Origin of the sequence: Streptomyces spororaveus (assembly GCF_016755875.1) — a bacterium.
GTDB lineage: Bacteria > Actinomycetota > Actinomycetes > Streptomycetales > Streptomycetaceae > Streptomyces > Streptomyces spororaveus.
In genome coordinates, this window is sequence record NZ_BNED01000005.1 from 7127510 (window position 1) to 7184370 (window position 56861).

Consider the following 56861-nt stretch of genomic DNA (forward strand, 5'->3'; position numbering starts at 1 on the left):
GGTCTCCCAGCCGTCGGGCGGGGTCAGCACCCCGGCGAGCGAGGCGACCTCGCCGTCGCCGACCAGCGTGCGCAGGTCGGCCCAGGAACGCGGGTCCTGCGGGTCGGCGAGGGCGGCGAAGGGCGAGACGTCCGGGGAGTAGCGGGCGGCGCGGGCCGCGACGGCGCCGCCTCCCGCCGGGTACTCGGCGAAGGCGGTGTGCGCGCCGGACAGGGCGGCCCAGGCCGGGTTGTCCAGGACATGGGGGTCGAGTGAGGTGTGCGCGGGGGTGCTCACGAGTTGCTCAGGGGCAGGCCGGGCGGGTTGACCGCAGAGGTCTTGACGGCCTCGTTGGAGAGGTTCCAGGCCGCCAGCAGCTTCTCGTACTGGCCGTTCTCGATCAGGTGGTTGACGGCCGCGGCCACCGGCTCGGCCAGCCCGCTGTCCTTCTTGGCGGTCGCCGCGATCAGGCCCTGCAAGGACTCGCCGGCGCCGGAGAAGGACCCCGCGTTGCGCGTGGGGGTGCTGCCGTTCGCGGTCTGGGTGACGTGGTAGGCGATGGAGGGGTTCGGGGCGAAGTTGATGTCGATCTTCTTGCCGCTCAGGGCGAGGAAGACGCTGTTGGCGTCGGGGAAGTACTTGACGGTGAGGTCCTTGCCCTCGGCCCGCAGCTTCTTCTGCCACTCCAGGAGGATCTTCTCCTGGTTGGTGCCCGAGCTGACGGCGACCGTCCGGCCCGCGAGGTTGCGGTAGTCGCCGTCGAAGTTCCAGGGGCTGTCCTTCAGCACCTCGAAGGCCAGGTTGTCCTGCCGGTACGAGGCGAACTCGTACTTCTTCTTGCGCTCCTCGGTGACCGTGACGTTGGTGAAGGCCACGTCGACCTTGCCGCTGTCGATGCCGACGAAGAGGTTCTCCCAGGTGGAGTTCTTCACGACCGGCTTGAGCCCGAGGGCGGCGGCCACCAGCCGGCCCAGGTCCGGCTCCGCGCCGGTGAGCGTCTTCTGGTCGGTGCCGACGTAGGCCAGCGGCGGGAAGCCGGCGGGCAGCGCGCCGACACCGACGACCAGCTCGCCCCGTTCGCGGACGGCCGCCGGCAGCCGGGCGCGCAGCGACTCGACGACGGGGACGGACAGTTCCGTCCGCCGGGCGGCGCCGTTGGACTCCGCGCCGACGGTGACCTTGCCCGAGGCGCTGGGCGTCGCGGTGGCCTCGGCGTCACCGCACGCGGTGAGTCCGCCGGCCAGGGTCACGGCGGCCGTCGCGGCGCCGAGGCCGCGCAGGAGTCTGACGCGCAGGGTGGGCTCGTGGTGCATGGCGTTCCTTTGCGGGAGGGGGAGGGGGAGGGGCGGACAGGCGGAGGAGGAGCGGAAGGCGGAGCCGGGGCGGGTCACAGGACCTTGCTCAGGAACTCCCGGGTCCGCGGATGGGCGGGCCGGTCCAGGACCAGCTCGGGGGGACCCTGTTCGACGACGCGCCCGTCGTGGAGGAAGACCACCTCGTCGGCCACCTCGCGGGCGAAGCCGATCTCGTGCGTCACGATCACCAGCGTGGTGCCCCCGGTGGCCAGCTCCTTGATCACGGACAGCACCTCGCCCACGAGCTCCGGATCGAGTGCGGAGGTGGGCTCGTCGAAGAGGATGACCCCCGGGCGCAGCGCGAGGGCACGGGCGATGGCCACCCGCTGCTGCTGCCCGCCGGACAGCTGCCGCGGATAGGCGCCCGTCCGGTCCCCGAGCCCGACGCGTTCCAGCAGTTCCCGTGCCAGGTCCTCGGCCTCGTCGCGGGGGAGCCGCCCGGTGGCGACCGGAGCCGCGGCGACGTTGTCCAGCACGGTGAGGTGCGGGAAGAGGTTGAAGTTCTGGAAGACGAAGCCGATCCGGCCGCGCTGGGCGAGGATCGCACGCTCGCTCAGCTCCTTCAGCCGCCCTCCGTGCCGCCGGACGCCGATCGGCTCACCGCCCACGCTGACGTACCCGGCCTCGGGCTTCTCCAGGTGGTTGATGACCCGCAGCAGGGTGGACTTCCCCGATCCGGAGCGCCCCAGGACGACGGTGACCGTGCCCGGTGGGACGGTCAGGTTCACCCCGTCCAGGACCGGCCGGCCCCCGAACCACTTGTGCACGTCGTGGACCTCGATCGCGGCGGGCCGCGGCGTGAGCGTGTCGGTCGTGGCCGCGGTGGTGTTCGTGGTCATCGAGCCGTCTCCTTCCGGAAGCGGACCCGCAGCTCGCGCAGGGCCACCCGGACCCGTTGCAGCGGGGTGGGCGGCAGCGTGCGCAGCGCACCGCGCGCGTAGTGCCGCTCGACGTAGAACTGGACGACGGAGATCAGGCTGGTGAGGATCACGTACCAGGCGGTCGCCACCAGCAACAGCGGCACCACGTCGCCCGAGTAGGTGCCGGCCAGGCTCTGCACCGAGCCGAACAGGTCGAGCAGGGACACGTAGAAGACCAGCGAGGTGGCCTTGACCAGCCCGATCAGCAGGTTCACGTACGAGGGGACGATCGCCCGCAGCGCCTGCGGCAGGACGATCCGGGTGAACCGGTAGCGCCCGGGCAGTCCCAGCGCGGCCGCCGCCTCGTGCTGGCCCTGGTCCACGGAGAGCAGGCCCGCCCGTACCACCTCGGCCGCGTACGCGGCTTCGGCCAGGCTCAGGCCCACGACCGCGATGACCATGTCCGGGGCCGGCCGGGTTTCGTCGAAGGTGAGGAAGGCCGGTCCGAACGGCACCCCGATGCCGAAAGTGGGGTAGAGCGCCCCGAGGTTGTAGAGGAAGAGGAGGACGACGATCAGCGGCACGGAACGCAGCAGCCAGACGTACGTCCAGCTCACCGACCTCAGTACCGGGTTGGCGGAGAGCCTGGCGAGGGCGAGCAGAACACCGCCGACCAGGCCCAGCACCGCGCTGTACGCGGCCACCTGGAGGGTGATGAGCAGCCCCTCGAGGATGACGGGCCGCAGGAACCAGTAGGCGAAGCGGTGCCATTGGTAGAAGGGATTGGTGAGCAGTCCGTGCACGGCCTGGGAGGCGAGCACCAGCACGACGCCGGTGGCGAGCCACCGCCCGGGCCGGCGGAGCGGGCGGACCCGCTCGGCTGGCGCGGGCGGGCCGGACGGGCCGGTGGGCGCGGCGAGGACAAGGGATTCGGTCACGGGCACTCCAGCAGCTTCGACATATCGAAGAATCGAAAGAAGCAGCCGTCATGCCGGAAAGAAGAGGCCGCCGATGTCGTTGTCTGCGGCGTAAGCTAGGCAGCCCGGATAAGGGCTGTCAACGTTTTCCGATCGGTATCCGGATAAGCGTGCGGCAATGTAATCAGCCGTACATGAAACGCCTTCCGGTGAAATAATGCGGGGTGCGTGGGGAGCATGGGGCGTCGGGTGTGTGCCTCACAGCCAGGGGAACTGCTCGGCGGCGTACCGGTAGGCGCGGAAGACCGAGTTCTGGGCGCCGGCCGAGGACTCCAGGCCCACGCCCTCCCCGAAGGACCGGAACTGCGGGACCACGAACTCCCACACCACGTCCCCGCCGGGAGTCACCTCGAAGAGCCGCCCGAAGGAGCCCTCGGCGATGAAGGTGTTGCCGTTCGGCAGGCGCTGGGCGCTGGACATGTACGGGCTGAAGAAGTTCTGCGGCGGGTTGTCCTCGTACGCCCACACCTCCTTGCCGGTGGACGGGTCGAGCTCCAGCACCCGCGAGTACGGCACCGAGGTGGTGTCGCGGTAGGTGCCGTTGTCGAAGACCAGCAGGGTGCCGCCGGGCAGTTCGTGCGGATGGTGCTGCTGGGCGAGCACGTCCGGGCCGATGCGCCACCGCACCGACCCGTCGGCGCGGTCGACCGACACGGTGGTCGACGCGCTGCGGAAGCCCACCACGATCGAGCCGTCCGCGCTCTCGTTGACGGTGTTGGCCATCGGCCAGTGGTTGCGGGCGAAGTGCCGGTTCAGCGGTACCTCCTCCGGGTCCAGGTGCTCGATGGCGGCCCAGCGCCACACGATCTCCCCGTCCCAGGTCAGCTCGTACACCACGTCCCCGTAGATCACCCCGCCGGGCGCCTCGGAGCCGGGGATGCCGCCGCGGATCCGGGCCGCGTCGGCCGGGTCCAGGGGCTCCACGGCCCCGATGAGCAGGTTGCCGTTGCGCAGGATCGAGGCGTCGTGGTGGTGGAAGGGGTGCCGCACCTCGCGGAGCACCGTGGAGTCCGGCGCGAGCTCCTGGAAGATGCCGCCGTGGTACACGTCCCAGATGGGGAAGAGGGTGGGGCCGCTCGTGTCCTTGGCCGCGTAGAAGAGGTTGCCGTTCGGCAGGATCTGCGCCTGGCGACCGGGCGGGTGCGGGGAGTTCCAGGTGTGGACCGGTCGGCCCTCGATGTCGACGAGGTGGATCTCGCCGGCACTGGTGATCGGTGTGTAGAGGGTGAGGCCGCCGTAGCTGCGCTCGGGGTCGTGGGCGATCAGGCCGACGCCGCGGCGGCGCAGGGTGTTCTGGTCGACGGTCATGGGATCTCTCCTGGGTGCGTGTGCGTGTGCGTGTGCGTGGGTGCGGGTGCGGGTTCAGCGGACGGTGACGGCGGCCGGGTCGGCGGCCGTCAGGGGGCCGGAGTCGAGGGAGCGCAGCAGTGCGGCGCGGTCGGCGGCGCCGGGCAGGTTCTGGGCGGCCTTGGCCCAGGCGGCCTCCTCCTCCAGCTGCGCCAGCAGCTCGGGGGAGAGGGTGGGGCCGTACGTGTAGCGGGGCTGGTAGGTCTCGACGTAGGCGGCCTGCAGGACGCCCTTGGACTGGGCGAGTACGGCCTTGCGCGCCCCGGCCGGGTCCGCTTCGAGCTCCCGCTGGGCGCGCAGCAGCGTACGCAGGACCGCGGTGGTGCTCTCCGCGTTCGCGGACGGACCGGCGACGAGGAGGGTCCGGGCCGTGTATCCGGTGAAGGGGAGCTCGGCGTAGGCGGCGCCCAGGGCGGTGCGCGCGGCGTCGTAGAAGCTGGGGAAGGTGACCCCGGCGTCGATGTCGCCGCGGGCCAGGGCCGAAGTGACCTGGTTCGGGGCCAGGTTGACCACCGTCACGTCCGAGGCGGTCAGCTGCGCCGAGGCGAGCATCCGCGACAGCGCGTACTCGACGTTCGTGCCCTGCGGGACCCCGACCTTGCGGCCCTTCAGCGCGGCGAAGCCGGTGATCTGCCGGTCGGTACGGGTGAGCAGCCGCCAGTCGGAGAACCGGGACAGGTCGGCCACGACCCGCAGCTCGCGCCCGCCCAGTGCGGCCGTCACGGCGGGCAGATCGCCGACGACGCCGAGCTGCGCCTGGCCGCCGAGCACGGCGTTCAGCGCGTCCCGGCCGGTGGGCTGGGAGGTGACGGTGGCCTCGATGCCCTCGGCCGGCCAGAGGTCGCCCTGCTCGGCCAGGTAGACGGGGGCGCCGCCGAGATGGTCGCTCGCGGCGAGGGTGACGGCCGGGCGGGCGCCGTCCGCGGTGCCCGACGCGGAGCCGGTGCAGGCGGTGGCGAGCGGGGAGAGTAGGACGGCGAGCAGTACGGCGGTCACCGCGCGGGGTCTGAGCATGGTGAACAGTCCTTCCGGGGACAGGAGGGGGGCAGGGGGGCAGGGGGAGCAGGGGAGCGGAGGGCAGGGATCACTCGGAGCCGAGGTGGCGGGCGATCAGGGAGCGCAGGTCGGGATCGGGCGGGCCGGCGGGCACGGCGTGGTCGGCGAGCACCCGCCCGGGACTCCCGCCGAGGACGATCACGCGCCCGGCGAGTGCCAGCGCCTCGTCGATGTCGTGCGTGACGAACAGGACGGTGGTGCCGCGGCGCTGCCACAACTCCCGCAGCAGGGTCTGCATCCGGGTCCGGGTCAGCGCGTCCAGTGCCCCGAACGGCTCATCCATCAAGAGGACTTCGGGCTCGGCGGCCAGCGCCCGGGCCAGTGCCACCCGCTGCTGCATCCCGCCCGACAGCTGGGCCGGGTACTTCTCCGCACCGTCCGCGAGCCCCACCTCGGCCAGCGCCGCGAGCGCGCGCCGGCGGCGCTCCGCGCGCGGCAGGCCGAGCCGCTTGAGGGCGAACTCGACGTTTCCGCGGGCCGTGCGCCACGGGAACAGCGCGTAGTGCTGGAAGACCACGCCCCGCTCCGGGCCGGGTCCGCGGACCGGCTCCGCGCCCGCCGTCACCTGCCCGGCGGTGGGCCGTACGAAGCCGGCCACCGTGTTGAGGACCGTGGACTTGCCGCATCCGCTGGGTCCGAGCAGCGCCGTGAACGAGCCCGCCGCGAACTCCAGGTCGGTGTGCTCCAGCACGGGGGCGCCGGTTCCGTAGCCCGCCGACAGCCCCTCCAGCCGTACCTCCAGGCTCATGACGCGCTCCAGTGCACGAACCGGCGGCCCACGGCGGCCAGTACGAGGTCGACGGCCACCCCGAGCAGCCCGAGCACGAGCAGCCCCGCGAACATCCGGTCCACCCGCAGGAACTGCCCGTCGACCTGGAGCCGGTACGCCAACCCGCTGTCCGCGCCGCCCAGTTCGGCCGCCACCAGCGCGAGCAGGGCCACCGAGGCCCCGTAGCGCAGCGCCGCGAGCAGGGCGGGGGCGGCGGCGGGCAGCAGCACCTCGGTGAACCGCCGGTGCAGCGGAGCCCCCAGCGACCGGGCCGCCCGCAGATGGGAGACCGGGACCCGGGACACCCCGTCGTGGACGTACAACCAGACGGCGAGCAGAACGGCGTAGGCGATGAGCAGGCGCTTGGCGCTCTCGCCGATGCCGAACCAGGCGGTCGCGAGCGGCACCAGGGCGATGGCCGGGATCGGCCGCAGGAAGGAGATCACCGGGGTGACGGCCGCGGACACCTTCGGCAGGTAGCCGGTGGTGAAGCCGAGCGCGCTGCCGATGACGGCGCCCAGCGCGAAGCCCTGTCCGGCCCGGGCCAGGCTGGCGCCGAGGTCGGTGGCCAGGGTGCCGCTGCGGGCGCTGTCCGCCAGCGCGGCCATGGTCGCGCCCGGGGTGGGCAGCAGTCCCGGGGCGACCCCGCCGGAGTGGGCGAGGAGGTACCAGAGCGCGAGTACGACGCCGGCCGCGCCCAGGGCCGGGCCGAGCCCGGCGAGGCCCCGGCCGGGGGGTGAGGGGGTGGCGTGCACGGGGCGGCTCCTCGTTCGTTGCGGCGCGTTCCGTCGTGTTCCGGCGCGTTCCGACGTGTTGATAAGTGAGGTCAATAATTGACCACGCTTATGAAGGGAGTGTTGCGGCAGTGCGAAACCTCCCGCGGCCCCCCGGCCCGCCGGACCCCATGAGGTACGTTCACCTGCGTGTCTCGCCCAGAACCCACGCCCGAAGCGATCGAGGTCGGACGGGTGATCCGCGGCTGCCGCAAACAGCGCGGCGTCTCCATGGCCGCGCTCGCCACCCGTTCAGGCCTCTCCCAGCCCTTCCTCAGTCAGCTGGAACGCGGACTCGCCACGCCCAGCCTCAGTTCGATCTACCGGATCGCCGAGGCCCTGGACGTCACCCCGGGCACCTTCCTGAGGCCGCCCGACCGGCCCGGCGCCGTCAGCCACGAGAGCGACCCGCAGGTGATCCGGGTGGACGAGGCCGCGGGCCAGATCGCCCAAGTGCTCATCCCCGGCGGGCGCAGCGCCCTGATGGAGGCCTACGAGCACCACTTCGAGCCCGGCCGGGGCGAGCGCGGCTGGTTCGAACACCCTGGCGAGGACTTCCTCTACGTCCTGGAGGGCGAGATCGTCCTGGAGGTCGAGGGCGAGGAGGCACTGACCCTGCGCGCGGGCCAGAGCGCCCACCACCGGGGCGAAGTCCCGCACCGCTGCCGCCTGTCGGGCCCGGTCGCGGCGCGCACCCTGCTCGTCATCGCGAACGCCTGACCCCGAGGGACGGACCCCCGTCCTGCCCCTCGGGGCCGGACGCCCGCAGCCTGTCGACCACCGCGAGGCGCGCCCCGACGTCCAGGTCCCACAGCCGTACCGTGCCGTCCGTACCGCTGCTGGCCACCGTCCGCCCGTCGGGGGCGAACACCACACCCCACACCGCGTTCGTGTGGCCGGACAGCGCGGCCACCGGCCGGCGCCCGGCCACGTCCCACAGCCGTACCGTGCGGTCGTTGCCGCTGCTCGCGAGCGTGCGGCCGTCGGGAGAGAAGGCGATGCCCCGCGCGGAGCCGGTGTGCCCGGCCAGCGCCGCCTGGAAGCGGTGGCCCCGCGCGTCCCACAGCCGCACGGTGCCGTCGTTCCCGCTGCTCGCCAGCGTCCGCCCGTCCGGGCTGAAGGCCACCCCGCGCACCGCGCCCCGATGCCCGGTGAGGACGGCCAGGGGGCGACGCCCCGCGACATCCCACAGACGGACCGCCAGATCGTCCCCGGCGCTCGCCAGCGTGCGCCCGTCGGGGCTGAACACCACGTCGTTCGCGAAGTCCGTGTGACCGGCCAGGATCGCGAGCGGGCGGCGCCCCGCCACGTCCCACAGCCGTACGGCGCCGTCGGAACCGGCCGAGGCCAGGGTCCGCCCGTCCGGGGAGAAGGCCACCGCGAACACGGTCCCGCCCTGGCCGGTGAGGACCGCCGGCTCCCCGCCGGCCCCCGTGTCCCAGAGCCGGATCGTCCCGTCGGAACCGGCCGACGCCAGGGTCCGCCCGTCGGGGGAGAAGGCCACCGAGAACACCGTCTCGGTGTGCCCCTCGAACACGGCCAGGACCCGGCGCTCCGCCACGTCCCACAACCGGACCGCGTGATCGGCCTCCGCGGTCGCCAGCCGCTTCCCGTCCGGGCTGTACGCGGCGTCCCAGATCTCCGTGAACGGCCGGGAGGTCAGCGCCGCGCCCCGCAGGTCCCACAGCACCACCGACGTGTCGAACCCGGCGGTCGCCAGCAAGGCGCCCCGGCCGTCCACGGCCACCCCGAGGACGTAGTCGGTGTGTCCGGCGAGCGTCGCCACCGCCCGGCCCCCGGCCACGTCCCACAGCCGGGTGGTGCCGTCGCCGCCCGCGCTGACGACCGTCGTCCCGTCCGGCGTGTAGGCGACCCCGTTCACGTCGTCGCTGTGCCCGGTGAGCACGGCCGTCGTCCGCCGGCCCGCCACGTCCCACAGCCGTACGGTGCGGTCGACGCCCCCGGTGGCGACCGTACGGCCGTCCGGGGCGAAGGCCGCGCCCAGCACCTCGTCGGTGTGCCCGGTGAGGGCCGCGAGCGGCTCGGCCGCCACCGGATCCCACAGCCGTACGGTCCGGTCGGCGCCGGCCGACACCAGCGTCCGGCCGTCGGCGGCGTACGCCAGTGCGTTGACCCGCCCGGTGTGACCCGTGAGGGAGGCCAACCCGCCGTGGTCCCCGGCGGCGTCCCACAACCCGATCGTCCCGTCGGCGCCGGCGACGGCCAGGCTCCGCCCGTCCGGCGCGAAGGCCACGGCGCGGGCGCCCGCCGTACTCGCCGGGAGCGGTGTGCCGGCGCCCCCACCGGCGGAGGTGTCCCAGAGTCGCGCCGGCCCGTCCGTCGACGTGGCGGCGAGCGTCGAGCCGTCGGGGCTGAAGGCCACCGCGCGCACCCGCCCGGGCAGGGTGAACGTCGCGATCGTCCGGCGGTCGGCCACCCGCCGCAGGATCACCGTCCCGTCCGAACCGGCCGTCGCCAGCGTGCCGTTGTCCGGCGCGAAGGCCACCGCGTTCACCGGCCCGTCGTGTCCGCCCAGGCGGGCGACGAAGGGCTGGGACTGGGTGCTCAGCAGTGCCCCGCGGGCCTCGGCCGTCGCCGAGGTCCGGTACGCCTGTCCGGCGAGCCGCATCGATGCCTCGGGCCGGCCCGCGGCCAGCGCCGCGGACTGCAGGGCGAGCGCCCGCGACCGGGCGACGCGCTCCTGGCCGAGCGCGCCCGCGCGCTGCTGGTAGGCGAGCCCGCCCGCGCCCATGGCGAGGACCAGCAGGACCACGAGCGTGGCCAGCGTCCACTGGCGAAGCCGCACCTGGCGCCCGGCCTGCCGTTCACGGCTGTCCTGCGCGTCCTGGCTCGCCCGCAGGAAGGCGGCCTCCAGCGGGCCGAGCCGGTCCCTGCCGTCGTGCTCGTCGGCCCAGGCCCGGGCGTTCTCCAGCCGGGTCCCACGGTGCAGCGCCGACGGATCGCGGCCCTCGCGCTCCCATTCGGCGGCGGCGTGGGCCAGTTGCTGATGGACCAGCAGCCCGGCCCGGTCGGCGCGGATCCAGCCGCGCAGCCGCGGCCAGGCGTGCAGCAGGGCCTCGTGGGTGATCTCGACGGTGTCGCTGTCCATGGTGATCAGACGGGCCCGGACGAAGGTGTCGAGCGCGGCCGCGGCGGGGCCGGCGTCGGCCAGCTGTTCCATCAGGGCGGTCCGGCTCATCCGGCGGCGCGTGGCCCCCGTACCGTCCGCGACGTGCACCAGCCGCACCAGGACGCGGCGGAGCGTGTTCTGCTCGGCCGGGTACAGGCGGGTGAACACCTCCTCGGCGGTGCGGGCGATCGCCCCCCGGATGCCGCCGGTGCGCTCGTACCCGCCGACGGTCAGGGTGGCGCCCTCGCGTTGGCCCCAGGTGGCCAGCAGGGAGTGGGAGACCAGGGGGAGCACCCCGGAGGGCATCCGGTCGGGCGGATCGTCGCGCAGGCCGACATCGCGCATCAGCAGCGGGAACAGGCCCGGTTCGAGGGTCAGGCCGGCGAGGTGTGCCGGGCGGGTGATGGATTCCCGCAGCTCCGCGAGCGACATCGGGGGCAGCACGAACAGCCCTCGGGTGAACACCGCGGCCAGCTCCGGCAGGTCCAGGCAGTTCCCGGAGAAGTCGGCCCGTACGCCGAGCACCACGACGGCGGGGTCGAGGCCCTCCGGTTCCGGGACGTCCGGTTCCGGGCCCGCCGCTGCGGGACCGTCCCGTTCGGGTGGGGCGGCCGCCAGCGCGCACAGCACCCGGACGAACGCGCGCCGCTCGTCCTCGTCGGCACACAGCGTGAACAGCTCCTCGAACTGGTCGACGAGCAGTACCGGGCGCGGGGGCGGCGGCGTCCGGTCGAGGCCGTCCGCCGGGGGGCCGGCCGAGCGCCGCCGGACGGCCCCGAGCAGCGCGTGCGGCCGCGCGCGCACCTCGTCCGCGGTGACGCCGAGATCGCCGCCCAGGACTTTCGCGGCGCAGTCCAGCAGTTCCTCCAGCGGGTGCGCGGTGGGAGTGAACCGCAGCACCGGCCAGGTGCCGGAGCCCGGCATCGGGAAGTCGCCCGCGCGCAGCGCCGGCACCAGACCGGCGTTCAGCAGGGAGGACTTGCCGGCACCCGACGGGGCGAGCAGCATCAGCGGCCCGTCGCCGATCCGTTCGAAGACCCGCTCGATCAGCTCGGCCGTCGCCCGGTCCCGCCCGAAGAACCAGCGGGCCTCCCGCGCGGTGAAGGCCGGCAGGCCCCGGTAGGGACACTCGGCGTCCACCTGCGGACCGGCAACGCCGCCCGGGCCGTCGCTGCCGGCACCGTCGCCGTCGGAGCCGCGCGGCCCCGTCTCCCGGACCATCCGCACCAGTTCACCCCCAGCCCGCAGTACGTCGTCGCAGCGTCGTGCGACGTCGACGGTGACGCGCTTCGAGCCGGTCTCGATCTTGCTCAGATAGCCCTTGCTGTAGTGCGTCTGCCGGGCGAGGTCCGCGAGGGACAGGCCACGTTGCACCCGCAGACGTCTCAGCTGTGCGGGGAAGTGCGTCGCGGCGCCCTCGGACTCGGGCTGGCGATCGGTCTTGCGCCGGTGGTCCGGATCCCCCAAGACATCCCCCATGGCAGTGCGCGCCCAGGCAGCGGTACGGGAGCGGCCAGGCTACAGCGGGGGTGGGGCGGACGAGCGCCTCCTCGGACCGGTATGACCAGCATACGAGCGTGCGGAGCCACCTGACGGGCGGCTCCGCACGCCGCCCTGACGGGGGCGCGGCTACGGGTTGAGCCGGATCGAGTTGACGGGCGTGAGGTCGGCGTAGACACCGGTCTTGGCGGCGATGGGGCTGCCGCAGCCCGAGCCTCCGGAGCCCGTGCACAGATTTGCGGTCGCACCGCCGTACTGGTTGTTGAGCACCCAGTGGTTCTCGAACTGGTTGCTCAGATTGTGCGCCCCGTAGGAGTAGAAGACGTGCGTCGGCTTGACGGCGGGGTTCTGGTTTTGAGGGTAGATGCAGACCGCACCGTCCGGGCAGCCGGCCCACGCGTCGGCCGGCTTGGCCTCGACCGAACCGCTGAGGGCGATCACGGCGACGACGGCGGTGGCGAGCGCGGCGGCGCCGCGGAACATCTTGCGCATGGTTTCCCCTTGTGGTGCTTGCCTCGTGCTGACGGCTTCAGCCTGCCCCCGGCCCGCACCGGGGTCGACGGGTTGCCCGTCGCCCCATCCCGCGGCGCCCGGGAAACCTCCTGCCACCAGCAAGGACGTGGAGCGGAGGGCAACACCCGCGCGGGTCGGCGTAAGACTTTCGTCATCGGCGCGGGCATGGCGCACGGCGGTCCGGCCGCGTTGAATCCGTAGGGACGGGGTCGAGACGAGGAAGCGGGAACGGCAGTGACACGGACAAGGCGGCGCGGGCGGCTGTTGGGCGGAGCCTCGATCGCGGCGGCGGTGGTGGTGGCGGTGGCCCTGTACTGGCTGCAGCCGTGGAAGCTGTGGCAGGACGAGACCGTCCGCGAAGCGCTCCCGGCCGCCGCCGCGCCGCCGGCCCCGGGCGCGTCCGCGGCCGTACTGGGAGGGGCCCCGGCCGCCCCGGTGACCGTCGCCCGCGGGACGCTCATCAGCCACGAGCACAGCACCACCGGCACGGTGGAGCTCATCCGACTCCCCGATGGGTCCCACACGCTGCGCCTGGCGGACCTCGACACCAGCAACGGACCGGACCTGCGGGTGTGGCTGACCGATGCCCCGGTGAAGGAGGGCGTGGCGGGCTGGCGCGTCTTCGACGACGGCAAGCACACGAGCCTCGGCAAGCTCAAGGGCAACAAGGGGGACCAGAATTACCCGGTCCCCGCCGACGTGAACGTCGCCGACTTCAGCAGCGTCACCATCTGGTGCGACCGCTTCGACGTCTCCTTCGGAGCGGCGAGTCTCGCCGCCGTGTGACGCGCCGCCGGGGCCGGCCGGGCCGGGCGACACGCCGTGGGGCCGGAGCTGATCCGGCGTCACCCCGTTCGGCCGTCGCCCGGAGTACGACTATCCACTCCTCCGGACGTCAAAATGCGGCCGTTTGCCCACGGGATGTGCCCTTCCGCTCACACGGTGTGGCGATTGGTCGTAAACGCCCATAACTTCAGAATCGTGACGAACCGACAAATCAAGTCCCTCACGTGCATCGCAGTCGTCATCGCCGCAGGTCTCGGCGTGCTCGCGCCATCCTCCGCCGCGGCCGGACGCAGAGTGCACCCGGGCGACTCGATCCAGGACGCGGTGGACTACGCCAGGCCGGGCGACACCATCACCGTGATGCCCGGCACCTACTACGAGAACGTGCTGATCACCAAGCGGCTGACGCTGCGCGGGTTCGGTGCCCGGACGGTGATCAAGCCGCCGGTCACGGCCGTCACGCCGGCCGCGCCCGCGCCCACGCCCGCGGCGGCGGCACCGGGCGCCGCCGCGGCACCGGTGGCACCGGCCGCGGCCGGTGCCACCGGTGCGGCCGGGAAGGCACCGTCCAGCCGGGCGCTCGCCTGCTCGCAGGCCGACACCGGGATCTGCGTCATGGGAACGGCGGAGCAGCCCGTCGTCGACGTGGACATCCGCTCGCTCACCGTCTCGGGCTTCAAGCGCAACGGGATCTGGGCCTCCTACACCGACCGGCTGAGCGTCCAGCGGGTGATCGCCGAGAAGAACGGCACCTGGGGCATCGCCCAGGAGCGCTCCACCCGCGGGCTCTTCCGCGACAACACCGCCCGCGACAACACCGAGTCGGGCCTGTTCATCGCCAACACCGTCGACCGGGAGGGTGGTGCCACCGACACCCTGGGCGCCGTGGTCCGCAGGAACACGCTGACCGGCAACCGGATCGGCGTCACCGTCAGGCGCGTGCGCAACCTCTCGGTCTACGGCAACACCCTCACCGGCAACTGCGGCGGCATCTTCGTCGTCGGCGACGAGGGCGAGCCCGGAGCCGGGGACATGACCATCCGCAACAACCGGATCCACGAGAACAACAAGTTCTGCAAGGGCAACACCCGCCTCCCCGACATCCAGGGCGTCGGCATCGTCCTCACCGGGGCGGAGCAGACGGTCGTGCGTTCGAACGACATCCGCGGGAACGTCGGAGCCTCCCCGCTGTCCGGCGGAATCCTGCTGTTCAAGAGCTTCGTGGGCGCGACGAACACCGACAACGTCATCCGGGACAACGTGGTGCGGGACAACAAGCCGGCGGACCTGGCCAACCAGGGGACCGGAACGGGCAACCAGTTCGTCAACAACCGGTGCGCATCCTCCGTACCGGCCGGGATGTGCTGACGCGTGACCTCCCTGATCAGCAGAATCGAGGCCTCATGACCACGGTAAGTCCCACTTCGACCCCGATCCCCGCCCCCCAGCACACCCCCCAGCCGGCCATGCGCATGCGTGAGCTCGTCTTCGGGGCCGCCTGCGCCGCCGCCGTACGGGCCGCCGCCCGCCTGGGCGTGGCCGACGCCCTCGGGGAGTCGCCCGCCACCGCGTCCGAGCTCGCGACCGCGGTGAACGCCGCGCCGCTGCCCCTGCAGCGGCTGCTCCGCGCCCTGTCCTGCTACGGGATCTTCGCGGAGACCGAGGACGGGCAGTTCGTCCACACCGAGATGTCGCACCTGCTGCGCGAGGACGACCCGCACAGCCTGCGCTACATCGCCCTGTGGTGCACCGAGCCCTGGACCTGGCAGGCCTGGCCGCGGCTCGACGACGCCGTCCGCTCCGGCGGCAGCGTCTTCCAGGAGCTGTACGGCAAGGGGTTCTTCGACTACCTGCACCAGGACGCGCACGAGTCGGCCCACGTGTTCAACCGGGCCATGACCACCTCCAGCATGCAGTCGGCGCTGGACGTCGCGGAGCTCCTCGACCTCACGGGGATCTCGGTCGTCGCGGACATCGGCGGCGGCCAGGGGCACGTACTGGCGAGCCTGCTGGAGAAGCACCCGACGCTACGAGGTGTCCTGCTGGACCTGCCGGGCGTGGCGGCGAACGCGGATCCGCGGCTGCGGGGGGACGGTCCGCTCGCCGCACGGGCCGACATCGTCCCCGGGGACTGCCGCGAGGCCATCCCGGTCGACGCCGACATGTACATCATCAAGAACATCCTGGAATGGGACGACGACAGCACCCGCAGGACCCTCGCCAACGTCGTCGAGGCGGCCCGCCCCGGATCCCGGGTCGTCATCATCGAGAACCTGGTCGACGACACCCCGTCGATGAAGTTCACCACGGCCATGGACCTGCTGCTGCTGCTCAACGTCGGCGGCGCGAAGCACACCAAGGCCAGCCTCTGCGCCCGTATGGAGGACGCCGGACTGGTGATCGGCGAGATCCGGCCGGTCAACGCGTACCTGCACGCGTTCGAGTGCACCGTGCCCGGGTGACACCCGCCGGTATAGGGCCGAACGCCTTCGAGACCGGCACGAAGCCGGTCTCGAAGGCGCCTGCGGGAGTCCCGGGTGCCGGTGTCAGGCCGCCAGGGCGTTGTTGACGAGGTCGAGGAACTCGCGCGGCGACTTGCACCGGTCAGCGTCGGCGGGCAGCGGCCGGCTGTGCCGGTTCTCCAGCTCACCGACGATGCCGAGGAGCCCCAGGGAGTCGAGCCCCCACTCGTCGAAGCCCGAGTCGGGTCGGCTCGCCATGGCCGCGGGGTCGACGGTGACGCCCGCACCCTTCTTCATCAGGGCGGCCAGTTCTTCCATGGTCAGTCGAGCGGTCATGACGGACAACTCCTCAGGCTTGGGCCGGCGTACGCCGGTCGGTGATCAGGCGCATTTCAGAGCGCGCGAGGAAGCGTGAGATCTCCTGGTCGGTGGTCGGGACGCCGTCTTTGGCGCTGTCGAGCAGCCGGGCGAGCACCGCCGCCTTGTGGCCGCCCTCGACGCCGAGGGCCAGAGCGGGGCGCGCGTCGAGCGGGCCGCGCAGGTCGAGGAGCCGCACGACGATGTCGTCGCGCTGGAAGACGGTGCTGCCCTCGATGGGGCTCGTCGGATCGTCCACGGCCGCCTCGTCCTGCCCGGCGAGCAGCCGGGCGAGCGCCATGCCGCACCCGTCCTTCGCGGGGTAGAACAGGGCGTGCCGCGTGACGTCCGCGGACTCGCGGCCGCCGGCCGCCACATGGTGCACCGCCGGGAGCGCCGCACGGGTGAAGAACACCCGGGCCGATCCGGGGTCGCTGAGATCCCGGTCCTGCTCCAGGTACGGGTTGATGGCCTCCTCCAGCGCCTGCACCTCCGGCTGCTGGGCCACATGGCGCAGGGCCGCGAGGAGGTCGCCCTCGACCTCGACCGCCCGCACGACACGGTTGCCGTGCATGAAGAGCGAGGTGCGGCGCAGCCGGGTGTTCTCGTCGACCTGGGCCTGCGGGGACGTGTAACCGGCCAGGAGTTCCGCCACCACCGGCTCGCTGCCGGGTTTCACGGTGAAGGTGAGCGCGTGGCGGACCACGCCGTCACCGCGCCGCGGAGCGACCTGGAGGCTGCCCGGGGCCCGGTCCGCGGCGCCCGGCGAGGCGGTGGCGGAGGCGGCGACGGAGCCGGCGGAGGGCGGGCCGGTGAGGGAGGGTGAGCCGTGGCCCGGTCCCTTGCCGGTCTCCCGCAGCACGCTGAAGCGCAGCGAGCGGGTGTCCCGTACGCAGCCGTGGAGCGGCTGCACCGACGCGACGTGTTCCTCGCTGTTGACCCAGGCCAAGAACCGCGGTGCGCTCTCCCACTCGCTGGTGATGAGCCACTGCGACGGATTCTCGATCGACTGGCACAACTCGTCGCTGATGTGTCCGGGGACGGAGGACACCTGTTCGCGGAGATGTTCGTACACCTCCAGGAACTGATTCTGCGCACCGTCGTACAGATCCAGCAGCAGCACGACCCGAAGCCTCGAGCCGTCGAAGGCGGACTGGGATATCCGTTCCGACAAGGTTGTCATCGTTCACACTCCTTCGAGACCACACGGTCGCCACGGGCGGCGCCACCCGAACCGATCGTTGTCCCGTAATCCCTGCGGCGCGAGAGGAGAGAACCAAGCGGGTGAACGGGCGAGGGAACCGGCCTCGTACAGGGCATGGAAGAGCCATGAAGGAAAACGTCGACCACCACGTCCCGGTCCTCATCGTGGGCGGCTCGCTGGTGGGTCTGTGCACCTCGCTCTTCCTCGGCCGGCACGGCATCGAACACATGCTGGTCGAGAAGCACGCGGGTACCTCGATGCACCCACGCGGACGCGGTATCAACGTACGGACGATGGAGCTGTTCCGGGTCGCCCGTGTCGAGGACCGGATCCGTGAGGCCGCCTCGGTCCTGGCGGACAACCACGGCATCCTGCAGGGTGGCTCGCTGACCGGTGACGACCAGGAGTGGCTCTTCGAGGAGATCGACCCGGGCGGCGCGCTCGCGCGCTTCAGTCCGGCGGCCTGGTGTCTGTGCAGCCAGAACGACATCGAGCCGGTCCTGATGTCCGTTACCCCCACGCTGGGGGCCGACCTGCGGTTCTCCACCGAACTCCTCTCCTTCGACCAGGATCCGGGCGGGGTCACCGCGATCGTGAAGAACCGGGAGACCGGCGAACACAGCACGGTGCGGGCGGACTACCTCGTCGCCGCCGACGGGCCGCGCAGCCCCGTGCGGGAGGCGCTCCGGATCGGCCAGAGCGGCTCCGGGGACCTGTTCCACAACGTGAGCATCACCTTCCGGTCGCGGATGCTGGCCCATGTGGTCGGCGACCGGCGTTTCATCGTGTGCTACCTGACCAAGCCCGACGCCGACGGGGCCCTGCTGCCGGTCGACAACGGCGAGCGGTGGGTCTTCCACGCGCCCTGGCACCCGGATCGGGGGGAGACCCTGGAGGACTTCACCGACGAGCGCTGCGTGGAGCACATCCGCCGGGCCGTCGGCTCCCCCGACCTGGACGTCGAGGTCACCGGGAAGGCCCCGTGGCACGCCGCCGAGCGGGTCGCCGAGCGGTATGCGGTCGGCCGGGTCTTCCTGGCCGGTGACTCCGCCCACGAGATGTCCCCCACCGGGGCGTTCGGCTCGAACACCGGCATCCAGGACGCGCACAACATCGCCTGGAAGCTCGCCGCGGTGCTGAACGGTTCGGCCGGGCCGGGGCTGCTGCAGACCTACGAGGCCGAGCGGCTGCCGGTGGCCCGCGCGACGAGCGAGCGCGCCTCGGCGCGTTCGGCCGAGCACAGCCACCCGGGATACGAGCCCGACCCCGAGCCCATGTCCGCCGCCGGGGCCGCGCCCGGGGCCGAGCCCGACCCGGCCCCGCCCGGTGGCGCCGGCCGGCAGGGCGGGGTCCTCTCCGTGGCCATGGGCTACCGCTACAACCGGGGCGCGGTCCTGGGAGCCGACCCGGACCGACCCGTCGTACCCGAACGGATGCGGCTCTGCGGCGATCCGGGCAGCCGCGCACCGCACATGTGGCTCTGCGGTCCGGGGGATCCGGAACCGAAGTCCACGGTGGACCTCTACGAGCGCTCTTTCGTCCTGCTGTGTTCCGAGGACGCGCCGTGGCGTGCCGCGGGGCGGTCCGTCGCCGAGCAGCTGGGCCTGCCGCTGGACGTGTACGCGATCGGCACGGGGCCGGAGGCGGACCTGATCCCGGCGAACGGCGGTGACTGGACCGAGGTGCACGGCACGACCCCGGAGGGTGCGGTCCTCGTCCGCCCGGACGGGTTCGTGGCCTGGCGCTCGCCGCAGGCGGTGGCGGATCCGGAAGCGGTCCTCCACGAGGTCCTGACCACGCTGCTGGACCGGTCCTGAGCCGACCGGTCCCGTCGTCGCCGTTCCGCCTGCCGCGGGCACGAAGGGCGCCGTCCGGTGGAGCGATCCACGGGACGGCGCCCTTCACCTGGCGACGACGGCGGACCGGGTCATCCCGTCACCGGGTCATCGCGTCACCGGGTCATCGTGCCGTTTTCGAGCCGAGGCCCCCGGGAGTCCTCGGCACCCAGTCGAGGGTCGCCGAGGCCTGCTTCGGATCCGGCTCGCGCATGGTCACGCGCCAGCCGTCCTCCCCGGTGCGTCCGGTGAGGCGGACCACGAACGACTTGGTCTGGCCCGTGTCGTGGAAGTACACGACGACGAGCTGCCGCACGGACCCCTCGTCGTAGAACTCCGCGGTCACCTTCCCCTTGGCGCCCTCGTGGAAGGCCCGGATCCAGTTCCGGGCGGTCCGCTCCACGTCCCCCTTCGCGTCGTCGGGGTCGGCGGCGAGGGCCTCCACCCCGTCGGTCTTGCCGTCGGCGAGCCGCCAGATCAGCTGCTGGGTGATCCGGAGGGACGCGGAGGTGGGGTACCCGACCACGCCGAGCGGCTCGTGGTTCGCGTAGTCGGTCGCGTACCGCAGCTCCTCCTCGTCGGCGGCGCACGCGGTGAGAGTGCCCCAGGCCAGCACCGACACCAGGCCGGCGCGTACGAGGAGGGCGGCCCTCGGGCGGGCGCTCATCGCACGACCTTCGAACCGAGCTCGCCCGGCGTCTTCGGTATCCAGGGCTCCACGGCGGTGGCTTCGGCGGGGCCCGGCTCGGCCATCCCCACCCGCCAGACCTCCTTGCCGTCCAGCATCACGGCCCGGACGTAGAGCTCCTTGATCTGGCCGGTTTCATGCAGGTAGAGCACGACGGTCTGCCGGTACGACCCCTCGTCGTAGAACTCCGCGGTGACCTTCCCGCCGGCGCCCTTGCGGAACGCGGCGACCCAGTTCTCGGCGGTCTTCTCGGGGATGTCCTCGCCCTGTTTGTCGGACACCAGTGACGCCAGCCTGTCGACGTCGCCGTCGGCGATCCGCCACACCACCTCCTGGGCGATGCCCAGCGATCCGGTGGAGGGGTACCCGACGACGGAGAGCGGCTGGTGGCTGCTGTAGTCCCCGGTGTAGTTCATGCCTTCGGTGTCTTGCTCCGCCGAGCAGGCGGTCAGCGAGCAGAGTGCCAGGGCGCAGACGAGTGCGGCGCGCGGGACCGGTACAGCCATACTTCCTCGGTCTTCCGGTGGTCATCGAGCGATCTCGATGCAGGGAGCTGCAACGTACTGCTCTGACCGGGCAGTTTGATCCGGTAAACGGACAAGCCGGACACAACTCGCGCCTCAGTGATGCAATTCACTCAATGGCCGGATTTCGCCCCCGTGCGTCTCGCCCCGCCATCCGGAATGCGGACAACTCCGCGCGCCACCGGGCGTCGCCGTCTACTCTGGCCGGGCAGCTGGTTCGCCCCGTCCGCCAGGCGGGATGCGTCGTAAGAGGGAACCCGGTGGGAATCCGGGACTGCCCCGCAGCGGTGAGCGGGAACGACCGCCGTCATACGCACTGGGCCCGGCCGGGTCTGGGAAGCGACGGCCAGTAGGAGTCTCGTACGGCATCCGTACGACGGGACGCGCCCGCGAGTCCGAAGACCTGCCCGTTGCCCGTGCGCGGCCGATCGCGCACGGAAATCCCGGTGACCTCGTGGGCGGGTCGGCGACACATCAGGCGGACGACCGCGAGCACGTGCAGCCGCACGCGCCCGTACCCGGTCGGGATCCGCCCGGTTCGTCATCCCTTCGCGCCCTCGGCCCCTCACCGGGTCCACAGGAGAACGCTCGCGAAGGAGAGTTCCGTGACCAGCACGACCCCCGCCGCCGGCCGGCCCACCGTGGCCACCGTGTACGGCTACCCCCGCCAGGGCCAGAACCGCGAACTGAAGAAGGCCGTCGAGGGCTACTGGAAGGGCCGCCGCACCGCCGACGCCCTCCGGGAAACCGCCCGCGACCTGCGCCGGACCAACTGGCAGCAGCTGGCCGACGCCGGTATCACCGAGGTGCCGACCGGTGACTTCTCGTACTACGACCATGTGCTGGACACCAGCGTGATGGTCGGCGCCGTCCCCGAGCGGCACCGCGCCGCCGTCGCGGCCGACCCCCTCGACGGGTACTTCGCGATGGCCCGCGGCACCCAGGACGTGGCGCCGCTGGAGATGACCAAGTGGTTCGACACCAACTACCACTACCTGGTGCCGGAACTCGGCCCGGACACGGTCTTCACCGCCGACTCGACCCGGCAGGTCGCCGAGCTGACGGAGGCACTCCGGCTGGGGCACACCGCCCGCCCGGTCCTGGTCGGGCCCGTCACCTACCTGCTGCTGGCCAAGCCCGCCCCGGGCGTGGCCGCCGGCTTCCACCCGCTGGCGCTGCTCGACCGGCTGCTGCCCGTCTACGCCCGGGTCCTGGCCGACCTGCGCGCAGCCGGAGCCGAGTGGGTGCAACTGGACGAGCCCGCCCTGGTACAGGACCGGACCCCGGCCGAGCTGAGCGCCACCGCCCGCGCGTACCGGGAGCTCGGCGGATCGGGCGACCGCCCCAAGTTGCTCGTCGCCTCCTACTTCGACCGGCTCGGCGAGGCCCTGCCCGTCCTGGCCAAGGCGCCCGTCGACGGGCTCGCCCTGGACTTCACCGGGGCCGCGGCCGCACACCTCGCCGACCTCGCCGCCGTCGGGGGCCTGCCCGGCAAGCGCCTGGTCGCCGGTGTCGTGAGCGGCCGCAACATCTGGATCAACGACCACGAGAAGTCCCTCACCACCCTCGGCACCCTCCTGGGACTCGCCGACCAGGTGGACGTGGCCGCCTCCTGCTCCCTGCTCCACGTTCCGCTGGACGCCACCGCCGAACGGGACATCGACCCGCAGGTCCGGCGCTGGCTCGCCTTCGCCCGTCAGAAGACCGCGGAGGTCGCCACGCTCGCCCGGGGCCTGGCCCGGGGCACGGACGCCATCGCCGCCGAACTCGCCGCCAACCGGGCCGACCTGGCCTCCCGCGCCGGATCCGCCCTCACCCACGACCCCGCGGTCCGGGCCCGCACCGCCGCCGTCACCGACGCGGACGGGCGTCGCCCCCAGCCGTACGCCGAGCGGACCGCCGCCCAGCGGGCGCACCTGGGCCTCCCGGCGCTGCCGACGACCACGATCGGATCGTTCCCGCAGACCGACGAACTGCGCACGGCCCGCGCCGACCTGCGCGCCGGACGCATCGACACCGCCGGCTACGAGGACCGCATCCGGGCCGAGATCCGGGAGGTCCTGGCCTTCCAGGAGAAGGCCGGCATTGATGTCCTGGTGCACGGCGAGCCCGAACGCAACGACATGGTCCAGTACTTCGCGGAGCGGCTCACCGGCTACCTGGCCACCCAGCACGGCTGGGTCCAGTCCTACGGCACCCGCTACGTCCGGCCCCCGGTCCTGGCCGGCGACATCTCCCGTCCCGACCCGATGACCGTGCGCTGGACCACGTACGCGCAGTCGCAGACGTCCAGGCCGGTCAAGGGCATGCTGACCGGCCCGGTCACCATGCTGGCCTGGTCCTTCGTCCGCGACGACCAGCCCCTCGCCGACACCGCCCGCCAGGTGGCGCTCGCCCTGCGCGACGAGGTGGGCGACCTGGAGGCGGCCGGCACCCCGGTCATCCAGGTCGACGAACCCGCCCTGCGCGAAACGCTCCCGCTGCGGGCCGCCGACCACGCCGCCTACCTCGCCTGGGCCACCGAGTCCTTCCGTCTGACCACCGGCGGAGTCCGCCCGGACACCCAGATCCACACCCACATGTGCTACGCCGAGTTCGGCGACATCGTGGAGGCCATCGAGGACCTCGACGCCGACGTCATCAGCCTGGAGGCCGCCCGTTCCCACATGCAGGTCGCCGGTGAACTCTCGGGCGCCGGCTACCCGCGTGAGGTCGGCCCCGGCGTCTGGGACATCCACTCGCCGCGGATCCCCTCCGTGGCCGAGGCGGCCGCGCTGCTGCGCAAGGGGCTGGCGGCCATCCCGGCCGAGCGGCTGTGGGTCAACCCCGACTGCGGCCTCAAGACCCGGGGCTGGCAGGAGACCAGGGCCTCCCTGGAGAACCTGGTCGAGGCGGCCCGCCAGGTCCGCGCCGAGGTCTAGGGGGTGTCCTCGGGTGCGTGGCCGTCTCCGACGAGGCCCGCGACATGGTCGGTGATCATGTCGAGGATGTCCGCCGAGATCTCGGCGTCGCCGAGGACGAGGTGGTTCAGCGTCAGCCCGTCGGTCATGGCGGCCAGATAGCGGGCCAGTACGCCCACGGGCACGCGGAGCTCGAAGGCCATGTGGTGCCGTAGCTGCTCGATCAGTTCGGTGTAGGTGTCGCAGTAGCGCTCGTACTGCCGCCGCGCCAGGTGCTCGAAGCCGGGCCTGCGCAGGGCGTACTGGGTGAGTTCGTAGGTGAGCATGTGTTCGCCCGGGTGGGCGGACACATGGTCCCAGTACGCCTGGAAGCCCGCCCGGACGGTCTCCCGGAGGGTGGCCTTCGGCTGGATCGCCTCCCGTACCAGCGTGACGCTGTGGTCGGTGATCGCCGCGATGACGGATTCGAGCAGGGCCTGCTTGGAGTCGAAGCAGTAGTGGAAGACGCTCAGGGACACGCCCGCTTCGGCGGCGATCGACCTGGTCGTCGTCCCGGCGACGCCGTCGCGGGTCATCGCGCGGATCGCGGCCTCGGTCAGCTGCCGGCGCCGGTCGGCCGAGGGCATCCGTGCCATGGGCGTTCCTTTCGGTTCGTGCTGCGGTGCGTGGTGCGTGGCGCGCGGTGCAGGGCCGGGGGAGGGGCGAAGGCGGCCGGGGCCGGCCGGATCGGCAGATCCGGCCGGCCCCGGCCCCTGGACTCGCTTTCGGCGGGATCAGCTGCTGAAGACGCCGACCTCGTGGAGCGAGTACCCCCACTTGGTGCCGCGCTGGAGTCCCTGGACGCGGATGTAGCGGGCCGGGACCCCGGAGAAGCGGGCCGTGTCGAGGCCGCCGTCACTCGCGGTCGTGGACCACACGGTCTGCCAGTTGGTGTCGTCCGTGGAGACCTCGATGCGGTACGCCTTCCCGTACGCGGCCTCCCAGTCGAGGGTGACGCGTCCCACCCGGTTCGCGGACCCGAGGTCGATGTGCAGCCACTGGTTGTCGTTCCACTCGCTCGCCCAGCGGGAGCCCGAGTCCCCGTCCACGGCCCGGCCCGGTGAGTAGTTCACGAACGGGTTCCACCACTCCGAGCTCGACGCCGAGGCCGGGGAGCCCGTGGCGAGATTCACCGTGGACTTGTGCTTCTCGGAGTTCCCCCAGGTGGTCAGGTAGGACTCGGCGCCCTTGAAGAGGTCGTCCACCACGCCCTGGCCGCCGACGATGCGGATGTCCTCGATCCAGTCGGGGACCAGACCGTAGTGCGACGCCCCGTCGGTGTTGAGGTCCCACGTCCGCGAACCGGTGGTCTGCTTGTCGATGACGGACCCGCCGTCGGTACTGCGGAAGGGGTAGCGCACCGGGTTCGGGGTGTCCGCCCCGCGCGGTCCGGGCCAGCCGCCGACACCGTTCATGTCGGTGCCGTACCCGTAGCCGACGTTGTACTTGTCGCGCAGCGCGTCCGTCCGCTTCGCCTCGGCGCTGAATCCCTCGGCGCCGCTCATGTACGAGGCGATGAAGCCGCCGAGCTTGTAGACCCGCTCGGTCCAGTCCATGTCCATCCAGCTGTGCGAGGAGATCACACCGGGGTACGCCTCGGACTCCAGGATGTCGAAGGACCGGCCCGCGGCCTTCACGCTCATGTGGTCGACCTCAAGCATCATCTTGCGCTTCATCATGCCGCGCACCGCGTACTCGCCGAGCTCCGTGAGTCCGCGCGTATTGCACTGGGCGTCGGAGGCGTAGGAGGGGACCGCCACCCCCGCGGGGAGTTTGCTCTGCACCGCCGGTGCGGCCGCCGCCAGGCCGATGGGGTTGTCGTGCTGCGGGCCGGTGCACTTCTCCGTCTTCCAGAAAGTGCCGGTCGACAGGAACTGGCCGACGTTGATGGCCGTACCGAGGGCGCCCTCGTCGAAGCGGACACCGCACAGCGCGTTGTCGAACTTGTGGCACAGGAACATGCTGCGGACCCCGAGGCGGTACAGCTCGTCCAGGCCCCGGTCGATGTCCGCCTTGCTGCACTGGGCGATGTCCAGGATCTGCTTGCAGCCGAAGGGCTCGGAGGTCTCGACCCCGAGGACCACGGCGAGCTTGCCCTGCTGGACGACGTCGCGGGCCTGCGCGGAGTCGGTGACGATGCGGAACCAGCCCTTGCCGGGGCCGCCGTACATCTTGTCGATGTAGGCCTGCATGTCGTAGGTCTTCTGCGCTTCGAGGCGGATGGCGGTCATCTCGTCGCAGCTGCGGTCCTTGAAGAAGTAGACCGAGCAGATGACGCCGTTGGTGACGAGGTCGTTCACGAGCACGCGCTGACCGCCGCGCCAGGCCCGTTCGACCCAGGCGTAGTAGTTCTGCTGGTGGGTCAGCGAGTCGTGGGCGGGCCAGTCCTTGAAGGTCGGCCAGCCGTTCGGGTCGTGCTTGCCGTCACCGCCCTTGGTGATGAAGTCGAAGATCGCGAGGGTGCCGTCGGGGTAGTGCTCGGGGCAGTCCTTGAGCGCGTCGGCCACCCCGGCCTCGGAGAACGGCTTGCCGCAGATGAGACGGCCGCCGAAGCCCTCGTTGGACATCAGATGGTCGTGCGCGTCGACGAAGCCCCGGACCCGCCCCTGGGCATCGGTCCCCTTGAAGGGCTCGCCGGTGACGTTGATGTCGGAGTCGGGTGCGGGCCGCGCGACCGGGTTCCACCAGCCGGGGTCGGCGGCGGAAGCGGGTACGGGGCCGAGCACCATGGCCACCACGGCGAGGAGCAATGACAGGACCGCCAGGGGCCTACGCCTGTGGTGCGTGTGTCGGGAAATGGTCATCACTCACGTCTTAAGGTCAGCCGGATGGCGTGGTCGGGGGGCCGGCCGTTCGGGGCATGACGGGTCACGGCCACAGGCGTGACTTGTCATGAACCACACAAACAGTGGGACGAGAATCCCGACTGCCGTCGACGGAGTCAATAGTCCGGGACGGTTGACCTGATGTCTCGTCACATGAGTGGGCGGGGCGCGCCCCGTGGGGTGCGCCCCGCCCGGGACCGCGGAGTGACGTCAGCGCGCGTTGTGCTCCGGCAGGTCCGCCTCGGCCGGTGCGAACCCGAATCCGCGCGTCGTGGCCTTCGCGGCCGGCTTGCCGCAGAACGCCGCTTCGAGGGTCCCGCCGAGGGCCGTGTTCGCCTCCCCCTTGTTCGAGGTGTTCGCCATCGCGGAGAGCGAGCGGCGTCCGTCGCGGGTGGAGAAGGCGTAGGTGTAGAAGCCCTGCACGGTGCCCGTGTGACCGTAGACCGACGTGCCGCACGACAGGTCGTAGCGGCGCAGGCCGAGCCCGTAGAACCGGGTGTTCGTGGCGTCGGTCGGCGTCACGGTGAGCATGGCGTCCAGCAGGGCGGCGGGCAGCAGCCGGCCGCCGAGCAGCGCGGACGTGAAGGTGTTCAGGTCGGCGGGGTTGGAGATCACCGCCCCGGCGGACTGGGCCCACGACACCGTCTGCTCGGTGGAGTCGACCAGCGGCGCGCCGGCCTCGTCGGGGTGGAGGTAGCCGCGCGTGTGCAGCCCCTTGATCTGTGTGCCGGGGTGCACGTAGGAGGTGTTGCGCAGCTTCAGCGGCTTGATGATGCGCCGCTCGTACTCCTTGGCCACGCCGTTGCCGGTGGCCTTCTCGATGAGCATGCCGACGACGACGAAGTTGGTGTTGGAGTACTTGTACGCGACGCCGGGCTCGGTCGTGCGCGGTTCGCGCAGCGAGAGGGCCACCAGCTCCTGGTAGCCGAACACCTTGTTGCGGACGGCTTCGAAGCCCGGAACGGTGTGCTCGAACATGGCGTCCGTGTAGTCCGCCAGCCCGCTGCGGTGGCTCAGCAGATGGCGCACCGTGATCCGGTCGTCGGGCAGCAGGCCGGGCAGGTACCGGTTGACGGAGGTGTCCAGATCGATCCGGCCCTCGTCCACCAGCTGCAACAGGACGACGGAGGTGAACGTCTTGCTGACGCTCCCGATCCGGAAGCGGGCCTGCGGGTCCATCGCCGAGCCCGTGGTCCTGTCGCGCACCCCCACCGTTCGGACGCTGACCCCGCCGGGCCCGCTGAAGCGGGCCAGGGCGCCCGGCGCGCCGGCGGCGGTCGTGTTCCGCAGCGCCTGGGTCAGCCCTTCGAGATCGGGGGTGGTCGGGGCGGCGTGGGCGGTGGTCGACGGCGCCACGGCGGCCGTCACGGCCAGCAGGGCGGCACTGAGGGCCAGACGTCGGTTCACGAGCAGGGGCACGATGCTCCTCGGTGGGGGGCGTACGGGTCGGGCGGCATGAGCCTACGCAAGATCATCGGGCGGATCGGCCGTCGGTATGAGCGGGAACGCGCCAATGAGGTACGGCAGTTCCGCCACCCGGGCGGGGTGCCCGGGTGCGCCGTACCCAGGCACCCGCCCGGGGCCCCCTCTAATCTGAAGGTGTGACCAGCAGTGATCTCGGAGACTTCCTGCGCGCCCGTCGCGCCCGCCTGCGGCCCGACGACGTGGGCCTGGCCTCCTACGGCCGCCGCCGCGTGGCGGGACTGCGCCGTGAGGAGGTCGCGGTCCTCGCCGGAATGAACAGCGACTACTACGCCCGGCTGGAGCAGGGGCGCGAACGCGGCCCTTCCCCGCAGATCCTCGACGCGATCAGCGGCGCCCTGCGCCTGGACGAAGCGGCACGCGCCCACCTCTTCCGGCTCGCCGGCACCGCGCCCGACGGTGACCGGCCGCAGCCGAGGGAGTCGGTCGGCGCCCCGCTGCGCCAGCTGCTGGACGGGTACACGAGCTGCCCGGCCTTCGTCCTGAACCCCGCCACCGACGTGCTGGCGGCCAACGCGATGGCCGACGCGCTGTTCTCCCCGTTCGCGCAGCGGGACAACCTCGCGCGCATGACGTTCCTCGCCCCCGCGGCCCGCCCGTTCTTCGTCCACTGGGACCGCGCGGCCGAGGCGGTGGTGGCCGGCCTGCGCCACGCGGCCGGCCTCGATCCGCACTACCCGCGGCTGCGCGCCCTGGTACGTGAACTCGGCGCGTCCAGCGCGGAGTTCACGGCGCTGTGGACCGCTCACACGGTCCGCGGCAAGACCTTCGACAGCAAGGAACTCGACCACCCCGACATCGGACCGCTCTCGCTCGGCTTCCAGTCCTTCGCCGTGCTCGGGGCGCCGGGCCAGCAACTGGTGGTCTACCAGGCCGAACCGGGGAGCCCGAGTGCCCGGGGGCTCGCCCTGCTCGGCAGCCTGCACGCCACCCGCCGGGCGTTCTGACCGCCTGACTCCACGGCCCCGCCCCGTGCCATGACCTCGCCGTACGTCATGACCGCCCGGCGGCCGGGACGCCCGCGGCGCCGAGCACGTACGCGCGGGACGCCCGGACCTCCTCGCGCAGGGCGGCGAGGTCCACGTCCAGGACCCGACCGTTCCATTTGCGGGGCGTGCCGCCCACGAGGACGGCGCTGATGTTGCGGGCGTCCGAGCCGAGGACGACGGTTCCGATGGGATCGTTGAGGGGCATGTTGTTGAGGTCCTCGGCGCGGATGACCAGCAGGTCGGCCTTCTTCCCCGGAGTGAGGGAGCCGGTCACCGTGTGCAGGCCGTTGGTGCGGGCGCCCTGGAGGGTGGCGAAGTCCAGGACGTCACGGGTGGTGATGCGCACCGGCCGCCGGTCGCTGCCGTAGGCCGCGTGCACCGCGCGCATCCGCTGGACCGTGTGCAGGGCCCGCATCTGCGTGAACATGTCCCCGGCCAGGGCGACTTCGACGTCGATGCTCAGTCCCGGACGGATGCCGGCCGCCAGGGCCTCGTCGACGGCGGGTACCGCGGTCTCCAGTCCGATCTGCGCGTCCGAGGTCGGGGCCAGGGCCACGGTCGTGCCGCTCTCCCCGATCGCCCGCCACGCCGGCGGGGTCAGGCCGGTGGCGTGGATGAGGGTCAGGTCGGGGCCGAGCAGACCGTCCGCCGCCCACCCCAGTACCGCGCGGGAGGAAGCGGCACCGAAGACGGCGTCCACGCTCACGCCGACCCCCAGGTCCCGGGCCACCCGGGCGAGTTCGCGGCCGTACGCGAGGGCGGGTCCGGCGATCTCCTCGGTGGCCAGCGCGGCCACGCGCAGGGTCAGCAGCTGGTCGTCGCTGCTGAACCAGCGTTCCCTGAGCCGGGTCAGGTCGCCGGGCCACTGCCCGTCCCAGTCCCCGAAGTGCGGCCCCATCGAGGCGTGCACGCCCCGGATGCCCGTGTCCAGCAGCGCCTGGACGGCGGCGTCGGAGTGCTCGGGGGTGCGTGAGTTGTGGGAGAAGTCCAGCATGCAGGTGATGCCGCCGTCGATGGCGGACAGGGCGGCCAGGCGGGTGCCGGCGTACATGTCCTGCGGGCGGTAGACCGGCGCGTAGCCGGCCAGGGTGGACGCGATGTAGCCGCCGAGATCGTCCACGTCGGGCATGATCCTGCGCAGTTGCGTCTGCCAGGCGTGGCGGTGGGTGTCGACGAAGCCGGGCGTCAGGATCGTGTCGGTGGCGTCGACGACCACGGCGCCGTCCCGGTTCAGGCCGGGCCCGACCGCCGCGACGGTATCGCCGACGACCAGCAGGTCCGCGTGGTCGAGGACGCCGAGCTCCGGGTCCATCGTGACGATCGTGGCGCCGGTGAACACGACGCGCCGTCCGGGATCGCCGGACCGGAGCCGGATCCGGTCGAGGACGGCGGCGTCGGTCGTGTCGTTGCGGGGCATGCGGAGGTCCTGTCGCCGGAGGAGGTGGACCCCCAGCCTCGGCTCGCGGGGAGGCGGCAACCAGGCCGCCCTCTGCCCGGGTGCGGTACACCCATGCTCGGGGCGGGGCGGGGCGGTCCGCGCCGCCCACGCGGTGGGAGCGGGCTCGCGCCCGGCGCGGCGCGAGGCCGCCGATCGGGCGCCCACCTGCGACGACGGCCCTGAAATATACTGTGGGGGTGACTGAGAACCTCCTGCCTCCCTGCCCCGAGTGCGCGGGCGCGTACACCTACGAGATGGGAGCGCTCCTGGTCTGCCCCGAGTGCGGGCACGAGTGGCCGCTCGCCTCCGGTGAGCCGGCCGGCGCCTCCGAGGAGCGGGTGATCAAGGACGCGGTCGGCAATGTACTGGCCGACGGAGACACCGTGACGGTGGTCAAGGGCCTCAAGGTCAAGGGCAGCCCGTCCGGCATCAAGGCGGGTACGAAGGTGCGCAACATCCGCCTGGTGGAAGGCGTCGACGGCCATGACATCGACTGCAGGATCGAGGGGTTCGGTTCGATGCAGCTGAAGTCCAGCGTGGTCAGGAAGGTCTGACCCGACCTGGTCCGACCTGCTCCGTCCTGCCCCGGCCACCGGCCACCGGCCGGCGGAACGCGAAGGCGCCTGCCGGGCACGGTCCCGGTCAGGCGCCTTCGTCGTTCTGCCGCAGGGGTGGAGCGGATCCGGCGGACGGATCATGAGCCGGCGCGCTCATGGGCCGAGGGGATCGCCGAAGGCCTGCCCCGGCGGGCGTGCGCCGGTCAGCGCGTGGCGTACAGGTGGACGGGGACGGACGACACGGTGGCGATGGTCGCCGTGGCCGCGAAGGCGACCTCGCCGTCCTGGCGGGCGACGACGCGTACGGCATGACGGTCCGGCGCGGTCGACACCTCCGGGTTCGGGAGCGTCTCGATCCAGCAGGCCGAGGTCAGCTCCGCATAGCGGAAGAAACGAATCTCCATATCGGTCAGGACTCCCCGTCGGGGGAAGGCGGAACGGTAGGCGGCCTGGCGTACGGCTTCCAGCAGCAGCATGCCGGGGGCGTGGTCGACGGGGTGGTCGAAAAGGATCGGGTGGTTGACGTCGGCCCGGAGCTGGGCACGTCGCGTGGAGCTGGTGGGGGAGAGGACCACGTCGTGGAAGCGGTCGCGGCCCACGCGGCGGGGTGTCAGCGGCGGCGGAAGCGGGATGGTGCGGGCGGCGACCTCGTCGAGGTCCCCGTTCCGGCCGCGCAGGCGCTGGTAGACGGCCTCCGGCTGGTTGGTGAAACCGGCTTCGGCGGTGCCGAGGAGTCGGCCGTCGCGGGTCGCGGTCACGTGCATGGTGAGACCCGCGAGTCTGCGTCCGCGGCGCGAGATGCCCGAGCAGCGGATGTGCAGCGAGATGTCGGCCGGGGTCGAACCGACGGCGAGGGCGTCGGCGTTCGTCGAGTAGCTGAACGTGTCCCAGATCTGGCGGTGACCGAAGGGGACGTCGTACGCGACGTGACTGAGGAGCGGGATGGCCTGGCGGACCGATTCGGCGAGGAGCAGGGGGTCGTGGTGACCCTCGTCCGGTGTGTAGAAGCTGTGGGTGCGGGGCCATTGGGCGGTGACCACGTACTCGTCCGGTGCGACGGCGTGCCACCCGGTGAGCAGCACCTCCGAGTGTGCGCTCTTGTGTACGTACTCCCGCGGTAAGGCGCTGCTGAGCGCGGCGGCGGGTGCGGCGGAGTGATCAGTTGACACAGTCATGGTTGAGCCCCCCTGGACGTCGGACATGAGCTGGTGCTTGTTCGGCGCAGGTCCTAAAATAAAGGATGTTCGTTTTTTTTGTCGAGATTAGTTAGGTGCTCATGTCAGAACGAAAGCAGCAACGCGCCCCGCAACTCAGGGCAGTTCAGACCAAAGCGGCCATCCTGCGTGCCGCGGCCGAGGTCTTCGACGAGTTCGGCTTCAGCGGAGCCAGCATCAGCAAGATCATGAAGCGGGCGGACGTCACTCAGGGCGGGATGTACTTCCACTTCAGCTCGAAGGAGGAGCTCGCCTACGCCGTCATGGTCGGCCAGGGCGACGGTCTGGAGTTCCCCGCGGGCGAGGACGGCCTGCAGCACCTGGTGGACATCACGCTCTACCTCGCCGAGCAGCTCCGGCACAATCCGGTGCTCCGGGCGGGTGTCCGACTGGCCGTGGAACAGGGCGAGTTCGGGCTGCGCGACGACGTGGCCTACCAGGCCTGGGTCCTGGAGTTCCGCCAGCAGCTGCGCTTCGCCCGGGCCAAGGGCGAACTCCAGCCGGACGTCGACGACCACGAACTGGCCTGGGTGCTGGTCAGCTCCTTCACCGGGGCGCAGCTCTTCTCCCAGGCGTCCACCGGCCGGGCCGACCTACCGCAGCGGATCGCCTCCCTGTGGCGCTACCTGCTGCCCGCGGTGGCCGCCGACGACATCCGCGGCGGGCTGCGCCTGACGCTGCCGCCGAGCGAGATCGAGCCGGAGCAGACGCCGGAGCAGGCGCCGGCTCCGGAGCCGAAGCCGGAAGCGAAGGCGCGGCCGAAGTCGGCACCGGGGAAGCGGGCTTGAGCACCCGTCACGTAGTGGTCACCGGCGCGACGGGCTTCGTGGGGTCGGCGGTGCTGTGCCGACTGGCGGGGCAGGACCAGCGGGCCACGGTACGCGCGGTGTCCCGTACGCGGCCGCCGGCCGCATTACCGGGGGTGCGCTGGGTGGAAGCCGACCTGGCCGACGGGCCGTCCCTGCGCGGGGTGTGCGACGGCGCGGACGTCCTGCTGTCGCTGGCCTCCTACGTAGGACCGGACGCCGACCGGTGCACCGCGGTCAACGCCGCCGGAACCGCGGCCCTGGTGGCCGAGGCCCGGCGGGTCGGAGTGGGGCGGATCATCCACCTGTCCACCTGCGCGGTCTACGGACCGGGCCCCCACCGTGGGCAGGACGTCGCCGAGTTGACGCCCGCCCCGGTGTCGGCGGCCAGCGGCAGCCGGCTGGCGGGGGAGGTGTCGGTGCTCGACGCGGGGGGACTGGTCCTGCGTGCGGGGCTCGTACTGGGAAGGGGCGACCGGTGGGCCGTACCGGCACTCGTCGACGCCTTCCGGCGCGTACCGGCGGTGTGGGACGGGGGCGAGGGACGCGCCTCCTTCGTCGATGTCGACGACCTGGCACGGCTCATCGTGGCGCTCGCGCTCGGTGACGGCGCCGGGGCCGGTGTCACGGGTGTTCTGCACGCCCACCACCCGGAGCCGGTGCGCAACCGGGACCTCATGGACGCCCTCGCCGAGCACCGGGTGCTGTCGGCGCGGCCCGCCGCCGACTGGTCGTGGCGCAGGTGCCTGGACTCCCTGGCCGCGACGCCGGGGTGGGTGAGCGAGCGTCAGTTCACGCTGCTGGCCGGTGACCACTGGTACCGCGCCGACGCGGCATGGGAACTCGCCGGGATCGCGCCGGGTCCCGGCCCGCTGAGCCGGATCGGGCCGGCGGCGCGGTGGTACCGGGAGAGGGGCGGGGTCGCCCCGGGGTGATGGCGATCTGCCAAAGCCTCAGCGGGATGGGGCGTGGGCGGGCTGTGCCGAGCCGGGCGGCGGGTAGCGTCCGAAGCACAGCCGGTCACCCCCTGAAGGAGTGGAAATGCCCGATCTTTCGAACATCGTCAAGGCGTACGACGTGCGTGGTGTCGTGCCGGACGAGTGGGACGAGTCCCTGGCCGAGCTGTTCGGTGCGGCGTTCGTGGAGGTCGTTCCCGCCGCGGCGATCGTGATCGGTCATGACATGCGGCCTTCGTCGCCGGGTCTGTCGGCTGCGTTCGCGCGGGGTGCGGCGGCGCGTGGTGTGGACGTGACGCTGATCGGGCTGTGCTCGACGGATCAGCTGTACTACGCGTCGGGTTCGCTGGGTCTGCCGGGTGCGATGTTCACGGCGTCGCACAATCCGGCGCAGTACAACGGCATCAAGCTGTGTCGTGCGGGTGCTGCTCCGGTGGGTCAGGACACGGGTCTGTCGCAGATCCGTGAGCTGGTCGAGACGTGGTCGGACGAGGGTGCTCCGGCCGTTCCGGCGGGCACGGTGGCGGGTTCGGTCACGGAGCTGGACTCCCTGCCCGGCTATGCCGCGCACCTGAAGGGTCTGGTGGACGTGGCGTCGATCCGTCCGCTGAAGGTGGTGGTGGACGCGGGCAACGGCATGGGCGGTCACACGGTCCCGACGGTGTTCGAGGGTCTGCCGCTGGACGTGGTTCCGATGTATTTCGAGCTGGACGGGACGTTCCCGAACCACGAGGCGAATCCGCTGGATCCGAAGAACGTGGTGGATCTGCAGGCGCGGGTGCTGGCGGAGGGTGCGGATCTGGGTATCGCGTTCGACGGTGACGCGGACCGCTGCTTCATCGTGGACGAGCGGGGTGTGGGTGTTTCGCCGTCGGCGATCACGGCGTTGGTCGCGGCGCGTGAGCTGGGCCGTCATGGCGGGTCGGGCACGGTGATCCACAATCTGATCACGTCGTGGTCGGTGCCGGAGGTCGTGCGTGAGAACGGCGGGACGCCGGTGCGTACCCGGGTGGGTCATTCCTTCATCAAGGAGGAGATGGCGAAGACGGGTGCGATCTTCGGTGGTGAGCACTCGGCGCACTATTACTTCAAGGATTTCTGGAACGCGGACACGGGCATGCTGGCGGCGCTGCACGTGCTGGCGGCGCTGGGTGGTCAGGAGGGTCCGTTGTCGGCGCTGGTGGCCTCCTATGACCGGTATGCGGGTTCGGGGGAGATCAACTCGACGGTCGCGGACCAGGCCGGGCGTCTGGCGGCGGTGAGCGAGACCTACGGCGGCGCGGAGGGTGTCACGCTGGACGAGCTCGACGGCCTGACCGTGACCGCTGAGGACTGGTGGTTCAACGTCCGTGCCTCGAACACCGAGCCGTTGCTGCGTTTGAACGTGGAGGCTCGTGACGAGGCCACCCTGGCCAAGGTCCGCGACGAGGTCCTGGCCCTCATCCGCGCCTGACGCGCTCCCGCGCCGGGTCACACCCGGCCCCGCCGGCGTTTGAGGCGCGGGTCCGGGCGGGGCCCGGTGCCCGGCGGAGCCGGGTTCCCCCGGACCCGCGCCCGCTCAGGCGGACCGCCGCCCACGCTCCTCCCGCTCCCGCTCCCGCGCTCGCCCCGGCACCGCATACGCATACGCGTACGCCGCCGACATCAGCGTCATGTGGTGGTGCCAGCCCGGGAAGGACCGGCCCTCGAAGTCGAGGAGGCCGAACTCGTCGGCCAGCGAGCCGAGCACGGCGGTGGACCGGGCCGAGAGCCGCACCAGGTGCAGCAGGTCGTCCATCCGGTGGCGGTTCATGTTGGTGAGCCAGACGGGCCCGCCGCCCCGTCGGCCCGGCCGCCGTTCACCGAAGAGCCGGTAGATCTGCTGCGTCCCCCGCCCCGCCGGGTCCCCGTCCGGCAGCCCGACCAGCGCCGAGTGGATACGCTGCCGCTGCGGTCGCACGGCGGGGCCGGCGAGTGGTGTGGTGTACGGGTGGCTGGTGTTGCCCAGGCGGGCGAAGTCGCCCGCGGTGGTCTCGCCGCGCCCCGGCGTGCGCGCGGGATCCACACCGTGGTTCAGGGCGGCGGTGCGGACCGCGAGGGTCGGCGGTACGGAGACCAGGAAGTCGTGGCCGCGGCGGCCGAGTACGCCGATCAGCGCGGCGGCACCGCCGAGGCGGCTGAAGTCGGCGACCACGGGGGGACGCGCCGACGAGGTGCGGGCGGCGATCGAGTCGACGAGCTCCAGTACGAGGGCTTCCGGGGTCTGGTGGACGGCCTCGGGGGAGATGCGCGCCCGGCGGCGCAGGACGGGATCCGCCACCCAGGCCTCGGGAAGTGCCAGCCGCCAGTCGACGGGCACGCTCATGCCGTCGAGGGACAGGAAGAGGCAGAAGCCCAACTGGCAGTTGACGATGCGCCCGGCGACCGGGTCGAAGCGGCGGTGCACACCCACCGAGTGCTCGCCGCGTTTGGGGAAGCACACCTGCCCGATCGTCCAGGCCCGGACGGGGTGGCGCTCCTCCACCCAGCGCAGCAGTTCGGTGCGGGCCGGATTCCAGTCCCAGGGGCTCGCGTTGATGAACTGCTGCAGGGACTGGGAGGCGGTCGGCGACTCGGTGACGGACGCCGCGAGCCTGCGTACGGACTTCTTCCCCGGGGTGGTGAGCAGTCCCTGCAGGTAGACCCGGGCCCAGCGGCGCTGATCGGCTCTCGGTAAGTGACCGAAGAGGCGTTCCGTGAAGCCGGCCAGGGCGGTGTCACCGGCAGTCAGGGATCTGGTCCTCGTCCGTGTCGTCATCTGTCTCCCCCTCCACTGCGGACGTCGGCGTGCGCCGTCGGTAGTACTCATAGAATACAGAACGTTCGTTTTTTTTCTAGCGAACCCGTGGCGCCCCGCCCACGACTTCGGCACGTTGGATGCGGAGGTCTGCGGCGTCCGTGCGGGGGCCGTACCCGGCCACCCGCAGGAGGGCAGGTCATGGGCGCTTCTTCGTCAAGTCGGCGTTGTCGGCGTCCGGCGCCGGGGCGACGCTGGAGGTCGCCACCTCCGTGCGGGGCGCAATGGCGAGTGAGGAACGACCTGGATGGCAGTGATAGTGCAGTGGTGAAGCAAGAGCGCGGCGTACGCACCCGTAATCATCTGATCTCGGTGGCCGCCGCTGAATTCGACCGCAATGGGTACGACGGGACCTCGCTTTCCCGGCTGAGCCGCTCCGCCGGAATTTCGATCGGAGCCCTCACCTTTCATTTCGCAGCGAAAGGGGAGCTGGCTTCGGCCGTCGAGGATTCGGGGCGCGCCGCCACCCGCAGAGTGGTCGAGGGGGTGACCGCACGCGGTGGCCCGGCCCTGGACACCGTTTCCGCGCTGGTCCTCGCTCTCGGCCGGCTGATCGAGACGGACGCGGCCGTGCGCGCCGCGGCGCGGCTGACCCAGGAGCGGGTCGGTGCCGGACCCGACTGGTGCGGGTGCTGGCTCCCTGACGTCAAGGAACTGCTGGAACAGGCCGCAGAGCAGGGCCAGCTGGACCCCGAGGTCGACCCCTGCCCCGTCACCCTGCTGACGGCGCATCTGGTGGGCGGCGCCGTCACCCGGGTGCGCCGGGGGCGGGGCGAGGGCCCCGGTGCGGTCACCGGTGAGCTCAGGGAGCTGTGGCGGCTCGTCCGGCGGGGCATCGCCGCCGTTCCGGCGGACCCGGAAATGCCCAAGTAGGAAGAAAGGCCGGCTCGTTCAAGCCGAGGGGGCGCCGGGAGCTTTACCGTCGGTGGCATGAATTCCACACCTCACCGGATAACCAAAGCAGTGATCCCCGCCGCGGGACTCGGAACGCGATTCCTCCCGCTGACCAAGGCCACCCCGAAGGAAATGCTTCCGGTGGTCGACAAGCCGGCCATCCAGTACGTGGTGGAAGAGGCCGTCGCGGCGGGGATGTCCGACATCCTCATGGTCACCGGACGCAACAAGCGCCCCCTGGAAGACCACTTCGACCGCAACTACGAGCTGGAGGAGGCGCTCCAGCGCCGGGGTGATCAGGACAAACTCCGAAGCGTCTGCGCCTCCACCGAACTCGCCGACATCCACTACGTGCGCCAGCGCGACCCCAAGGGCCTCGGGCACGCCGTCCTGTGCGCCGCTCCCCACGTCGGCCGGGAGCCCTTCGCCGTCCTCCTGGCCGACGACCTGATCGACCCCCGCGACCCCCTGCTCGCCCGGATGGCCGAGGTGCGGGAACGGTTCGGCGGCAGTGTGGTGGCCCTCATGGAGGTGGATCCGCAGGCGATCCACCTGTACGGATGCGCCGCGGTGGAGGACTCGGCGGGCGCCGACGGCGTGCGCATCACGGAGCTGGTGGAGAAGCCGGAACCCGGCACCGCGCCCAGCAACCTGGCCGTCATAGGCCGCTACCTCCTCGACCCCGAGATCTTCGAGGTCCTGCGGAACACCGACCCCGGACGCGGCGGAGAGATCCAGCTCACGGACGCGCTGCGCGCGCTGGTCCGGGCCGGACGCCCCGTGCACGGCGTCGTCTTCTCCGGCCGGCGCTACGACACCGGGGACCGCGCCGAGTACCTGCGCGCGACGGTCCGGCTCGCCTGCGAGCGCCCGGACCTGGGCCCCGAATTCCTGTCCTGGCTAAGGGACTTCGTGCGGTCGGAAGAGCTCGTGGGGGTCTGAGTGCCGCCCGGTGGGCGACCGGGCAACTTCCGCGGTCGCCCACCCCACCTGGCACTTCCTCGCCAACTTGCCCAGATCTCAACGGGGTTGGCCCTCTACGTTGGTTACCGAACGGTAATTACGTAATTTCTTCCCCGGGGCCGCTCCACCGAACGGAGCGGCGCCCGAAGCGCCGAGTGCACAGAAGGAGGTGAACTTCATGGACAAGCCGAACCCGCGGCCCGCGACGGCGCCCCCCGACGTCGCGGCCGAGGTACCGGTCGGCGCACTGCTCGCCGCGGATTCCCCCCGCACCGTCCAGGTGGACGAGAGTCACGCACAGGCCCTCGCCCACTCCGGCCGGACGCTGCCGCCGCTGCTGGTGCACCGCCCCACCATGCGGATCATCGACGGCACGCACCGGTTGCGGGCCGCCGTGCTGCGCGGGCAGGACACGGTGCACGTGACGTACTTCGACGGCAGCGCCGAGGACGCGTTCGTGCTCTCGGTCGAGGCCAACATCAGTCACGGGCTCCCGCTGACCCACACGGAACGGACCGCGGCGGCGCTACGGATCCTGCGCTCCCACCCGGACTGGTCCGACCGCGGAATCGCGCGGCGGACCGGCCTGGCGGGCAAGACCGTCGGGGCACTGCGGCGCCGTGAGGTCCCGGGGCCCGCCCCACCGGGCCGCGTCGGCCAGGACGGCCGCGTCCGGCCGGCCGATCCCGTCCGCGGCCGGGAGGAGGCGGCCCGGCTGCTGGCAGGCCGTCCCACCGCGTCGCTGCGGCAGATCGCACGGGAGGCGGGCATCGCGCCCTCGACCGTACGGGACGTACGGCGCCGGATCGGAGCGGGCGCCGATCCCGTACCGGCCGCCCAGCGGCGCGCCGGGACCACCCCGGCCCCCGCACCGCCCCGGGGACCCGCCCGGGTCCGGGGGCAGCCACTGCCCGCCCTGGTCACCAGCCTGTGCAAGGACCCCCTGCTCAGGCTGAGCGACGCGGGAAGGCTCCTGCTGCGCATGCTCGACCTCCAGGTGAGCGGACTGCGCCAGTGGGAGCGGATCGTCGCCGCGATACCCCCGTACCGCGTGGAGACGGCGGCCGCCGCGGCCGCCCAGTGCGCACGGGACTGGCAGGAACTGTCCGAAGAACTCCGGCGCCGTGCCTCGGCGCCGCCCCCTGCCTGAGCCGGCTTCCCCGGCGAGTACCGGCCTTCGACCCGGAAGGCCTCAGTTGTGATCGAAAGGATGTATGGCGATGTCGGTTGTCGAGGGAGCGCGTGTTGACGCGGGTGCAGGGGAGGGGGGAGGAGCCGAGGGGCCCGTTCGTCTGGACGGGCGTCTGAAGTTGGTGTTGGTGGTGCTGCTGGTGGCGCAGTTCATGCTGGCGGTTGATTTCTCGATTCTGAACGTGGCGTTGCCGGTGATCGGTGACGGTCTCGGTTTCTCGTTGTCGAATCTGCAGTGGATCGCGACGTCGTTCGCGCTCTGCGCGGCTGGTTTCACGCTGTTGTTCGGTCGGGTGGCGGACCTGTTCGGTCGGCGCCGGCTGTTCCTGGTGGGGTTGGCGGTGCTGGGTCTGTCGTCGCTGGCGGGTGGTCTGGCGACGTCGCCGGAGATGCTGATCGCGGCGCGTGTGTTCCAGGGTCTGGCGACGGCCGCGGTGACTCCGGCGGGTCTGTCCCTGCTGACGACGTCGTTTCCCGAGGGGCCGTTGCGGCAGAAGGCTTTGGGTCTCAATGGTGCGCTGATGTCCGCGGGGTTCACGACGGGCGCGATTCTGGGTGGCGTCCTGACGGATCTGCTGTCGTGGCGGTGGGCGTTCTTCATCAACGTGCCGGTGGCTCTGGCGGTGCTGTTCATTGCTCCCACGGTGATCAAGGAGTCGCGTCCGCAGTCGCGTCCGAAGCTGGATGTTCCCGGTGCGACGGCGGTGACGCTGGGTCTGCTGGCGTTGATCTACGGGTTGACGCAGGCGGGTGAGCACGGTTGGGGTTCGGGCAGTGCGCTGGGCTGGCTGGCGGCGGGTGTGGTGCTGCTGGTCGCTTTCTATGCGATCGAGGCGAAGTCGTCGGCTCCGCTGGTGCCGGTGTCGGTGTTGAAGAAGAAGACGGTGGCGTGGGGCAATATCGCGGGTCTGATCGCGTTCCTCACCGAGACCAGTCTGGTGTTCCTGATGACGCTGTATCTCCAGGAGGTGCTGGACTTCTCGCCGCTGACGGCCGGTCTGTCCTTCGGCGTCCTGGGTGTCGGTACGGTGATCGGCGGTTCGATCGCGCCTCGCGTGATCGGTGCGACCGGTACCCGCACGACGCTGATCGTGGGTGGTCTCCTCCAGGCGGTGGCGACGCTGAGTCTGGTGGCGCTGGGTGAGACGTCGGCGTCGATGTGGCTGCTGCTGGTCGCGACGTTCGCGGGTGGTATCGGCAACATGCTGGTGATCGTCGGGTTCATGGTGACCGCGACCACGGGTCTGCCGGACCACGAGCAGGGTATGGCCACCGGTCTGGCGACGATGACGCAGCAGGTCGGTATCACGATGGGTACGCCGATCATGTCGGCGGTGGCCGCTGCCAACGCCGACATCCACGCGGGCATCACGACCGCGGTGATCGTGAACACGGCCATCGTCGTGGCCGGCATCCTCACCACCGTCCTCTTCCTCCGGAACAAGGCCGCGCGGACCCCCGCCGCCGGCTGACGGTTCCCGACCGAGGACCCCCCTGGAAGCGGCCCGGCACGGGCCGGTACCACCGGACCCCCGACCGTGCCGGGCCGCTTCCCCCTTCCCAAGGTCTCCCCTCCTCAAGGAACGTGATGGACCTCCGTATCGAAGACCGCGTGTACCTCGTCACCGGCGCGTCGTCCGGAATCGGCGAGGCGACCGTCCGCCTCCTGGCCGCCGAAGGCGCCACCGTCGTCGGCGTCGCCCGCAAGCCCTGGAGCACCGAAGCCCTCGGCGACCGGGTCAGCACCGTCGCCGCCGACCTCACCGACCCCACCGCCGCCCGCCACGTGGCCGACACGGTCGTCGAACGCCACGGCCGGCTCGACGGCCTCGTCAACAACGTCGGCGCGCTGGAGTCCCGTACCGGCTTCCTCGATGTGACCGACGAGCAGTGGAAGAGCACCTTCGAGGTCAACTTCCACTCCGCGGTCCGCATGACCCGCGCCGCCCTGCCCGCACTCCTCGACACCGGAGCGGGTGCCCTCGTACACATCGCGAGCGAGGCCGCCCGCTTCCCCGACCCGGGCATCGTCGACTACGCCGCCACCAAGACGGCGCTGCTGTCCCTCTCCAAGTCCCTCGCCGCGGAGTTCGGCGTACGCGGCGTGCGCTCCAACGTGGTCTCGCCCGGGCCGACCCGGACCGCGCTCTTCGACGCTCCCGGCGGCTTCGCCGAGCAGCTCGGCGAGCGGTTCGGCCTCCCGGCCGACGAGGCCGTCGATCACTTCGTCCGTGAGGTACGCCGACTGCCCAGCGGCCGCATCGGTACGCCCGACGACGTCGCCGGCGTCATCGCCTACCTGCTCTCGCCCCTCGCGGGCCAGGTCACCGGCGCCGAGTGGAGCGTCGACGGCGGCGCCCTGCGACAGGTCTGACCGGGCCGATGCGCGCTTCCCTCCTCGCCCTCGCCATAGGTGCCTTCGGCATCGGGACGACCGAGTTCGTCATCGTCGGTCTGCTCCCGGAGGTCGCCGACGACCTGTCCGTGTCCATCCCCTCCGCCGGCATGCTGGTCACCGGCTACGCCCTCGGCGTGGTCGTCGGCGCACCGCTGATGACCGCGGCCGGTGCCCGGCTGCCGCGCAAGACCATGCTCGCCGTCCTCATGGGCGTCTTCATCGCGGGCAACCTGCTCTGTGCCCTGGCCGGCGACTACACCGCGCTCATGGGCGGGCGGCTGATCGCCGCCCTCACGCACGGCGCGTTCTTCGGGATCGGGTCCGTCGTGGCAGCGGACCTGGTGGCCCCCGACCGGCGGGCCAGTGCCATCGCCCTGATGTTCACCGGCCTCACCCTGGCCAACGTGCTCGGCGTACCGCTGGGCACCTTCCTGGGCCAGGAGTTCGGCTGGCGCTCGACCTTCTGGGCGGTCACCGGCATCGGGATCGTCGGACTGATCGGTCTGATCGCCCTGGTTCCGGCGCAGCCCGCGCCCGAACGCGGAGCACTGCGGGGCGAACTCGCCGTCTTCCGCAGGCCCCAGGTGTGGCTGGCCCTGACCACCACGGTCCTCGGCTTCGGCGGTGTCTTCGCCTCCTTCACCTACCTCGCGCCGATGATGACGGAGCTGGCCGGCTTCTCCGACGGCGCGGTCGCCTGGCTCCTGGTCCTCTTCGGCGTAGGGCTGTGCGTGGGCAACGTACTCGGCGGCCGGGCCGCCGACCGGGCCCTGATGCCCAGCCTGTACCTCATCCTCGGCGGACTCTGCCTGGTGCTGGTGATCTTCACCTTCACCTCGCACGCCGCCGTGCCCGCCGCGATCACCCTGGCCGCCTTCGGGGCCATCGGATTCGCGACGGTGCCGCCGCTGCAGGCCCGCGTGATGCAGCAGGCAGCCGGGGCCCCGGCCCTCGCCTCCGCGGCGAACATCGCGGCCTTCAACCTCGGCAACGCCCTCGGGGCCTGGCTCGGCGGCCTCGCCGTCGCCCACGGCCTCGGGTGGACCTCGCCGACCTGGATCGGTGCCGCACTGGCCGCGGCCGGTCTGGGCACCGCGGCGCTCTCCGGCCGGCTCGACGGCAGGAACAGGAGCAAGAACAGGAGCAGCGTGAGCGGAGTGCCGCGCCCGCACCCCGACACGGAGCTCCCCGCCACCGCACCACTGACCACCGCACCAGGTGCCGGGAACGGCACCCACCCCATCGTCGAACAGAAGTCGAGGTAGACGCACATGAACGGTGTCGATCGCCGGACCATGCTCGCCCGCAGCGCGGCCGTCGTCGGAGGAGCGGCAGTGGCCGGCGCCCTCTCCGGCCCCGTGGCGGCAGCCGCCGCCAAGGCCCCGGACGCCTCCGGCGAAGCGGCCCGCGCCGCGGCCGCCGGGACCGGATCCGTCGTCAGGCCGGGGGATCCGCGCTACGAAATGCTCACCACCGGCAACAACCAGCGCTTCGTGGCCCGCCCGGACTACATCAAGATGGTCCGCTCGACCGCGGACGCCGAACGCGCGCTGAGAGACGCGGTCCGGGCGGGCAAGCGGGTCTCGGTGCGCAGCGGCGGCCACTGCTTCGCCGACTTCGCCGCGCACTCCGGCACCCAGGTCATCATCGACTTCTCGGAGATGACCCACGTCGGCTACGACCCGAAGTTCCGCGCGTTCGTCGTGGAGGCGGGCGCCCGCCTGATCAACGTGTACGAGGCCCTCTACAAGGGCTGGGGCGTCACCATCCCCGGCGGCATCTGCTACAGCGTCGGAGCCGGCGGACACATAGCCGGCGGCGGCTACGGCCTGCTCTCCCGTGCCCACGGCCTGGTCGTCGACCACCTCTACGCCGTGGAGGTCGTGGTGACGGACGGAAAGGGCGGGGTACGCACCGTCGTGGCCACCCGGGAGAAGAACGACCCGAACCGGGAGCTGTGGTGGGCGCACACCGGCGGGGGCGGCGGCAACTTCGGCCTCGTGACCCGCTATTGGTTCCGCTCACCGGGGGCGACGGGCTCCGAGCCCTCCGAACAGCTGATATCCCCGCCGTCGAAGGTCCTGGTGAGCGCCGTCGACTTCCCCTGGGAGCAGCTGACGGAGGCGAAGTTCACCCGGCTGCTGAAGAACTTCGGCGCCTGGCACGCGGCGAACAGCGCGCCGGACTCCCCGTACCGCAACCTCTCCAGCCTGTTCAACGTCAGCTCCAAGGCGCACGGCAGCCTGGGCATGTTCACGCAGGTCGACGCGACCGTGCCGAACGCGAGACAACTGCTCGACGACTACCTGGCGGCTATCACGGCCGGTACCGGAGTCACCCCGAAGGCACTCACCCGGCCCACCGGTGAACTGCCCGCCATGCCGCAGTTCGCGGAACCAAGGACCCTTCCCTGGCTCCAGGCGACCCGGCTGGTCGGCACCAACAATCCCGTCATCACCAATCCGACCTCACGCGGCGCGCACAAGTCCGCCTACATGCGCAAGAACTTCACCGACCATCAGATCTCCGCGCTCTACCGGTACATGAGCCGGCCCGACTTCAAGAACCCCGACACCATGCTGGTGCTCTTCTCCTTCGGCGGGCAGGTCAACGCGGCCGCGCCCGACGCGACGGCCAACGCGCAGCGCTCGTCCATCTTCAAGATGTGCTTCCAGACCTTCTGGCAGGACGAGGGCGAGGACGGGTACTACCTGGGCTGGCTGCGCGACCTGTACGAGGACTTCTTCTCGGCGACCGGCGGCGTACCACTGATCGACGACAGCACCGACGGCTGCTACATCAACTATCCCGACCGCGACATCACCGATCCGCGCCGCAACAGGTCCGGCGTGCCGTGGCAGACCCTCTACTACAAGGACAACTACCCGCGTCTGCAGCAGGTGAAGAGGAAGTACGACCCGTCCGACTTCTTCCGTCACTCCATGTCGGTCAAGCCTGCCCGAGGCTGATGCCGACCTGCCCGTAACCCCTGGTCAGAAGCCCCGTACTCCGGTCTCCGGAGTGCGGGGCTTCTGTCGTTCCCGGCCAAGCGTTCGAGTGGCCGGGGGCGTTCGTTGACTCCACGGCCGGCTCCGGGAAAGCTGTGTCCTGGCCGGAAGAGGGCAGCTGAAAAGCCCCTCGCAGTGAGATCCGATCCCCTGGCCACCACCTCCCGACAGGCCCGCGGTGCAGCGCCGCGCCGCGCCCTCGCACGCCCCGCCACGGCTCGATTCCCAACGCGTACCAGAAAGCAGAGGAAGCCATGCGTTCCGTCGCCGTAGTCCTCGGCACCCGGCCGGAAGCCATCAAGTTCGCGCCCGTCATCCGCGCCCTCCGGGACGACCCGCGCTTCGAGCCCGTCGTGATCTCCACCGGGCAGCACCGCCAGATGCTGGACGAGACCCTCGACGCCTTCGGCCTCACCGCCGACGTCGACCTGAAAGTGATGGCCCCCAAGCAGACCCTCTCCCAGGTCACCTACCGTTCGCTGCGCGGCCTGGAGGACTACTTCGCCACCGCGCCCGCCGACGCGGTCCTGGTCCACGGCGACACCGCCACCACCCTCACCGGAGCCCTGGCCGGATTCCACCAGCGGATCCCCGTCGTCCACGTCGAGGCCGGACTGCGCAGCGGCCGGCTCGGCTCACCCTTCCCCGAGGAGGGCAACAGACGGCTCGTCGCGCAGGTCGCCGCCCTCCACCTGGCCCCCACCCCCGGCAACCTGGCGAACCTGCTGCGCGAGGGCATCGCCGCCGACACGGTCACCGTCACCGGCAACACGGTCATCGACGCCCTGCGCTGGGCCAGCGGCCGCGCCGAGAGCTACGGCGACCCGGCCCTGGCCGACCTCGACCACGACCCGCGCCGCGTCGTCCTGGCCTCCGCCCACCGCCGCGAGGCCTGGCCGCACCTGCCGCAGATCGGCCAGGCCCTCGCCCGCATCGCCGACGAGCCCGGAGTACGGGTCGTCGTCCCGCTGCACCGCAACCCCGTCGTCCGCGAGGCGCTCCTCCCGTACATCGGCGGCCACCCGGGCATCACCGTCACCGACCCGCTGCCCTACCTCAGCTTCTGCAAGCTGATGGGCCGCGCCGACCTCATCGTCTCGGACAGCAGCGGCAGCCAGGAGGAGGGCCCCGCCCTCGGCAAGCCCACGCTGGTCCTCGGCAGCGTCACCGAGCGTTCCGAGGCCATCGTCGCCGGCACCGCCTGCCTCGTCGGCACGGCCACCGAGGGCATCGTCGCCCACACCCTGGAGCTGCTGCGCGACCGGGCCGCCTACGACCGGATGGCCAACGCCGCCAACCCGTACGGCGACGGGCGCGCCACCGAGCGCACGGTCGCCGCGATCGCCCACTTCTTCGGCCTGGGCCCCGCGCCCGAGGCCTTCGTCCCCGACAGCGCCGTGGACGAGCTCAGTGTCGAGCTCGCCCGCACGGCCGACTTCGCCCGCACCTGACCGAGAGGACGCCCGCATGACCGCCACCCCGTCCGCCATCGAACGCCCGCTGAACTTCAGCAGCCCGTACCTGAGGGCCGACCTCGTGCGCGACGCCGTGGACTACACCGTCGAAGGCCGCACCATCGTGGTCAACCCCGGCGTGACGCCCGTGACCATCGCCGAGGAATTCCGCAAGACGATCCCTCCGCTCTCCTCGACGGTGCTCGCCGACACCCGTATCGAGAAGGCCGACGCGCTGCTCCTGCTGCGCCCCGCCGCCGAGGACGCCGAGATGGCCGGCATCGTCGAGCAAGACGGCTGGTCGCACCTCGCCGACCTGCTCGACCCCGGTGAGTTCTCCCGCGAGACCCCCCTCCACCGGAGCCCCCGGGACGAGATCAACACGGTGCTGTTCGACCCCGCCTACGTCCTGGGCGAGCGCGAGACCCAGCTGGACCAGCGGGAGTTCAACGTATCCGCCAATCTGTGGTTCGCACCCGCCGGCACCGACTGCTTCATCCACAACAAGCACGACTTCATCGAGGTCCACACCCAGGTGCACGGCCTGGGGCGCATGCAGCGGTTCCGGAACCAGGACCAGGCCTCCCTCTACCAGGACGTCCTGATGAGCCCCGGCTACACCACCCCGGACCCCTTCTGCGCGACCGGCCCCCAGTGCAGCTACCACTACCCGATGCACCAGTACCGGGCTGACACCGACTGCATCTGGCTCGCCATCGAGTACCACCCCGTACCCCGCGCCCTGCGCACCCTCCCCCTCCCGACCCTCCTGGAGAACCGCTCATGACCACCACCGGCCAGAACCCCGATTCCGTCCTGCGCGCCCCGAAGTTCACCGCCGAGGTCGTGGCCGACCAGCTCCGCGACGGCTACTGGCTGGAGGCGCCCGACATCGACGGCGACGGCAGGCCCGACCTGTTCGGCTACGGGCTGCGGCTCGGCGAGATCTACTGGTACGCCAACGACGGCGACTGGACCCGCCGGCTGATAGCCGACCGCATCAAGATGCCCGTCGGTGCCGACTTCGCGGACGTCAGCGGCAACGGACACCCCGACGTTATCGTCTGCTACGACCTCTACGGCCCCATCGGCACGATCCACGACGCCAACACCGAAGGCGGCAAGATCGACTGGCTGGAGAACCCGGGCACCCCCGACAAGGACGAATCGCGCTGGAAGCGCCACTACGTCGGCCGGGCCACCGGTATGCACCGCCTGCGCGCCGGCCACTTCACCCGCACCGACCGCCTCCAGATCATCGGCCTGCCGATCGTCGCCAAGGAGGACGTGCACGCCGTACTGCCCGTCGTGCTCTTCACCCAGCCCGACGACGTGCACACGGCGGAGGAGTGGCCGATGACCGTCATCGACGACAGCCACTTCCGGATGATCCACGGCGCCGAGAAGAAGCAGGGCCTCGTCCCCGGCTCCGCGCTCGAATCCCTGCTGCTGGCCTCCGACGAGGGCGTCACCTGGCTCTGGTTCGACGAAGCCCGCCAGGAGTGGGTCCGCGAGCTCATCGGCACCGGCGAACTCACCCAGTTCGAGCAGACCGGCTTCCGCGGCAGCGGCGACCTCAACGCGGGCCGGCTCGGCGACGACCCGATGGCCTACGTCGCCGCCATCGAGCCCTTCCACGGCAACACGGTGGCCGTCTACACCAAGGCCGAGGACGGCAAGGGCTGGAACCGCGTACTCCTCGACGTGTACGGCGACCCCAACGAGAACGGCGAGGGCCCCGGCCACCAGATCGTCTGCGCCGACTTCGACGGCGACGGCGACGAGGAGTTCCTCGTGGCCCTGCGCGGACCGTGGCCCTGGCAGGGCGTCATGTACTACAAGGCGATCGACGCGGCCAACGGCGTCTGGGCCAAGTGGCGGGTCTCCGAGGAGTCCGTCGCCCGCATCGCCACCGCCGACTTCAACGGGGACGGCCGCCTCGACTTCGCCACCATCGCGTACTCGGTCCAGAACTACTACGTGGCCAAGGACGCCAAGCTCATGGTCTACCGCAACGAGATCGACCAGTAGCCGCCGCCCCGCCCCCACCGGGCAGTCCCGTACGCCCCTTCGCGCCGCCGGGACCGCGCACCGCACGGCGGAGCACGGTCCCGGCTGCCGTCCCCGACGCACCCCACTTCCGAAAGAGCGATTCCCTGTGGCCCCCATGACGCCCTCCGAAGCCGCGAAGCGGGCGAAGCTGCCCTCCCTCACCGGCCTGCGGTTCTTCGCCGCGCTCTCCGTCTTCTTCTTCCACTCGTCCCTGACCGACTCCCCGATCCCGCCGAACGCGCCCATCAACCCCTTCGCGGACGCCTCGATCGCCGACGGGTTCTCCACCGCCTTCGGCAAGGCCGGCTACCTGGGAGTCTCCTTCTTCTTCGTCCTGTCGGGCTTCGTCCTCGCCTGGGCCGCCAAGCCCGGAGAGCGCGTGAGCGCCTTCCTCCGCCGCCGACTGCTGAAGATCTTCCCCAACCACCTCGTCGTCTTCGCCGCCGCGATGATCCTCTTCGCCGGTTCCGCCGTCACCGGCGTCGCCGACTGGCTTCCCAACCTCTTCCTCATCCACACCTGGTGGCCGCAGCCCACCGTCAACCTCAGCGTCAACCCGCCCAGCTGGTCCCTCGGCAGCGAGCTGCTCTTCTACATGCTCTTCCCGGCGCTCATCGTGCCGATCCGCCGGCTCCGCGGCCGGACCGCCCTGTGGGGCTGGAGCGCGGCCATGATCGCCGGAATGGTCGCCGTCCAGCTGATCGCCACCTACTTCGTCCCCGACACCCCGAAGTCCACCATCACGCCCATCTCCGGTATGCAGTTCTGGTTCGGCTACCTGATGCCGGCCGGCCGCCTCTTCGAGTTCGTCCTCGGCATCCTGCTCGCCCGCGTCGTCCTCGCCGGATACTGGCCGCGCCGCGTCGGCCTCGGCGTCTCCCTCGTCCTCACCGTGCTCGGCTACGCCGCCGCGCTGGTGGCCCCCTTCCAGTACGGCTTCGTCGTCGCGACGATCGTCCCGGTGGCCGCACTCATCGGGGCCACGGCCCAGGCCGACGTGGAGGGCCGGGACACCTTCCTGCGCAGCCGGCCCATGGTGTGGCTCGGCGAGGTGTCCTTCGGGTTCTACCTCGTCCAGGGCGTCACGATCTTCTACCTCCGCTCGCTGCTGGGCGAGAACACCTACAGCGTCCCGGTCGCCCTGCTGGTGATAGCGGGCTTCCTCGCGGCCTCCCTGCTGGGCGGCTGGCTGCTCTTCCGCTTCGTCGAGATGCCCGCCATGCGCCGCTTCGGCCGCGCCAGGCCCCGTACGCGGTCCGTCCCGGACCCGGTCGGCGCACCGTACGAGGGCCGGGACCCGGCCCCGGTCCCCGCCGCGACGGGCGGCGGCCGCACCGGCTGACCGCCCGACCCGCCCCCACGCAGTCCCTACGCCTCCCCGCCGCCGCCCGCGCCCGCGTCCGCATCCGCCGACGCGGGCTTCGGGCTGTCGTGCCCCGCCCCCGTGGCCGCCGCGGTCAGGCTCGACAGCATGCGCAGCGCCGCGTCGGAGGGGGAGGACTCGGGGGCGCTGTAGAGCAGCATCCGGTGGTTGGTGCCGTCGGTGAGGTGCAGGTTCTCGAAATCGAGGGTCAGCGGGCCCACGACCGGGTGGTGCAGGGTCTTGGTTCCGACCGTGCAGTCCCGTACGGGGTGCTTGGACCACAGCGAGGCGAAGTCGGGGCTCTGCAGCATGAGCGACCCGATGAGCTCGGCGAGCGCGCGGTCCTCCGGATTGCGTCCGGCGACCAGGCGCAGGGCCGCCAGGGCGACCCGGGCCTCGCTCTTCCAGTCCGTGTAGAGCTCCCGGGTGTGCGGGTCCAGGAACAGCATCCGCGTGAGGTTGGGGCGAACGGCCGGGTCGTCGGGGCTCGCGACGTCGACGTGCCCCGCGAGCAGGGCGTGCCCCAGCGGATTCCAAGCGAGCACGTTGTTCCGGCCGTCCAGGACGACCGCCGGGACCTGCGGCATCGCCGCGATCAGGCGGCGCGTGGTGTCACGGGCGTACTCGGGACGCGGCGACTGGGCCCGCTTGGCGCGCGGCGGGCGGGCGAGGTTCAGCAGGTGCGCGTGCTCGTCCGGGGTCAGCCGCAGGGCGCGGGCCAGGGCGTCGAGGACGCTGTCCGAGGCGTTCGTGCTCTGCCCCTGCTCCAGGTGCGTGTAGTAGGTGATGCTCACGCCGGCCAGGAGGGCGAGTTCCTCACGCCGCAGCCCGGGGACGCGTCGGCGGGTGCCGTGGGAGGGGAGCCCGACGTCCTCGGGCTGGAGCTGGGCGCGACGAGTGCGGAGGAACTCGCCCAGGGCAGTCGGTGTGTCCATGCGTTCCAGTGTGCCGGGGGAGGTCGCCGAACGCTGCCCGTGAAGGTGGCCCTGGGAGTGCTAGCTTGCCCGGCGCCAGCACAACCAGGGGGCTGGGTAACCCTCTCCGACCGGGCCAGAGTCGATGACGCAACAGCTCGTTGCGTGGTCGAGAGGATGTGGTTCGTGATGTCGGTCGTCGAGGGTGCGCGGGTCGATACGGGAACGGAGGACCCCGTTCGTCTGGACGGGCGTCTGAAGTTGGTGTTGGTGGTGCTGCTGGTGGCGCAGTTCATGCTGGCGGTTGATTTCTCGATTCTGAACGTGGCGTTGCCGGTGATCGGTGACGGTCTCGGTTTCTCGTTGTCGAATCTGCAGTGGATCGCGACGTCGTTCGCGCTCTGCGCGGCTGGTTTCACGCTGTTGTTCGGTCGGGTGGCGGACCTGTTCGGTCGGCGCCGGCTGTTCCTGGTGGGGTTGGCGGTGCTGGGTCTGTCGTCGCTGGCGGGTGGTCTGGCGACGTCGCCGGAGATGCTGATCGCGGCGCGTGTGTTCCAGGGTCTGGCGACGGCCGCGGTGACTCCGGCGGGTCTGTCCCTGCTGACGACGTCGTTTCCCGAGGGGCCGTTGCGGCAGAAGGCTTTGGGTCTCAATGGTGCGCTGATGTCCGCGGGGTTCACGACGGGCGCGATTCTGGGTGGCGTCCTGACGGATCTGCTGTCGTGGCGGTGGGCGTTCTTCATCAACGTGCCGGTGGCTCTGGCGGTGCTGTTCATCGCTCCCACGGTGATCAAGGAGTCGCGTCCGCAGTCGCGTCCGAAGCTGGATGTTCCCGGTGCGACGGCGGTGACGCTGGGTCTGCTGGCGTTGATCTACGGGTTGACGCAGGCGGGTGAGCACGGTTGGGGTTCGGGCAGTGCGCTGGGCTGGCTGGCGGCGGGTGTGGTGCTGCTGGTGGCTTTCTATGCGATCGAGGCGAAGTCGTCGGCTCCGCTGGTGCCGGTGTCGGTGTTGAAGAAGAAGACGGTGGCGTGGGGCAATATCGCGGGTCTGATCGCGTTCCTCACCGAGACCAGTCTGGTGTTCCTGATGACGCTGTATCTCCAGGAGGTGCTGGACTTCTCGCCGCTGACGGCCGGTCTGTCCTTCGGCGTCCTGGGTGTCGGTACGGTGATCGGCGGTTCGATCGCGCCTCGCGTGATCGGTGCGACGAGCACGCGGGCCACATTGGTCATCGGTGGGGTGCTGCAGGCGGTGGCGACGCTGAGTCTGGTGGCGCTGGGTGAGACGTCGGCGAGCATGTGGCTGCTGCTGGTCGCGACGTTCGCGGGTGGTATCGGCAACATGCTGGTGATCGTCGGGTTCATGGTGACCGCGACCACGGGTCTGCCGGACCATGAGCAGGGTATGGCCACCGGTCTGGCGACGATGACGCAGCAGGTCGGTATCACGATGGGTACGCCGATCATGTCGGCGGTGGCCGCTGCCAACGCCGACATCCACGCGGGCATCACGACCGCGGTGATCGTGAACACGGCCATCGTCGTGGCCGGCATCCTCACCACCGTCCTCTTCCTCCGCGCCAAGCAGTCCAGCTGACGAAGTGCGCGCCTCCACTAAGGCAACTCCGCCTTGTGACAGCCCTGCCCCGGCCGCGAACGTTGGCCCCGGGCCCGGCGCGAGCGCCGGCTACCGATGGAAAGGAACCCCGATGGCCACACCCACCGTCGTCAGCTGGGAGCAGGTGTCCGTGCCCACCCCGTCCGGGCCCCTTGCCGTCCGGGTGTTCCGGCCGGGCACCGCAACACCGCGCGGCTGGCTCGTGTGGGCCCACGGAGGCAGCTGGCGTGCCGGATCCGCCCAGGACTGGCACGGCGCCACCGCCGAACTCGCCCGGGACTCCGGCTTCGGCGTGATGAGCGTGGACTACCGGCTCGCCCCCGACGTACGCCACCCGGCCATGGTCGAGGACGTCCTGTCCGCCCTGACCTGGGCCGGGGAACAGCGGGACGGGCCCGTCGGCGGCCCGCCCGTCCTGGCCGTCGGCGGGGACAGCGCAGGCGGCACCCTCGCCGCCTCGGCCGCCCTCGTCTGCCGCGACCGCGGGATGCCGCTGGCCGCGCAGGTACTGGCGTACCCGCCGCTGGACCCCGGCTGCGCCGCGGCCTCGTACCACCGCTTCCCCGACATGTTCCCCACGGCCTCCTACCTGAGGGCGGCCTGGCAGGACTACCGGCAACCGGGCCGGCCGGTCGCCGCGGACGGCACGCGGCTCCACAGCACCCCCTTCGAAGCCGCCGACCTGCGGGGACTCGCACCGGCCGTGATGGCCACCGGCGACCTCGACCCCGTCAGCGACGACGTGCACCGCTACGGGCGCCTGCTGCGGGCGGCCGGAGTACGGGTCGCCCTGGGGGAGTTCCGGCAGACGGGCCACGGGGCGTTCCTGCAACCGGGCCGCGACCCGGGCGGGCACCCGGCGGCGTCGCTGCGCGGCTGGCTCGCGCAGGCCCTGCACCGGTTCACGTCACCGGACGACGCCGAGGCCTGAGTCCTTCCTTCCCCTACTCCCTTCCAAGGAGCTGACATGACCACTTCCGACGTCCCCAACCTGGACGCCCTGCTGCGCCACTTCGCCGATCTGCGCGACGGCATCCACGGCGGTTCCGTCTCCCGCCCCGACAAGGAGGAGCACTTCCGGACCGCCGCGCGCCTGCTGGACCCGTACGCCCGCCAGGCGCTCGGCGAACTCAACGACGAACTGCTCCTCGGGCAGGGCGTGATCGACGCCAGTGGCGTCCAACGCGCCGACGACCGCAGTCTCTTCCACGCCTGGACCCTGTGGTGGGACGAGCAGTCGGCCGCCGACATCCCGCCCGTGACGCTGTACGCGCACTACGGAGCCTCCTTCCACCACCCGCACCTGCGGGGCGCGACGGTCTCCGAATGGCCGCTGAACGTCTTCGACGGCGCACAGGCCGCCGCCGAACTGCCCACCCTGCGCGCGATCGCCGCCGCGGACCTCCACAACCTGGTCTTCGAACGGGACTTCAGGATCGTGCCCGCGACCATGGCGGGCGCCACCGGCCTCCCCGCCCACCAGCACTGAAAGGCGGCCCGTCATGACGAAGCTGCGACTGTCCGTACTCGACCAGACCCCGGTCGGCGAGGACCACACCCCCGACCAGGCGCTGCGCGCTTCCGTGGACCTCGCCCGCGCCGCCGAGGCCCTCGGCTACACCCGCTACTGGGTCGCCGAACACCACGACTCACCGGGCTTCGCGAGCAGCGCGCCGGAGATCCTCGCGGGCACCCTGCTGGCCCACACCTCGCGGATGCGGATCGGCACCGGCGGAGTGCTGCTGCCGCGCTACGACCCGGCGAAGGTGGCCGAGGTGTTCGGCGTACTGGCCTCCCTCCACCCGGGGCGGGTCGACCTCGGCATCGGCCGGGCCGGCGGCCCCGCCCGCGACTTCCCGCACCGCCTGGCGCAACTGCGCGCCCTGCTGGGCGAAGGCGGAGTCGTTCCGCACGCACCGGTCCCGCCGCAGATGTGGCTCCTCGGCGCGGGACGCGAGTCGGCGCGGCTGGCCGGACTCCTGGGTACGGAGTTCGCGTTCGGGCACTTCTTCTCCCCGGTAGGCGGCCAGGAGGCCTTCGAGGACTACCGCGCCCAGTTCCGTACCTCCACGGGCGACCGGCCGGGCGGCGCGCTCGCCGTACGCGTGGTCACGGCCGACAGCGCCGGCCGCGCCGAGGAACTGGCCCAGAGCCTGCTGCTGTGGCGCGCCCGCAAGGACCTCGGCGAGGACGGCCCGCTGCCGTCGTACGAGACCACGCGCCGCCACCGCTGGACGGGCGCGGAGCTGGAACGGGCCAAGGTGCACCGCACGGCCCTCGTCTCCGGGGCGCCCGAGCAGGTGACCGCGGTCCTGAAGGCCCTCGCCGGGAGCCACGGCGTGGACGAGCTGATCGTCAACACCCTGACCTGCGACCCGGCGGACCGCCGACGCTCCTACGAGCTGCTGTCCGAGACCTTCGCCCTCCCGGCCCCCGAGCCGCGGTCCGCGGCCCCGGTCGGGGCCTCGGGCCCGGCCCTCCGGGTTCAGGAGCGGTCGAGGCCCCAGGTCTGGAGCGCGTAGGGCCGGCCCTTCTCCTCGCCCGTGATCAGCGGTACGTCGAGGAGGCGGAAACCGGCCCGGGTGGCCACGCCGACGCTGGAGGCGTTCTCGGCCTCCAGCTCCAGGATCACCTGGTCCACCCCCAGCTGCTCGAAGGCGTACGCGGCCATCACCCGCACCGCGCGCGCGGCCAGCCCCCGGCCCCGGTGCGCCGGACCGAGCGCGTACCCGAGCTCCGTGCCCTCGGGCGCGCGCTTGAGCATCACCTCGCCGAGCGGGGCGCCGCCGTCGACGGTGATGGCCAGCAGGATGGCCGTACCCTCCTTGCGCAGCTCCCGCGCCCGGTCCAGCCGGTTGCGGGCGGCCTCGTCGTCGAAGGGGGAGACGATCGGCGTCCAGTACGCGATGTCGGGGTGGTCGAAGAGCCCGGGCATCGACGCCAGGTCCGCCGCCGTCCAGTCGCGCAGGACCAGGCCCTCGCCCGTCAGCTCGATCCGGTCGGGAAAGGACTGCGTCGTGCTGCTCATGCGGGGAGACCTCCGTGGCTGGTGCTGGACGGGCCAAGATATCCGGCGCCCGGTCACCGGTTCACCGGGTTATCCGGTGATCTCCTAGGGGGTGTCTTGCCGGTCAGGGCGGATCAGGGAGCGGTGGCCGGTGCCGTGGGGTCTCCCCAGGCCCGCCAGGGCCGAGGGGAAGAATCGCAAGGCGGACGAGGGAGGCGACGCGGAGCGTCGCCGACCGAGGACAACGCGGCGAGGCGCGGAGTGAAGGAGCCGGCACCCGTCACGAGAAAATCGCGTGGACCTGATCGACCGCTTCAGGTCCGTAGCCAACCGCGCCCACGGGGACTGCGCCGTTGATCGCCTCGATCACACGCCCGGCCCAGACCGGCCCGAATCCCCCGCACAGTTCAATCAGCTGCACGCCCTCGCCCACGAGGCGGCGCGCGGCCTCGATGCCCTCCTCGGGCTTCCCCACCCCGACGAACACACTGCGGCACGTACCCGTGTCCACGACGCTGACATCGCCACCTGCCGCGCTGCCGTCCGCCGTGTAGATGAACCCCCAGTGTGTGAGCGCCATACGTATCGACCTCCTGTGATCGTCAGAGCCACCAGCCAAGCAGAGCCCGGGCGGGAATGGCCTGGAACGGAGACAAGCCGTGAGTGATCTACGCCGCACTCCGGATGCCCGCACCGTCCAAGTACAGCAACACGGCCCGCTAGCGCATGATCCGCCGGACAGCTCCTAGACCGCGTACCGGTCCGGGACGAAGAGGGACGGGTTCGCCGCGATCCAGTCCGAGGTACGGCTCAGGCCCTCCTCCAGGCCGACCCGCGGCCGCCAGCCCGCCCAGTCGCGGGCCCGGGAGTTGTCCGACAGCAGGCGCTGGACCTCGCTGCCCGACGGGCGCAGCCGGGTCGGGTCCACCACCACCTCCGCGTCCCGGCCCGACGCCGTGATCAGGGCCTGGGCCAGGGCGCCGACCGAGATCTCCTCACCCGTACCGAGGTTGACCACCTCACCCAGCGCCCGGTCGCACTCCGCCACCGCCAGGAAGCCCTCCGCCGTGTCCGTCACGTACGTGAAGTCCCGGGTCGGCGTGAGCGAGCCGAGGCGGATCTCCCGGGAACCCGCGTGCAGTTGCGCCAGGATCGTCGGGATGACCGCGCGCGCGGACTGGCGCTGCCCGTAGGTGTTGAACGGGCGCACCACCGTCACCGGGAGTTCGAAGGCGTGGTGGAAGGAGAGTGCCATCATGTCCGCGCCGATCTTCGAAGCGGAGTACGGGGACTGCGGCTGCAGCGGGTGGCTCTCGGAGATCGGGGCGGTCAGTGCCGTCCCGTAGACCTCACTGGTCGAGGTGTGCACCAGGCGCCGGACCCCGTGCCGCCGGCAGGCCTCCGCCACGTTCTGCGTGCCCGTGACGTTCGTCTGCACGTACGCGCCCGGCGAGGCGTAGCTGTACGGAATCCCGATCAGCGCCGCCAGGTGGAAGACGGTGTCGCAGCCGGCCACCGCGTCACTGACCCGGCCCGCGTCACGGACGTCGCCCGCCCACATCTCCACCGGACCGTCCGGGTCGGCGAGGTAGCGCGCCAGGTGGCCCTTCTCGGCGTACGGCTTGTAGTGGACGAAGGCGCGCACCCGCGCACCCCGCGACACCAGCAGGTCCACCAGCGTCGAGCCGATGAAGCCCTCCGCGCCGGTGACGAGGACGGTGCGGTCGGTCCAGCTGTTCATATGCGCTCCAGGTGAGGGGTGGGGACGAGGCCGGCGACGCGGAGGACTTCGGCGGCCAGCAGTTCGGCGGCCCGCGCGTGCGGGCCGGGGTCGGCGGCGCCGGCCATCGCCGACAGCCGG

The 56861-nt window shown here is 71.7% G+C and carries 51 protein-coding genes and 1 riboswitch (2 of these 52 running past the window's edge); of the genes, 26 read left to right on the forward strand and 25 right to left on the reverse strand.

Annotation, left to right across the window (positions count from 1 at the left end; translation table 11 throughout):
* The 8 genes from Sspor_RS34740 to Sspor_RS34775 form a co-directional block, all read right to left on the reverse strand.
* Window positions 1–276, reverse strand: partial view of a GNAT family N-acetyltransferase gene (locus Sspor_RS34740; protein WP_202202629.1) — the start only. 468 nt of this gene lie to the left of the window's left edge; only the first 276 of its 744 coding nucleotides appear in the window; its start codon is at window positions 274–276; its stop codon lies beyond the left edge, outside the window.
* Entirely contained in the window at window positions 273–1292 is a 1020-nt protein-coding gene (locus Sspor_RS34745) for an ABC transporter substrate-binding protein (protein WP_202202630.1), read from the reverse strand. The genes Sspor_RS34740 and Sspor_RS34745 overlap by 4 nt, the downstream gene beginning before the upstream one ends.
* Before the next feature lie 74 nt (window positions 1293–1366).
* Window positions 1367–2173: an amino acid ABC transporter ATP-binding protein gene (locus Sspor_RS34750; protein WP_202202631.1), complete on the reverse strand. Its 807-nt coding sequence runs from the start codon at window positions 2171–2173 to the stop codon at window positions 1367–1369.
* A complete protein-coding gene (locus Sspor_RS34755; protein WP_237404156.1) occupies window positions 2170–3132 on the reverse strand; it encodes an amino acid ABC transporter permease in 963 nt (320 codons plus the stop codon). The genes Sspor_RS34750 and Sspor_RS34755 overlap by 4 nt, the downstream gene beginning before the upstream one ends.
* 237 nt (window positions 3133–3369) lie before the next feature.
* Window positions 3370–4479, reverse strand: a complete 1110-nt coding sequence (locus Sspor_RS34760; RefSeq protein ID WP_161291388.1) for an aryl-sulfate sulfotransferase — start codon at window positions 4477–4479, stop codon at window positions 3370–3372.
* Window positions 4480–4533: 54 nt separating this feature from the next.
* Entirely contained in the window at window positions 4534–5532 is a 999-nt protein-coding gene (locus Sspor_RS34765) for an ABC transporter substrate-binding protein (protein ID WP_202202633.1), read from the reverse strand.
* Window positions 5533–5602: 70 nt separating this feature from the next.
* A complete protein-coding gene (locus tag Sspor_RS34770) occupies window positions 5603–6322 on the reverse strand; it encodes an ABC transporter ATP-binding protein (RefSeq protein ID WP_202202634.1) in 720 nt (239 codons plus the stop codon).
* The gene (locus Sspor_RS34775) at window positions 6319–7098 is read right to left on the reverse strand and encodes an ABC transporter permease (RefSeq protein ID WP_202202635.1); all 780 of its coding nucleotides are present in this window, start codon (window positions 7096–7098) and stop codon (window positions 6319–6321) included. Before Sspor_RS34775 ends, Sspor_RS34770 begins: the two co-directional genes overlap by 4 nt.
* A 168-nt stretch (window positions 7099–7266) precedes the next feature.
* Between Sspor_RS34775 and Sspor_RS34780 the strand changes: the two genes are divergently transcribed.
* Complete coding sequence (locus tag Sspor_RS34780; RefSeq protein WP_202202636.1) at window positions 7267–7836, forward strand: helix-turn-helix domain-containing protein; 570 nt, start codon at window positions 7267–7269, stop codon at window positions 7834–7836.
* On the opposite strand, the gene Sspor_RS34785 is transcribed toward Sspor_RS34780, so the two are convergent.
* Window positions 7820–11725: an nSTAND1 domain-containing NTPase gene (locus tag Sspor_RS34785; protein ID WP_202202637.1), complete on the reverse strand. Its 3906-nt coding sequence runs from the start codon at window positions 11723–11725 to the stop codon at window positions 7820–7822. The genes Sspor_RS34780 and Sspor_RS34785 overlap by 17 nt on opposite strands.
* A gap of 150 nt (window positions 11726–11875) precedes the next feature.
* Window positions 11876–12238 (reverse strand): hypothetical protein, encoded by a 363-nt coding sequence (locus Sspor_RS34790; RefSeq protein ID WP_202202638.1) that lies wholly within the window; start codon window positions 12236–12238, stop codon window positions 11876–11878.
* Between the two features lie 255 nt (window positions 12239–12493).
* On the opposite strand from Sspor_RS34790, the gene Sspor_RS34795 reads away from it, so the two are divergent.
* The 3 genes from Sspor_RS34795 (at window position 12494) to Sspor_RS34805 (ending at window position 15507) form a co-directional block, all read left to right on the forward strand.
* Window positions 12494–13045: a DM13 domain-containing protein gene (locus Sspor_RS34795; RefSeq protein ID WP_202202639.1), complete on the forward strand. Its 552-nt coding sequence runs from the start codon at window positions 12494–12496 to the stop codon at window positions 13043–13045.
* Window positions 13046–13240: 195 nt separating this feature from the next.
* The gene (locus Sspor_RS34800; protein ID WP_237404157.1) at window positions 13241–14413 is read left to right on the forward strand and encodes a right-handed parallel beta-helix repeat-containing protein; all 1173 of its coding nucleotides are present in this window, start codon (window positions 13241–13243) and stop codon (window positions 14411–14413) included.
* A 35-nt stretch (window positions 14414–14448) separates the two neighbouring features.
* A complete protein-coding gene (locus Sspor_RS34805; RefSeq protein WP_202202641.1) occupies window positions 14449–15507 on the forward strand; it encodes a methyltransferase in 1059 nt (352 codons plus the stop codon).
* 84 nt (window positions 15508–15591) lie between these two features.
* On the opposite strand, the gene Sspor_RS34810 is transcribed toward Sspor_RS34805, so the two are convergent.
* Complete coding sequence (locus tag Sspor_RS34810) at window positions 15592–15843, reverse strand: acyl carrier protein (protein ID WP_030388264.1); 252 nt, start codon at window positions 15841–15843, stop codon at window positions 15592–15594.
* 13 nt (window positions 15844–15856) lie between these two features.
* Window positions 15857–17047, reverse strand: a complete 1191-nt coding sequence (locus Sspor_RS34815) for a SchA/CurD-like domain-containing protein (protein WP_202202642.1) — start codon at window positions 17045–17047, stop codon at window positions 15857–15859.
* Window positions 17048–17193: 146 nt separating this feature from the next.
* Here Sspor_RS34815 and Sspor_RS34820 point away from each other — a divergent pair, with 146 nt between their 5' ends.
* Complete coding sequence (locus Sspor_RS34820) at window positions 17194–18885, forward strand: FAD-dependent oxidoreductase (protein ID WP_202202643.1); 1692 nt, start codon at window positions 17194–17196, stop codon at window positions 18883–18885.
* 142 nt (window positions 18886–19027) lie between these two features.
* On the opposite strand, the gene Sspor_RS34825 is transcribed toward Sspor_RS34820, so the two are convergent.
* Window positions 19028–19570, reverse strand: a complete 543-nt coding sequence (locus tag Sspor_RS34825; RefSeq protein ID WP_202202644.1) for a hypothetical protein — start codon at window positions 19568–19570, stop codon at window positions 19028–19030.
* Window positions 19567–20097, reverse strand: coding sequence for a hypothetical protein (locus tag Sspor_RS34830; RefSeq protein ID WP_202202645.1), 531 nt, complete (start codon window positions 20095–20097; stop codon window positions 19567–19569). Before Sspor_RS34830 ends, Sspor_RS34825 begins: the two co-directional genes overlap by 4 nt.
* Window positions 20098–20311: 214 nt before the next feature.
* A riboswitch (cobalamin riboswitch) is annotated at window positions 20312–20540 on the forward strand.
* Between the two features lie 180 nt (window positions 20541–20720).
* Here Sspor_RS34830 and metE point away from each other — a divergent pair.
* Window positions 20721–23036, forward strand: a complete 2316-nt coding sequence (gene metE, locus Sspor_RS34835; protein WP_237404158.1) for a 5-methyltetrahydropteroyltriglutamate--homocysteine S-methyltransferase — start codon at window positions 20721–20723, stop codon at window positions 23034–23036.
* On the opposite strand, the gene Sspor_RS34840 is transcribed toward metE, so the two are convergent.
* From Sspor_RS34840 to Sspor_RS34850, 3 genes are all read right to left on the reverse strand, one after another.
* The gene (locus Sspor_RS34840; protein ID WP_202202646.1) at window positions 23033–23650 is read right to left on the reverse strand and encodes a TetR/AcrR family transcriptional regulator; all 618 of its coding nucleotides are present in this window, start codon (window positions 23648–23650) and stop codon (window positions 23033–23035) included. The genes metE and Sspor_RS34840 overlap by 4 nt on opposite strands.
* A gap of 138 nt (window positions 23651–23788) precedes the next feature.
* The gene (locus Sspor_RS34845; protein WP_202202647.1) at window positions 23789–25858 is read right to left on the reverse strand and encodes a galactose-binding domain-containing protein; all 2070 of its coding nucleotides are present in this window, start codon (window positions 25856–25858) and stop codon (window positions 23789–23791) included.
* A gap of 231 nt (window positions 25859–26089) precedes the next feature.
* The gene (locus Sspor_RS34850) at window positions 26090–27298 is read right to left on the reverse strand and encodes a serine hydrolase domain-containing protein (protein ID WP_202202648.1); all 1209 of its coding nucleotides are present in this window, start codon (window positions 27296–27298) and stop codon (window positions 26090–26092) included.
* Between the two features lie 182 nt (window positions 27299–27480).
* On the opposite strand from Sspor_RS34850, the gene Sspor_RS34855 reads away from it, so the two are divergent.
* A complete protein-coding gene (locus Sspor_RS34855) occupies window positions 27481–28308 on the forward strand; it encodes a helix-turn-helix transcriptional regulator (RefSeq protein WP_202202649.1) in 828 nt (275 codons plus the stop codon).
* A gap of 46 nt (window positions 28309–28354) precedes the next feature.
* On the opposite strand, the gene Sspor_RS34860 is transcribed toward Sspor_RS34855, so the two are convergent.
* Window positions 28355–29767: an amidohydrolase family protein gene (locus tag Sspor_RS34860; RefSeq protein ID WP_202202650.1), complete on the reverse strand. Its 1413-nt coding sequence runs from the start codon at window positions 29765–29767 to the stop codon at window positions 28355–28357.
* Between the two features lie 218 nt (window positions 29768–29985).
* Between Sspor_RS34860 and Sspor_RS34865 the strand changes: the two genes are divergently transcribed.
* Window positions 29986–30342 carry a zinc ribbon domain-containing protein YjdM gene (locus Sspor_RS34865; RefSeq protein WP_202202651.1) on the forward strand — a complete coding sequence of 119 codons (357 nt, stop codon included), beginning with the start codon at window positions 29986–29988 and terminating at the stop codon, window positions 30340–30342.
* Window positions 30343–30548: 206 nt separating this feature from the next.
* On the opposite strand, the gene Sspor_RS34870 is transcribed toward Sspor_RS34865, so the two are convergent.
* On the reverse strand, window positions 30549–31520 hold the full coding sequence (locus tag Sspor_RS34870) for a ScbA/BarX family gamma-butyrolactone biosynthesis protein (protein ID WP_202202652.1): 972 nt from the start codon (window positions 31518–31520) through the stop codon (window positions 30549–30551).
* 101 nt (window positions 31521–31621) lie between these two features.
* Here Sspor_RS34870 and Sspor_RS34875 point away from each other — a divergent pair, with 101 nt between their 5' ends.
* The 3 genes from Sspor_RS34875 (at window position 31622) to Sspor_RS34885 (ending at window position 34774) form a co-directional block, all read left to right on the forward strand.
* A complete protein-coding gene (locus Sspor_RS34875; protein WP_202202653.1) occupies window positions 31622–32347 on the forward strand; it encodes a ScbR family autoregulator-binding transcription factor in 726 nt (241 codons plus the stop codon).
* Entirely contained in the window at window positions 32344–33300 is a 957-nt protein-coding gene (locus Sspor_RS34880; protein WP_202202654.1) for an NAD-dependent epimerase/dehydratase family protein, read from the forward strand. The genes Sspor_RS34875 and Sspor_RS34880 overlap by 4 nt, the downstream gene beginning before the upstream one ends.
* 106 nt (window positions 33301–33406) lie before the next feature.
* A complete protein-coding gene (locus tag Sspor_RS34885; protein WP_202202655.1) occupies window positions 33407–34774 on the forward strand; it encodes a phosphomannomutase/phosphoglucomutase in 1368 nt (455 codons plus the stop codon).
* 105 nt (window positions 34775–34879) lie between these two features.
* Here Sspor_RS34885 and Sspor_RS34890 read toward each other — a convergent pair whose 3' ends face one another.
* Window positions 34880–36097 (reverse strand): IS701 family transposase, encoded by a 1218-nt coding sequence (locus Sspor_RS34890; protein WP_237404159.1) that lies wholly within the window; start codon window positions 36095–36097, stop codon window positions 34880–34882.
* Window positions 36098–36403: 306 nt separating this feature from the next.
* On the opposite strand from Sspor_RS34890, the gene Sspor_RS34895 reads away from it, so the two are divergent.
* The 11 genes from Sspor_RS34895 to Sspor_RS34945 all read left to right on the forward strand — a co-directional run bounded on the left by Sspor_RS34895 (window position 36404) and on the right by Sspor_RS34945 (window position 49438).
* Window positions 36404–37009 carry a TetR family transcriptional regulator gene (locus Sspor_RS34895; protein ID WP_237404160.1) on the forward strand — a complete coding sequence of 202 codons (606 nt, stop codon included), beginning with the start codon at window positions 36404–36406 and terminating at the stop codon, window positions 37007–37009.
* A gap of 57 nt (window positions 37010–37066) precedes the next feature.
* Window positions 37067–37972 (forward strand): UTP--glucose-1-phosphate uridylyltransferase GalU, encoded by a 906-nt coding sequence (galU, locus tag Sspor_RS34900; protein WP_202202657.1) that lies wholly within the window; start codon window positions 37067–37069, stop codon window positions 37970–37972.
* Window positions 37973–38171: 199 nt separating this feature from the next.
* Window positions 38172–39143 (forward strand): ParB/RepB/Spo0J family partition protein, encoded by a 972-nt coding sequence (locus Sspor_RS34905; protein ID WP_202202658.1) that lies wholly within the window; start codon window positions 38172–38174, stop codon window positions 39141–39143.
* Window positions 39144–39213: 70 nt separating this feature from the next.
* Window positions 39214–40656, forward strand: coding sequence for an MFS transporter (locus Sspor_RS34910; RefSeq protein ID WP_202202659.1), 1443 nt, complete (start codon window positions 39214–39216; stop codon window positions 40654–40656).
* Between the two features lie 116 nt (window positions 40657–40772).
* Entirely contained in the window at window positions 40773–41558 is a 786-nt protein-coding gene (locus Sspor_RS34915) for an SDR family NAD(P)-dependent oxidoreductase (RefSeq protein ID WP_202202660.1), read from the forward strand.
* A gap of 8 nt (window positions 41559–41566) precedes the next feature.
* Window positions 41567–42847: an MFS transporter gene (locus tag Sspor_RS34920; RefSeq protein ID WP_202202661.1), complete on the forward strand. Its 1281-nt coding sequence runs from the start codon at window positions 41567–41569 to the stop codon at window positions 42845–42847.
* A gap of 6 nt (window positions 42848–42853) precedes the next feature.
* On the forward strand, window positions 42854–44551 hold the full coding sequence (locus Sspor_RS34925) for an FAD-binding oxidoreductase (protein ID WP_202202662.1): 1698 nt from the start codon (window positions 42854–42856) through the stop codon (window positions 44549–44551).
* A 293-nt stretch (window positions 44552–44844) separates the two neighbouring features.
* A complete protein-coding gene (wecB, locus tag Sspor_RS34930; protein WP_202202663.1) occupies window positions 44845–46041 on the forward strand; it encodes a non-hydrolyzing UDP-N-acetylglucosamine 2-epimerase in 1197 nt (398 codons plus the stop codon).
* Window positions 46042–46057: 16 nt separating this feature from the next.
* Window positions 46058–46831, forward strand: coding sequence for a hypothetical protein (locus tag Sspor_RS34935; RefSeq protein WP_202202664.1), 774 nt, complete (start codon window positions 46058–46060; stop codon window positions 46829–46831).
* The gene (locus Sspor_RS34940) at window positions 46828–48075 is read left to right on the forward strand and encodes an FG-GAP repeat domain-containing protein (RefSeq protein WP_202202665.1); all 1248 of its coding nucleotides are present in this window, start codon (window positions 46828–46830) and stop codon (window positions 48073–48075) included. The genes Sspor_RS34935 and Sspor_RS34940 overlap by 4 nt, the downstream gene beginning before the upstream one ends.
* Before the next feature lie 136 nt (window positions 48076–48211).
* Window positions 48212–49438 (forward strand): acyltransferase family protein, encoded by a 1227-nt coding sequence (locus Sspor_RS34945; RefSeq protein ID WP_202202666.1) that lies wholly within the window; start codon window positions 48212–48214, stop codon window positions 49436–49438.
* 26 nt (window positions 49439–49464) lie between these two features.
* On the opposite strand, the gene Sspor_RS34950 is transcribed toward Sspor_RS34945, so the two are convergent.
* Window positions 49465–50394, reverse strand: coding sequence for a helix-turn-helix domain-containing protein (locus tag Sspor_RS34950; RefSeq protein WP_202202667.1), 930 nt, complete (start codon window positions 50392–50394; stop codon window positions 49465–49467).
* Window positions 50395–50562: 168 nt separating this feature from the next.
* Here Sspor_RS34950 and Sspor_RS34955 point away from each other — a divergent pair, with 168 nt between their 5' ends.
* The 4 genes from Sspor_RS34955 (at window position 50563) to Sspor_RS34970 (ending at window position 54515) form a co-directional block, all read left to right on the forward strand.
* Window positions 50563–51972, forward strand: coding sequence for an MFS transporter (locus Sspor_RS34955; protein WP_202202668.1), 1410 nt, complete (start codon window positions 50563–50565; stop codon window positions 51970–51972).
* Between the two features lie 112 nt (window positions 51973–52084).
* Window positions 52085–52924 (forward strand): alpha/beta hydrolase, encoded by an 840-nt coding sequence (locus tag Sspor_RS34960; protein ID WP_202202669.1) that lies wholly within the window; start codon window positions 52085–52087, stop codon window positions 52922–52924.
* A gap of 36 nt (window positions 52925–52960) precedes the next feature.
* Window positions 52961–53482 (forward strand): hypothetical protein, encoded by a 522-nt coding sequence (locus Sspor_RS34965; protein ID WP_202202670.1) that lies wholly within the window; start codon window positions 52961–52963, stop codon window positions 53480–53482.
* Between the two features lie 13 nt (window positions 53483–53495).
* Complete coding sequence (locus tag Sspor_RS34970) at window positions 53496–54515, forward strand: LLM class flavin-dependent oxidoreductase (protein ID WP_202202671.1); 1020 nt, start codon at window positions 53496–53498, stop codon at window positions 54513–54515.
* Here the strand turns inward: Sspor_RS34970 and Sspor_RS34975 are convergent.
* The 4 genes from Sspor_RS34975 to Sspor_RS34990 all read right to left on the reverse strand — a co-directional run.
* Window positions 54479–55021 carry a GNAT family N-acetyltransferase gene (locus Sspor_RS34975; RefSeq protein ID WP_202202672.1) on the reverse strand — a complete coding sequence of 181 codons (543 nt, stop codon included), beginning with the start codon at window positions 55019–55021 and terminating at the stop codon, window positions 54479–54481. The genes Sspor_RS34970 and Sspor_RS34975 overlap by 37 nt on opposite strands.
* 259 nt (window positions 55022–55280) lie before the next feature.
* Window positions 55281–55580, reverse strand: coding sequence for a DUF6506 family protein (locus tag Sspor_RS34980; RefSeq protein WP_202202673.1), 300 nt, complete (start codon window positions 55578–55580; stop codon window positions 55281–55283).
* Between the two features lie 165 nt (window positions 55581–55745).
* Window positions 55746–56741, reverse strand: coding sequence for an SDR family NAD(P)-dependent oxidoreductase (locus Sspor_RS34985; protein WP_202202674.1), 996 nt, complete (start codon window positions 56739–56741; stop codon window positions 55746–55748).
* Window positions 56738–56861, reverse strand: the 3' end of a protein-coding gene (locus Sspor_RS34990; protein ID WP_202202675.1) for a UDP-N-acetylglucosamine--N-acetylmuramyl-(pentapeptide) pyrophosphoryl-undecaprenol N-acetylglucosamine transferase. 1067 nt of this gene lie beyond the right edge of the window; only the last 124 of its 1191 coding nucleotides appear in the window; its start codon lies beyond the right edge, outside the window; the stop codon is at window positions 56738–56740. Before Sspor_RS34990 ends, Sspor_RS34985 begins: the two co-directional genes overlap by 4 nt.

Bases quoted from the DNA above. Each gene is read 5' to 3' on its own strand.
- Sspor_RS34745 (WP_202202630.1), bottom strand. From the start codon at position 1,292: ATGCACCACGAGCCCACCCTGCGCGTCAGACTCCTGCGCGGCCTCGGC.
- Sspor_RS34750 (WP_202202631.1), bottom strand. From the start codon at position 2,173: ATGACCACGAACACCACCGCGGCCACGACCGACACGCTCACGCCGCGG.
- Sspor_RS34760 (WP_161291388.1), bottom strand. From the start codon at position 4,479: ATGACCGTCGACCAGAACACCCTGCGCCGCCGCGGCGTCGGCCTGATC.
- Sspor_RS34765 (WP_202202633.1), bottom strand. From the start codon at position 5,532: ATGCTCAGACCCCGCGCGGTGACCGCCGTACTGCTCGCCGTCCTACTC.
- Sspor_RS34770 (WP_202202634.1), bottom strand. From the start codon at position 6,322: ATGAGCCTGGAGGTACGGCTGGAGGGGCTGTCGGCGGGCTACGGAACC.
- Sspor_RS34785 (WP_202202637.1), bottom strand. From the start codon at position 11,725: ATGGGGGATGTCTTGGGGGATCCGGACCACCGGCGCAAGACCGATCGC.
- Sspor_RS34790 (WP_202202638.1), bottom strand. From the start codon at position 12,238: ATGCGCAAGATGTTCCGCGGCGCCGCCGCGCTCGCCACCGCCGTCGTC.
- Sspor_RS34805 (WP_202202641.1), top strand. From the start codon at position 14,449: ATGACCACGGTAAGTCCCACTTCGACCCCGATCCCCGCCCCCCAGCAC.
- Sspor_RS34810 (WP_030388264.1), bottom strand. From the start codon at position 15,843: ATGACCGCTCGACTGACCATGGAAGAACTGGCCGCCCTGATGAAGAAG.
- Sspor_RS34815 (WP_202202642.1), bottom strand. From the start codon at position 17,047: ATGACAACCTTGTCGGAACGGATATCCCAGTCCGCCTTCGACGGCTCG.
- Sspor_RS34820 (WP_202202643.1), top strand. From the start codon at position 17,194: ATGAAGGAAAACGTCGACCACCACGTCCCGGTCCTCATCGTGGGCGGC.
- Sspor_RS34825 (WP_202202644.1), bottom strand. From the start codon at position 19,570: ATGAGCGCCCGCCCGAGGGCCGCCCTCCTCGTACGCGCCGGCCTGGTG.
- Sspor_RS34830 (WP_202202645.1), bottom strand. From the start codon at position 20,097: ATGGCTGTACCGGTCCCGCGCGCCGCACTCGTCTGCGCCCTGGCACTC.
- Sspor_RS34840 (WP_202202646.1), bottom strand. From the start codon at position 23,650: ATGGCACGGATGCCCTCGGCCGACCGGCGCCGGCAGCTGACCGAGGCC.
- Sspor_RS34845 (WP_202202647.1), bottom strand. From the start codon at position 25,858: ATGACCATTTCCCGACACACGCACCACAGGCGTAGGCCCCTGGCGGTC.
- Sspor_RS34860 (WP_202202650.1), bottom strand. From the start codon at position 29,767: ATGCCCCGCAACGACACGACCGACGCCGCCGTCCTCGACCGGATCCGG.
- Sspor_RS34870 (WP_202202652.1), bottom strand. From the start codon at position 31,520: ATGACTGTGTCAACTGATCACTCCGCCGCACCCGCCGCCGCGCTCAGC.
- Sspor_RS34875 (WP_202202653.1), top strand. From the start codon at position 31,622: ATGTCAGAACGAAAGCAGCAACGCGCCCCGCAACTCAGGGCAGTTCAG.
- Sspor_RS34885 (WP_202202655.1), top strand. From the start codon at position 33,407: ATGCCCGATCTTTCGAACATCGTCAAGGCGTACGACGTGCGTGGTGTC.
- Sspor_RS34890 (WP_237404159.1), bottom strand. From the start codon at position 36,097: ATGACGACACGGACGAGGACCAGATCCCTGACTGCCGGTGACACCGCC.
- galU (WP_202202657.1), top strand. From the start codon at position 37,067: ATGAATTCCACACCTCACCGGATAACCAAAGCAGTGATCCCCGCCGCG.
- Sspor_RS34905 (WP_202202658.1), top strand. From the start codon at position 38,172: ATGGACAAGCCGAACCCGCGGCCCGCGACGGCGCCCCCCGACGTCGCG.
- Sspor_RS34910 (WP_202202659.1), top strand. From the start codon at position 39,214: ATGTCGGTTGTCGAGGGAGCGCGTGTTGACGCGGGTGCAGGGGAGGGG.
- Sspor_RS34915 (WP_202202660.1), top strand. From the start codon at position 40,773: ATGGACCTCCGTATCGAAGACCGCGTGTACCTCGTCACCGGCGCGTCG.
- Sspor_RS34920 (WP_202202661.1), top strand. From the start codon at position 41,567: ATGCGCGCTTCCCTCCTCGCCCTCGCCATAGGTGCCTTCGGCATCGGG.
- Sspor_RS34925 (WP_202202662.1), top strand. From the start codon at position 42,854: ATGAACGGTGTCGATCGCCGGACCATGCTCGCCCGCAGCGCGGCCGTC.
- wecB (WP_202202663.1), top strand. From the start codon at position 44,845: ATGCGTTCCGTCGCCGTAGTCCTCGGCACCCGGCCGGAAGCCATCAAG.
- Sspor_RS34935 (WP_202202664.1), top strand. From the start codon at position 46,058: ATGACCGCCACCCCGTCCGCCATCGAACGCCCGCTGAACTTCAGCAGC.
- Sspor_RS34940 (WP_202202665.1), top strand. From the start codon at position 46,828: ATGACCACCACCGGCCAGAACCCCGATTCCGTCCTGCGCGCCCCGAAG.
- Sspor_RS34945 (WP_202202666.1), top strand. From the start codon at position 48,212: ATGACGCCCTCCGAAGCCGCGAAGCGGGCGAAGCTGCCCTCCCTCACC.
- Sspor_RS34950 (WP_202202667.1), bottom strand. From the start codon at position 50,394: ATGGACACACCGACTGCCCTGGGCGAGTTCCTCCGCACTCGTCGCGCC.
- Sspor_RS34955 (WP_202202668.1), top strand. From the start codon at position 50,563: ATGTCGGTCGTCGAGGGTGCGCGGGTCGATACGGGAACGGAGGACCCC.
- Sspor_RS34960 (WP_202202669.1), top strand. From the start codon at position 52,085: ATGGCCACACCCACCGTCGTCAGCTGGGAGCAGGTGTCCGTGCCCACC.
- Sspor_RS34965 (WP_202202670.1), top strand. From the start codon at position 52,961: ATGACCACTTCCGACGTCCCCAACCTGGACGCCCTGCTGCGCCACTTC.
- Sspor_RS34970 (WP_202202671.1), top strand. From the start codon at position 53,496: ATGACGAAGCTGCGACTGTCCGTACTCGACCAGACCCCGGTCGGCGAG.
- Sspor_RS34975 (WP_202202672.1), bottom strand. From the start codon at position 55,021: ATGAGCAGCACGACGCAGTCCTTTCCCGACCGGATCGAGCTGACGGGC.
- Sspor_RS34980 (WP_202202673.1), bottom strand. From the start codon at position 55,580: ATGGCGCTCACACACTGGGGGTTCATCTACACGGCGGACGGCAGCGCG.
- Sspor_RS34985 (WP_202202674.1), bottom strand. From the start codon at position 56,741: ATGAACAGCTGGACCGACCGCACCGTCCTCGTCACCGGCGCGGAGGGC.